The sequence below is a fragment of the Aquisalimonas lutea genome (assembly GCF_030409225.1).
Taxonomy (GTDB): domain Bacteria; phylum Pseudomonadota; class Gammaproteobacteria; order Nitrococcales; family Aquisalimonadaceae; genus Aquisalimonas; species Aquisalimonas lutea.
Genome location: NZ_JAUFPK010000005.1, coordinates 48,900 through 105,471, shown reverse-complemented (window position 1 = coordinate 105,471; position 56,572 = coordinate 48,900). Strand labels below are relative to the sequence as shown.

51 protein-coding genes and 1 tRNA gene (1 of these 52 running past the window's edge) are annotated in these 56,572 nt (G+C 69.4%); 19 read left to right on the top strand and 33 right to left on the bottom strand.

All coding sequences use genetic code 11. The features are described 5' to 3' along the window. The 15 genes from nuoG to QWY84_RS14540 all read right to left on the bottom strand — a co-directional run. A protein-coding gene (gene nuoG / locus QWY84_RS14610; RefSeq protein WP_290203544.1) for an NADH-quinone oxidoreductase subunit NuoG crosses the window boundary here: on the bottom strand, positions 1-1,535 show its 5' portion. It extends 874 nt beyond the left edge of the window; only the first 1,535 of its 2,409 coding nucleotides appear in the window; its start codon is at positions 1,533-1,535; its stop codon lies beyond the left edge, outside the window. Then, positions 1,532-2,824: an NADH-quinone oxidoreductase subunit NuoF gene (nuoF, locus tag QWY84_RS14605; protein ID WP_290203542.1), complete on the bottom strand. Its 1,293-nt coding sequence runs from the start codon at positions 2,822-2,824 to the stop codon at positions 1,532-1,534. Before nuoF ends, nuoG begins: the two co-directional genes overlap by 4 nt. Positions 2,825-2,827: 3 nt before the next feature. Continuing rightward, positions 2,828-3,331 carry an NADH-quinone oxidoreductase subunit NuoE family protein gene (locus QWY84_RS14600; protein WP_290203540.1) on the bottom strand — a complete coding sequence of 168 codons (504 nt, stop codon included), beginning with the start codon at positions 3,329-3,331 and terminating at the stop codon, positions 2,828-2,830. Then, on the bottom strand, positions 3,328-4,581 hold the full coding sequence (locus QWY84_RS14595) for an NADH-quinone oxidoreductase subunit D (RefSeq protein ID WP_290203538.1): 1,254 nt from the start codon (positions 4,579-4,581) through the stop codon (positions 3,328-3,330). The genes QWY84_RS14600 and QWY84_RS14595 overlap by 4 nt, the downstream gene beginning before the upstream one ends. Then, positions 4,574-5,296, bottom strand: a complete 723-nt coding sequence (locus QWY84_RS14590) for an NADH-quinone oxidoreductase subunit C (protein ID WP_290203537.1) — start codon at positions 5,294-5,296, stop codon at positions 4,574-4,576. Before QWY84_RS14590 ends, QWY84_RS14595 begins: the two co-directional genes overlap by 8 nt. A gap of 18 nt (positions 5,297-5,314) precedes the next feature. Further along, positions 5,315-5,791 (bottom strand): NuoB/complex I 20 kDa subunit family protein, encoded by a 477-nt coding sequence (locus QWY84_RS14585; protein WP_290203535.1) that lies wholly within the window; start codon positions 5,789-5,791, stop codon positions 5,315-5,317. Continuing rightward, entirely contained in the window at positions 5,782-6,138 is a 357-nt protein-coding gene (locus QWY84_RS14580; protein WP_290203533.1) for an NADH-quinone oxidoreductase subunit A, read from the bottom strand. The genes QWY84_RS14585 and QWY84_RS14580 overlap by 10 nt, the downstream gene beginning before the upstream one ends. Before the next feature lie 181 nt (positions 6,139-6,319). After that, positions 6,320-6,404: transfer RNA gene (locus tag QWY84_RS14575), tRNA-Leu, on the bottom strand. A gap of 59 nt (positions 6,405-6,463) precedes the next feature. Beyond that, entirely contained in the window at positions 6,464-6,847 is a 384-nt protein-coding gene (gene secG, locus QWY84_RS14570; RefSeq protein ID WP_290203532.1) for a preprotein translocase subunit SecG, read from the bottom strand. A gap of 12 nt (positions 6,848-6,859) precedes the next feature. Beyond that, the gene (gene tpiA, locus QWY84_RS14565) at positions 6,860-7,624 is read right to left on the bottom strand and encodes a triose-phosphate isomerase (RefSeq protein WP_290203531.1); all 765 of its coding nucleotides are present in this window, start codon (positions 7,622-7,624) and stop codon (positions 6,860-6,862) included. Positions 7,625-7,684: 60 nt separating this feature from the next. Beyond that, complete coding sequence (glmM, locus tag QWY84_RS14560) at positions 7,685-9,022, bottom strand: phosphoglucosamine mutase (RefSeq protein WP_290203530.1); 1,338 nt, start codon at positions 9,020-9,022, stop codon at positions 7,685-7,687. 57 nt (positions 9,023-9,079) lie between these two features. Continuing rightward, a complete protein-coding gene (gene folP, locus QWY84_RS14555) occupies positions 9,080-9,940 on the bottom strand; it encodes a dihydropteroate synthase (protein WP_290203529.1) in 861 nt (286 codons plus the stop codon). A 13-nt stretch (positions 9,941-9,953) separates the two neighbouring features. Then, positions 9,954-11,891: an ATP-dependent zinc metalloprotease FtsH gene (gene ftsH / locus QWY84_RS14550; RefSeq protein ID WP_290203528.1), complete on the bottom strand. Its 1,938-nt coding sequence runs from the start codon at positions 11,889-11,891 to the stop codon at positions 9,954-9,956. Between the two features lie 83 nt (positions 11,892-11,974). Continuing rightward, complete coding sequence (rlmE, locus tag QWY84_RS14545) at positions 11,975-12,595, bottom strand: 23S rRNA (uridine(2552)-2'-O)-methyltransferase RlmE (RefSeq protein ID WP_290203526.1); 621 nt, start codon at positions 12,593-12,595, stop codon at positions 11,975-11,977. Next, positions 12,582-12,872 carry a hypothetical protein gene (locus QWY84_RS14540; RefSeq protein WP_290203525.1) on the bottom strand — a complete coding sequence of 97 codons (291 nt, stop codon included), beginning with the start codon at positions 12,870-12,872 and terminating at the stop codon, positions 12,582-12,584. The genes rlmE and QWY84_RS14540 overlap by 14 nt, the downstream gene beginning before the upstream one ends. Between QWY84_RS14540 and yhbY the strand changes: the two genes are divergently transcribed. Beyond that, entirely contained in the window at positions 12,871-13,170 is a 300-nt protein-coding gene (gene yhbY / locus QWY84_RS14535) for a ribosome assembly RNA-binding protein YhbY (protein ID WP_290203524.1), read from the top strand. The genes QWY84_RS14540 and yhbY overlap by 2 nt on opposite strands. A gap of 169 nt (positions 13,171-13,339) precedes the next feature. On the opposite strand, the gene greA is transcribed toward yhbY, so the two are convergent. From greA to relA, 4 genes are all read right to left on the bottom strand, one after another. Then, positions 13,340-13,816, bottom strand: a complete 477-nt coding sequence (greA, locus tag QWY84_RS14530; RefSeq protein ID WP_290203523.1) for a transcription elongation factor GreA — start codon at positions 13,814-13,816, stop codon at positions 13,340-13,342. Further along, a complete protein-coding gene (gene carB, locus QWY84_RS14525) occupies positions 13,813-17,034 on the bottom strand; it encodes a carbamoyl-phosphate synthase large subunit (protein ID WP_290203522.1) in 3,222 nt (1,073 codons plus the stop codon). Before carB ends, greA begins: the two co-directional genes overlap by 4 nt. Positions 17,035-17,094: 60 nt before the next feature. Further along, positions 17,095-18,237 carry a glutamine-hydrolyzing carbamoyl-phosphate synthase small subunit gene (carA, locus tag QWY84_RS14520; protein ID WP_290203521.1) on the bottom strand — a complete coding sequence of 381 codons (1,143 nt, stop codon included), beginning with the start codon at positions 18,235-18,237 and terminating at the stop codon, positions 17,095-17,097. A 686-nt stretch (positions 18,238-18,923) separates the two neighbouring features. Beyond that, a complete protein-coding gene (gene relA / locus QWY84_RS14515) occupies positions 18,924-21,140 on the bottom strand; it encodes a GTP diphosphokinase (protein ID WP_290203520.1) in 2,217 nt (738 codons plus the stop codon). 174 nt (positions 21,141-21,314) lie between these two features. Here relA and lexA point away from each other — a divergent pair, with 174 nt between their 5' ends. From lexA to QWY84_RS14475, 8 genes are all read left to right on the top strand, one after another. Beyond that, positions 21,315-21,935 (top strand): transcriptional repressor LexA, encoded by a 621-nt coding sequence (gene lexA / locus QWY84_RS14510; RefSeq protein ID WP_290203519.1) that lies wholly within the window; start codon positions 21,315-21,317, stop codon positions 21,933-21,935. Between the two features lie 88 nt (positions 21,936-22,023). Next, a complete protein-coding gene (gene imuA / locus QWY84_RS14505; RefSeq protein ID WP_290203518.1) occupies positions 22,024-22,842 on the top strand; it encodes a translesion DNA synthesis-associated protein ImuA in 819 nt (272 codons plus the stop codon). A gap of 48 nt (positions 22,843-22,890) precedes the next feature. Beyond that, a complete protein-coding gene (locus tag QWY84_RS14500) occupies positions 22,891-24,318 on the top strand; it encodes a Y-family DNA polymerase (RefSeq protein ID WP_290203517.1) in 1,428 nt (475 codons plus the stop codon). A 71-nt stretch (positions 24,319-24,389) separates the two neighbouring features. Beyond that, complete coding sequence (locus QWY84_RS14495; protein WP_290203516.1) at positions 24,390-25,142, top strand: glutamine ABC transporter substrate-binding protein; 753 nt, start codon at positions 24,390-24,392, stop codon at positions 25,140-25,142. A 71-nt stretch (positions 25,143-25,213) separates the two neighbouring features. Next, positions 25,214-25,870 carry an ABC transporter permease subunit gene (locus QWY84_RS14490; protein ID WP_290203515.1) on the top strand — a complete coding sequence of 219 codons (657 nt, stop codon included), beginning with the start codon at positions 25,214-25,216 and terminating at the stop codon, positions 25,868-25,870. Beyond that, entirely contained in the window at positions 25,867-26,598 is a 732-nt protein-coding gene (locus QWY84_RS14485) for an amino acid ABC transporter ATP-binding protein (protein ID WP_290203514.1), read from the top strand. The genes QWY84_RS14490 and QWY84_RS14485 overlap by 4 nt, the downstream gene beginning before the upstream one ends. Before the next feature lie 496 nt (positions 26,599-27,094). Further along, on the top strand, positions 27,095-30,160 hold the full coding sequence (locus QWY84_RS14480; RefSeq protein WP_290203513.1) for an error-prone DNA polymerase: 3,066 nt from the start codon (positions 27,095-27,097) through the stop codon (positions 30,158-30,160). A gap of 88 nt (positions 30,161-30,248) precedes the next feature. Beyond that, on the top strand, positions 30,249-31,427 hold the full coding sequence (locus QWY84_RS14475) for a magnesium transporter (RefSeq protein WP_290203512.1): 1,179 nt from the start codon (positions 30,249-30,251) through the stop codon (positions 31,425-31,427). A gap of 74 nt (positions 31,428-31,501) precedes the next feature. On the opposite strand, the gene QWY84_RS14470 is transcribed toward QWY84_RS14475, so the two are convergent. Further along, positions 31,502-32,149 (bottom strand): LptA/OstA family protein, encoded by a 648-nt coding sequence (locus QWY84_RS14470; protein ID WP_290203511.1) that lies wholly within the window; start codon positions 32,147-32,149, stop codon positions 31,502-31,504. 342 nt (positions 32,150-32,491) lie between these two features. Here QWY84_RS14470 and QWY84_RS14465 point away from each other — a divergent pair, with 342 nt between their 5' ends. Beyond that, positions 32,492-33,553, top strand: a complete 1,062-nt coding sequence (locus tag QWY84_RS14465; RefSeq protein WP_290203510.1) for a GGDEF domain-containing protein — start codon at positions 32,492-32,494, stop codon at positions 33,551-33,553. Positions 33,554-33,561: 8 nt separating this feature from the next. Here QWY84_RS14465 and cysS read toward each other — a convergent pair whose 3' ends face one another. Next, positions 33,562-34,956, bottom strand: a complete 1,395-nt coding sequence (gene cysS / locus QWY84_RS14460) for a cysteine--tRNA ligase (RefSeq protein ID WP_290203509.1) — start codon at positions 34,954-34,956, stop codon at positions 33,562-33,564. Between the two features lie 22 nt (positions 34,957-34,978). Beyond that, positions 34,979-36,421, bottom strand: coding sequence for a glutamate--tRNA ligase (gltX, locus tag QWY84_RS14455; protein WP_290203508.1), 1,443 nt, complete (start codon positions 36,419-36,421; stop codon positions 34,979-34,981). A 182-nt stretch (positions 36,422-36,603) separates the two neighbouring features. Here gltX and QWY84_RS14450 point away from each other — a divergent pair, with 182 nt between their 5' ends. After that, positions 36,604-37,338 (top strand): UDP-2,3-diacylglucosamine diphosphatase, encoded by a 735-nt coding sequence (locus QWY84_RS14450; RefSeq protein WP_290203507.1) that lies wholly within the window; start codon positions 36,604-36,606, stop codon positions 37,336-37,338. Positions 37,339-37,354: 16 nt separating this feature from the next. On the opposite strand, the gene QWY84_RS14445 is transcribed toward QWY84_RS14450, so the two are convergent. The 6 genes from QWY84_RS14445 to QWY84_RS14420 form a co-directional block, all read right to left on the bottom strand. Further along, on the bottom strand, positions 37,355-38,101 hold the full coding sequence (locus tag QWY84_RS14445; protein ID WP_290203506.1) for an enoyl-CoA hydratase/isomerase family protein: 747 nt from the start codon (positions 38,099-38,101) through the stop codon (positions 37,355-37,357). Next, positions 38,098-39,642 (bottom strand): acetolactate synthase large subunit, encoded by a 1,545-nt coding sequence (locus QWY84_RS14440; protein WP_290203505.1) that lies wholly within the window; start codon positions 39,640-39,642, stop codon positions 38,098-38,100. Before QWY84_RS14440 ends, QWY84_RS14445 begins: the two co-directional genes overlap by 4 nt. 75 nt (positions 39,643-39,717) lie before the next feature. Continuing rightward, positions 39,718-40,938, bottom strand: a complete 1,221-nt coding sequence (locus QWY84_RS14435) for a CaiB/BaiF CoA transferase family protein (protein ID WP_290203504.1) — start codon at positions 40,936-40,938, stop codon at positions 39,718-39,720. Positions 40,939-41,588: 650 nt separating this feature from the next. Further along, positions 41,589-42,530, bottom strand: a complete 942-nt coding sequence (locus QWY84_RS14430) for an electron transfer flavoprotein subunit alpha/FixB family protein (protein WP_290203503.1) — start codon at positions 42,528-42,530, stop codon at positions 41,589-41,591. 1 nt (position 42,531) lies between these two features. Further along, positions 42,532-43,281 (bottom strand): electron transfer flavoprotein subunit beta/FixA family protein, encoded by a 750-nt coding sequence (locus tag QWY84_RS14425; protein WP_290203502.1) that lies wholly within the window; start codon positions 43,279-43,281, stop codon positions 42,532-42,534. Positions 43,282-43,602: 321 nt separating this feature from the next. Further along, positions 43,603-44,256, bottom strand: a complete 654-nt coding sequence (locus tag QWY84_RS14420; RefSeq protein WP_290203501.1) for a retropepsin-like aspartic protease family protein — start codon at positions 44,254-44,256, stop codon at positions 43,603-43,605. A gap of 96 nt (positions 44,257-44,352) precedes the next feature. Here QWY84_RS14420 and QWY84_RS14415 point away from each other — a divergent pair, with 96 nt between their 5' ends. The 4 genes from QWY84_RS14415 to QWY84_RS14400 all read left to right on the top strand — a co-directional run bounded on the left by QWY84_RS14415 (position 44,353) and on the right by QWY84_RS14400 (position 47,726). Then, the gene (locus tag QWY84_RS14415) at positions 44,353-44,874 is read left to right on the top strand and encodes a Fur family transcriptional regulator (protein ID WP_290203499.1); all 522 of its coding nucleotides are present in this window, start codon (positions 44,353-44,355) and stop codon (positions 44,872-44,874) included. A 95-nt stretch (positions 44,875-44,969) separates the two neighbouring features. Then, complete coding sequence (locus QWY84_RS14410; RefSeq protein ID WP_290203498.1) at positions 44,970-46,430, top strand: TolC family outer membrane protein; 1,461 nt, start codon at positions 44,970-44,972, stop codon at positions 46,428-46,430. Next, positions 46,430-47,422, top strand: a complete 993-nt coding sequence (locus tag QWY84_RS14405) for a PA2778 family cysteine peptidase (RefSeq protein ID WP_290203497.1) — start codon at positions 46,430-46,432, stop codon at positions 47,420-47,422. Before QWY84_RS14410 ends, QWY84_RS14405 begins: the two co-directional genes overlap by 1 nt. Before the next feature lie 58 nt (positions 47,423-47,480). Further along, positions 47,481-47,726 carry a DUF1244 domain-containing protein gene (locus QWY84_RS14400; protein ID WP_290203496.1) on the top strand — a complete coding sequence of 82 codons (246 nt, stop codon included), beginning with the start codon at positions 47,481-47,483 and terminating at the stop codon, positions 47,724-47,726. 61 nt (positions 47,727-47,787) lie between these two features. On the opposite strand, the gene QWY84_RS14395 is transcribed toward QWY84_RS14400, so the two are convergent. Further along, positions 47,788-48,768 carry a zinc ABC transporter substrate-binding protein gene (locus QWY84_RS14395; RefSeq protein WP_290203495.1) on the bottom strand — a complete coding sequence of 327 codons (981 nt, stop codon included), beginning with the start codon at positions 48,766-48,768 and terminating at the stop codon, positions 47,788-47,790. 135 nt (positions 48,769-48,903) lie between these two features. Between QWY84_RS14395 and QWY84_RS14390 the strand changes: the two genes are divergently transcribed. Beyond that, on the top strand, positions 48,904-49,632 hold the full coding sequence (locus QWY84_RS14390; RefSeq protein WP_290203493.1) for an ATP-binding cassette domain-containing protein: 729 nt from the start codon (positions 48,904-48,906) through the stop codon (positions 49,630-49,632). After that, positions 49,632-50,453: a metal ABC transporter permease gene (locus QWY84_RS14385; RefSeq protein ID WP_290203491.1), complete on the top strand. Its 822-nt coding sequence runs from the start codon at positions 49,632-49,634 to the stop codon at positions 50,451-50,453. Before QWY84_RS14390 ends, QWY84_RS14385 begins: the two co-directional genes overlap by 1 nt. 20 nt (positions 50,454-50,473) lie before the next feature. Here the strand turns inward: QWY84_RS14385 and folE2 are convergent, their stop codons facing one another. The 3 genes from folE2 to QWY84_RS14370 all read right to left on the bottom strand — a co-directional run bounded on the left by folE2 (position 50,474) and on the right by QWY84_RS14370 (position 53,577). Then, entirely contained in the window at positions 50,474-51,379 is a 906-nt protein-coding gene (gene folE2, locus QWY84_RS14380) for a GTP cyclohydrolase FolE2 (protein ID WP_290203490.1), read from the bottom strand. A 342-nt stretch (positions 51,380-51,721) separates the two neighbouring features. Continuing rightward, complete coding sequence (locus tag QWY84_RS14375; RefSeq protein WP_290203489.1) at positions 51,722-52,792, bottom strand: phosphotransferase family protein; 1,071 nt, start codon at positions 52,790-52,792, stop codon at positions 51,722-51,724. A 23-nt stretch (positions 52,793-52,815) separates the two neighbouring features. Beyond that, positions 52,816-53,577 (bottom strand): SDR family NAD(P)-dependent oxidoreductase, encoded by a 762-nt coding sequence (locus QWY84_RS14370; RefSeq protein ID WP_290203488.1) that lies wholly within the window; start codon positions 53,575-53,577, stop codon positions 52,816-52,818. Between the two features lie 62 nt (positions 53,578-53,639). On the opposite strand from QWY84_RS14370, the gene surE reads away from it, so the two are divergent. Beyond that, the gene (surE, locus tag QWY84_RS14365; RefSeq protein ID WP_290203487.1) at positions 53,640-54,428 is read left to right on the top strand and encodes a 5'/3'-nucleotidase SurE; all 789 of its coding nucleotides are present in this window, start codon (positions 53,640-53,642) and stop codon (positions 54,426-54,428) included. Between the two features lie 19 nt (positions 54,429-54,447). On the opposite strand, the gene QWY84_RS14360 is transcribed toward surE, so the two are convergent. Beyond that, entirely contained in the window at positions 54,448-54,906 is a 459-nt protein-coding gene (locus tag QWY84_RS14360; RefSeq protein WP_290203486.1) for a MaoC family dehydratase, read from the bottom strand. A gap of 461 nt (positions 54,907-55,367) precedes the next feature. Here QWY84_RS14360 and QWY84_RS14355 point away from each other — a divergent pair, with 461 nt between their 5' ends. Beyond that, complete coding sequence (locus QWY84_RS14355) at positions 55,368-56,549, top strand: acetyl-CoA C-acyltransferase (protein ID WP_290203485.1); 1,182 nt, start codon at positions 55,368-55,370, stop codon at positions 56,547-56,549. The last annotated feature ends 23 nt before the right edge of the window (positions 56,550-56,572 follow it).

Here is a 56,572-nt window from a genome sequence, read left to right as displayed (position 1 = left end):
AGGGTGCCGAGCATGCGCAGCACCGCCCCCCGGGGATGGGCCTGGACGCCCTGGCCCAGGAGCACCGCCGTGCGGGCGTTGTCCCGGAGTCGCGCGGCCATCGCCCGGTGCGCCTCGCCTACCTGCGCCCCGGCCAGCAGGTCGTCCAGGCCTTCCGGGGCCTGGCGGCCGGTGGCCGTCTCCAGCAGCGCCGCGGCCACGGCGGCGAACTCGGCGACCATGTCCGCCGGCGCGGCGACGCGCTCGGCGGCCAGGGGGTAGTTGAGATCCTGCGCGCGGTAGTTCAGCGACATGATCGCCCCACCCTGGAGGGCGGCCTTGCGCAGGCGGTGATTGACGATGGGCTGGTCCCAGCGCGGCTCGCTGCCCACCAGCAGCGCGGCTTCCACGCCGTCCAGGGCTTCCAGCTCGATGCCCAGCGCGGGGAATGTGCCGCTGCGGTCCTGGTCGCTGAAGTCCGCCTCGCGCAGCCGCGCATCGATGTTCGCCGACCCGAGCCCGCGGGTCAGCCGGCCGGCCAGGTACATCTCCTCGATGGTGGCGGTGGGGCCGACCAGGGTCCCCAGGGCATCGCCGCCCTCGCGGGTGACGACGCCCTTGAGGTGCTCGCCGGCCACCTCCAGGGCGGTCTCCCAGTCCGTCTCCTGCCAGGCGCCGCTGTCGTCGCGGACCATCGGCGCCTGCAGGCGTTCACCGCTGTACACGCCCTCGTAGGCGAAGCGGTCCCGGTCGGCGATCCAGCACTCGTTCACGGACTCGTTGTCCCGGGGCACGATGCGCTTGATGGCGCCGCGCACGTGATGGATCTGCAGGTTGGAGCCGACGCAGTCGTGGGCGGACACCGACGGGTGGCTCAGCATCTCCCAGGAGCGCGCGCTGAAGCGATACGGCTTGGAGGTGAGCGCGCCCACCGGGCAGAGGTCGATGATGTTGCCGGACATCTCCGAGTGCACGCCGGCACCCACGTAGGTGCCGATCTCCGTGTGCTCGCCGCGGTTCAGCGCCGCCAGCTCGCGGGTCCCGGCCACTTCTTCCAGGAACCGCACGCAGCGGGTGCAGTGGATGCAGCGCGTCATCTCCGTGGAGATCAGCGGGCCCAGGTCCTCGTCCTCCACCGCGCGCTTGCGCTCGGTGAACCGGGACACGCCCCGGCCGTAGCCCAGGGCCAGGTCCTGCAGCTCGCACTCGCCGCCCTGGTCGCAGATGGGGCAGTCCAGGGGATGGTTGATGAGCAGGAATTCCATCACGCCCTTCTGCGCCTTCAGGGCCCGCTCCGAGCGGGTGCGCACCTTCATGCCCTCGGCGACGGGCGTGGCGCAGGCCGGCAGGGGCTTGGGCGCCTTCTCGACGTCCACCAGGCACATCCGGCAGTTGGCCACCACCGACAGCTTGCGGTGATAGCAGAAACGCGGCACGTGGATGTCGGCGTTATCGGTAGCCTCGATGAGCATGGAGCCCTTGGGGACCTCCAGCTCGCGGCCGTCCACCTCGATGGTCACCGTCTCCGGGTTGGTTGCTTCGGCGTTGTCTGTCATGCGGCAGCCCCTGCGGAATCCTCGACCATGGAGCGCTTGTACTGGATGTAGTGCTCGAACTCGTGCCGGTAGTGCTTGAGGAAGCTCTGCACGGGCCAGGCCGCGGCCTCGCCGAAGGCGCAGATGGTGTGGCCGGCGATCTGCCCGGCCGCGCCCTCGAGCCGCTCCAGGTCGGCCCACTCGCCCTGGCCGTTGCGGATGCGGCGGATCACCCGGTACATCCAGCCCGTGCCTTCACGGCAGGGCGTGCACTGGCCGCAGGACTCGGCGTAGTAGAAGCGCGCTATGCGCTCGATGGCCCGGACCATGTCCGTGGTCTCGTCCATGACCATGACACCCCCGGAGCCCAGCGCCGAGCCGGCCTGGGCGAGGCTGTCATAGTCCATGTCCAGCTCCATCATGGTCTCGCCGGGAATCACCGGCATCGACGAGCCGCCGGGGATAACGCCCTTGAGCTTGCGTCCCTTGCGCACGCCCCCGGCCATCTCCAGCAGGTCCCGGAACGGCGTCCCCAGGGGGATCTCGAAGTTCCCCGGGTTCTCCACGTGGCCGGAGACGCAGAAGATCTTGGTGCCGCCGTTGTTGGGCTTGCCCAGGTTCAGGAACCACTCGGGGCCGTTGCGCATCACCACCGGCACGGAGGCCAGGGTCTCGGTGTTGTTGATGGTGGTGGGCCGGCCGTACAGGCCGACCTGGGCCGGGAACGGCGGCTTGTAGCGGGGCAGGCCGCGCTTGCCCTCCAGCGACTCCATCAGGGCGCTCTCCTCGCCGCAGATGTAGGCGCCGGCGCCGTAGTAGTTGTAGAGGTCGAAGTCGATGCCCGAGCCCTGGATGTCCCTGCCCAGGTAGCCGGCCTCGTAGGCCTCGCGCACGGCCTGCTCGACGCGCTCCCAGGGCTCGTGGTGGAACTCGCCGCGCAGGTAGTTGTAGCCCACGGTCGCGCCCATGGCGTAGGCGGCGATGGCCATGCCCTCCACCAGCGCGTGGGGGTTGTAGCGCAGGATGTCGCGGTCCTTGCAGGTCCCCGGCTCGGACTCGTCGGAGTTGCACAGCAGGTACTTCTGGCCCGGCGCGTTGCGCGGCATGAAGCCCCACTTGATGCCCGGCGGGAAGCCGGCGCCCCCGCGCCCGCGGAGTGACGACTGCTTCACCGTCTCGATGATGTCCTCGCGCGGCGTGTTCTCGCGCAGGATCTTCTCCCAGGCCTCGTAGCCGCCGATGCTGCGGTAGTTTTCGAGGGTCCAGGGCTCATCGAAGTGCAGCGTCTGATAACAGACCTCGTTGACCATGGGTCACTCCAGATTATCGAGGATTTCGTCGACCTTCTCCGGCGTGAGCTGCGTGTGATAGTGGCCGTCCACCACCATCATCGGCCCGAAGGCGCAGCCCGCCAGGCACTCCTCTTCGATCTTCAGCGTGATGCGGTTGTCCGCTGTCGTCTCGCCCAGCTTGATGCCCAGGCGCTTCTCGCAGTGGGCCACGATGTCGTCGGAGCCCATGAGCATGCAGGCGATGTTGGTGCAGATGTTGACCTTGTGGCGGCCCACCGGCTGGGTGTCGAACATGCTGTAGAAGGTCGCCGCCTCGTAGGCCCACGTGGGCTCGATGCCGATGTACTCGGCCACGGCGTCCATGAGCTCGTTGGTCAGGTAGCCGCCGTTGCCGTCCTGGGCGATATGCAGCGCCGGAATCAGCGCCGAGCGCTTGCCCTCTTGCGGAAACTTGCTCAGCCAGTGGTCGATCTGCTTGCGCTGCTCCTGGGTGAGAACGCGTTCGCTCAGGCGTTGCTCGTTCACCGGTCGATCTCCCCGAATACGATGTCCTGCGTGCCGATGAGGGTGACCACGTCCGCCAGCATGTGGCCCTTGGCCATCTCGTCCATGGCCGCCAGATGCGGGAAGCCGGGCGGACGCACCTTCACGCGGTACGGCTTGTTGGCGCCGTCCGAGATCATGTACACCCCGAACTCGCCCTTGGGCGCCTCCACCGCGGCATAGGCCTCGCCCTCGGGCACGCAGTAGCCCTCGGTGAAAAGCTTGAAGTGATGGATGAGGGACTCCATGTCGTCCTTCATCTCTTCCCGGGTGGGCGGCACGATCTTGTGGTCGTCGATCATCACCGGGCCCGGATTCTGCCGCAGCCAGTCCACGCACTGCTTGATGATCCGCACCGACTGGCGCATCTCCTCGATGCGTACCAGGTAGCGATCGTAGCAGTCACCGTTGGTGCCCACGGGCACGTCGAAGTCCATGCGGTCGTAGACCTCGTACGGCTGCGTCTTGCGCAGGTCCCACTCGACGCCGGAGCCCCGCAGCATGGGCCCGGTGAAGCCGAGCTCCATGGCCCGCTCCGGCGATACCACGCCGATGCCGACCAGGCGCTGCTTCCAGATGCGGTTGTCGGTGAGCAGGGTCTCGTACTCGTCCACCGCCGTGGGGAAGCGCTCGCAGAACTGCTCGATGTAGTCGAGCATGGTCCCCTGACGATCCTTGTTGAGCCACTCCAGGTCCTTCTTCGAGCGGAAGCGGGAGGCCTCGTACTGGGGCATGCGGTCCGGCAGGTCCCGGTAGACGCCGCCCGGGCGGTAGTACGTGGCGTGCATGCGCGTGCCGGAGACGGCCTCGTAGAGGTCCATGAGGAACTCGCGCTCGCGGAACGCGTACAGGAACACCGTCATCGCGCCCACGTCGAGCCCGTGCGCCCCCAGCCACATGAGGTGGTTGAGGATGCGCGTGATCTCGTCGAACATCACGCGGATGTACTGCGCCCGCGGCGGCGGCGTCACGCCCAGGAGCTTCTCGATGGCCAGCACGTAGCCGTGCTCGTTGCACATCATGGACACGTAATCGAGACGGTCCATGTAGCCGATGCTCTGGTTGTACGGCTTGCTCTCGGCGAGCTTCTCCGTGGCCCGGTGCAGCAACCCGATGTGCGGGTCGGCGCGCCGGATCACCTCGCCCTCCATTTCCAGCACCATGCGCAGCACGCCGTGGGCGGCCGGGTGCTGGGGGCCGAAGTTCATGGTGTACGAGCGGATATCAGCCATTGCTGGCGTCCTCCTCGGGCTCCGCGTACCGGTTATCCTGACGGATCACGCGCGGCACGAGCACGCGCGGCTCGATGGTCACCGGCTGGTAGACCACGCGACCCTTCTCCTCGTTGTAGCGGACCTCGACATTGCCGATGAGCGGGAAATCCTTGCGGAAGGGATGCCCGACGAAGCCGTAGTCCGTGAGAATGCGCCGCAGGTCCGGATGCCCGTCGAAAATGATGCCGTAGAGGTCGAACGCCTCGCGCTCGAACCAGTTGGCCCCGGCCCAGATGCTGACCACGGAATCCAGCACGGGGAAGTCGTCGTTGTCGCAGTAGGTGCGCACCCGCAGGCGCTCGTTGTTGCTCAGCGACAGCAGATGGTAGACGGCCGCGAAGCGCCGGCCGGTGTTGGTGGTCACCGGATCCAGGCCGTAGACGCCCGTCAGCCCCAGCCGCGCGAAGGTGTTGCCGCGCACGCCGCGGGAGAAACCGGTGCCGGACGCCTGGTCGGTAATCCACTCGTCCTGCTTCCAGGCCGCGTAGTCCACGCCGCAGACATCGGTGAGCTGCTCGAAACGGAGATCGTCGCGCAGGGACCGCATGACGCCGTACAGATCGGACGGCCCGATCTCGACGGTGACCTCGCCCAGCTGCTCGTCACAGCTGCGCAGCCTGTCTCCGAGCACCTCCTGCAGGCGCTCCGCCAGTGGTTTTCGCGCGTCGACCATGAGTTGGGCTCTCTAGTGTTAGCGAGCGATGGTGTTCGTGCGCCGGATCTTGTTCTGCAGCTGCACCACGCCGTAGAGCAGCGCCTCCGCCGTGGGCGGGCATCCGGGCACGTAGATATCCACCGGGACGATGCGGTCACAGCCCCGCACCACCGAGTACGAATAGTGGTAGTAGCCGCCGCCGTTGGCGCACGACCCCATGGAGATGACCCACTTGGGATCGGACATCTGGTCGTAGACCTTGCGCAGGGCAGGCGCCATCTTGTTGCACAGGGTTCCGGCGACGATCATGACGTCGGACTGCCGCGGGCTCGGCCGGAAGATAACGCCCAGGCGGTCCATGTCATACCGGGCCGCTCCGCAGTGCATCATCTCGATGGCGCAGCACGCGAGGCCGAACGTCATGGGCCACATGGAGCCGGTGCGGGCCCAGTTGATGAGCTTGTCCGCCGACGTGGTGACGAAGCCCTTTTCGAGAACGCCTTCTACTCCCATTCCAGCGCCCCCTTCTTCCACTCGTAGAGAAAGCCGATTAGCAGGATGACCAGGAACAGGCCCATGGCCGCTACGCCGAACAGGCCGACCTCGTCCAGAACGATGGCCCACGGGAAGAGGAAGGCGATTTCCAGGTCAAAGATGATGAACAGCAGCGCCACGAGGTAGTAGCGCACATCGAAGCGCATGCGCGAGTCCTCGAAGGCCTCGAAGCCGCACTCGTAGGGGGAGAGCTTCTCCTCATCCGGGCGCCGCGGGCCGAGGATAAAGCCGGCGACGATAAGGACCGCTCCCAGGCCAAGCCCTACGATGATGAACAGAAGGATCGGTACGTATTCTGCGAGCATGCGCCGGATTCCTCACGCGCCTGGGTGGCCCGATTGCTCGCGCAGGCGCGCTCACAAGCCACCGCGGTTGTGAATACCGCGCGCAGTGTAGAGCAGCGAGCACACGGTGTCAACTTATAACTAATTGAATAAAAAGGAAATATAAGGCCGGGCCCGGCTAGCGCCGGGCGCCGAGGGAATCTGGTGCGGATGGCCGGACTCGAACCGGCACGGCTTGCGCCACTGCCCCCTCAAGACAGCGTGTCTACCAGTTCCACCACATCCGCTGAAGGGAGAAAAAGAGTATCAGAAACCGGGCTGACGACCAAGAGAGGCCGGACCGCCGTCACTCCTCCGGCGGTGCCGCCGGAGCGCTTCCCGACGCGCCGTTGCCGTCCGTCTCGGCGGGCTCGTCCGGGGCGGGCGGGGTCTCGGATTCCTCCTCCGCCGCCGGTGCCGGCTCGTCGCCAGCACGATCGACCACGCTATCGGGCCCGGCATCCCGCGCGGCAAGCACGGCCAGGGTCAGGCTGGTCAGAAAGAAGCCGGCGGCCAGGATGCCGGTCATCCGCGACAGGAACGACGCCGCCCCGCGGGCGCCGAAGACCGTGCTCGAGGCACCGCTGCCGAACGCCGCCCCCGCGTCCGCGCCCTTGCCGTGCTGAAGCAGGACCAGCGCCACCAGCCCGACGGCGATCAGTACGTGGAAGATAAGGATAATCTGTGCCATGCAACCCTCTTGCTAGGCGCTGCGCGCCTCGTCGGCGCGCGCGATGATGCCGAGAAAATCGTCCGCCTTGAGTGAGGCCCCGCCCACCAGGGCGCCGTCGATGTCCGCCATGGCGAACAGCTCCCCCGCCGAGCGCGGCTTGACGCTGCCGCCGTAGAGCACCCGCACGTCGGTGGCATGCCCGCTGTGCTCGGCCAGCCGTGCCCGGATGAAGGCGTGGACGGCCTGCGCCTGCTCCGGCGTGGCGGTCACGCCGGTACCGATGGCCCAGACCGGCTCGTAGGCGACCACGCCGGCCGCCAGGGCCTCCTTCCCCGCCTGCTCCGCGACGGCATCGATCTGCGCGCCGACGACTGCTTCCGTCTCGCCCCGCTCACGCTGCTCCAGGGTCTCGCCGACACAGAGAACGGGCGTGATCCCGTGGCGGCGGGCCGCCGCGAAGCGGGCCGCGACCAGGGCGTCGGTCTCGTGGTACAGGGCGCGGCGCTCCGAGTGCCCGACCAGGGCATGGGTACAGCCGACATCGACCAGCATGTCGGCGGCGATCTCGCCGGTGCAGGCCCCCTGCTCCTGGTCGCCGACGTTCTGGGCGCCGGTGGCGATGCCGGTGCCGTCGGCAAGCCGAACGACATCGGGGATGTACACCGCCGGCGGCAGAACCAGCACATCCAGGGCGTCAAAGCCGCTCACGCCGTCGCGCAACGCGCTCATCAGGGCATGGACGGTCGCCCGTGAGCCGTGCATCTTCCAGTTTCCGGCAATCAGTGGCCGTCGCATCGCAACCTACCCCGCGGGCGAAAAGCAGCCGGGAATCATAGCCGACACAGACGGCCGTTGTCACGTCAGGGCGCGCTCCACCGCGGTAGCGAGCCTGCGGCTGTAGTGCTCGACCAGCTCCGGATCCTGCCCCTCCACCATCACGCGGATGACCGGCTCGGTCCCCGACGGCCGCAGGAGGACGCGGCCGCGGCCGTCGAGCTCCTCCTCCACGGCCGCGACGTCGCCGTCGAGCGCACGCAGGTCATCCGGGCCGGCCCGCCGCGCCACCGGCACATTGACCATGTGCTGGGGATACTTGGTCATGCCGCCGCGCAGCTCGTCCAGGGAATGGCCGGTGCGTACCATGCGCTCCAGCACCTGCAGGGCGGAGACAATGCCGTCGCCCGTGGTGGTGCGGTCGAGGCAGACCACGTGCCCGGACGACTCGCCGCCGATGAGGCCGTCGGCCTCGCGCAGCATCTCCAGCACGTAGCGGTCGCCGACCCGCGCCCGCCGGAAACCGATGCCGTCCCGCGCCAGGGCGTGCTCGAGCCCGAGATTGCTCATGAGCGTACCCACCACCGGGCCGCGCAGCCGTCCCGTGGCCTGCCGGGCGCTGGCGATGATGTACAGCACCTCGTCACCGTCCACCAGCTCGCCGCCGGCATCCACCATGATCACCCGGTCGCCGTCGCCGTCGAAGGCGATGCCGGCGTCGGCACCGACCCGCCGGACCATCTCCTGGACGGCTCCGGGCCGGGTCGACCCGCACTCCACGTTGATATTCAGCCCGTCCGGCTGATCCCCCAGCGTCACCACCTCCGCGCCCAGCTCGCGGAAGACCTCCGGCCCCACGTGATAGGTGGCGCCGTTGGCGCAATCCACCACCAGCTTGAGACCGTTGAGACGGATGTCGCGCCCGACCGTGCTCTTGCAGAACTCGATGTAGCGCCCCGGGGCGTCGGTGAGCCGCGTGACCTTGCCGAGCTCCGCCGAGGCCACCGTGAGCAGCGGCTTCTCCAGCTCCTCCTCGATGGCCGCCTCGGCCGCGTCGTCCAGCTTCTCGCCGCTGCGGGAGAAGAACTTGATGCCGTTGTCCTCGTGGGGATTGTGGGACGCGCTGATGACGATGCCGGCCCCGGCATGGAGGGTATTGGTCAGGTACGCGATCGCCGGGGTGGGCATCGGACCCAGCAGGCGGATGTCGGTGCCCGCCGCCGACAGCCCGGCCTCCAGCGCGGACTCGAACATGTAGCCGGAGATGCGCGTGTCCTTGCCGATGAGGACCAGGTTGCGGTCACGCTGGGCGAGAACGCGCCCCAGGGCCCATCCCAGCTTGAGCACGAAATCCGCGGTGATGGGCGCTTCCCCGACGCGCCCCCGGATGCCGTCGGTACCGAAGTACTTGCGTGTCATGGCCGGTCTCGTTGTTGTTGCAGGAAAGCCTCCGCGGACGGAACGACTCTGCAGTCATCAGGATAGCAGGGACTCCGGCGCCCGTGCGGCCGTGACCACGGCCATGGCATCGACGGTGGCGGCGACGTCGTGGACGCGGATGATCGCGGCCCCCTGCCAGGCCGCCAGGACCGCCGCGGCCACGCTCGCGGGCACGCGCTCGTGCGCGGGTCGGTCCACCAGCTTGCCCAGCATGGACTTGCGCGACATCCCCACCAGCAGCGGCAGCTCCAGATCACGCAATGCACCCAGCTCGCCGAGCAGCCGGTAGTTGTGGGACAGGTTCTTGCCGAAGCCGAAGCCCGGGTCGACGACCAGGCGCTCCCGGGGAATGCCGGCGCGCAGGCAGGCGTCCACGCGCGCCGCCAGGAACGACCGCACCTCGGCGACGACGTCGTCGTATGCCGGATTGCTCTGCATCGTCCGCGGCTCGCCCTGCATGTGCATCAGGCAGACGGGCAGGCCCGTGGCCGCGGCCGCCTCCAGGGCGCCGTCCTCACGCAGGGCGCGGACGTCGTTGATCATGCCGGCGCCGGCCTCCGCGGCCGCGGCCATGACCTCGGGCTTGGCCGTATCCACGGACACGGGCACGTCCAGCTCGGCATGCAGCCGCCGCAGCACGGGCAGCACCCGGCGCAGCTCCTCATCCAGGGGCACGGCCTCGGCGCCCGGTCGCGTGGATTCGCCGCCGAGGTCGACGATGTCGGCGCCCTCCGCCACCAGCCGCCGGGCCTGGGCCAGGGCGTCGTCGGCCGACAGAAAGGCACCCCCATCCGAGAAGGAGTCGGGGGTGATGTTCACGATGCCCATGATGCGGGGCCGGTCCAGCACGACCCGGCGGCCGCCGCAGTCCAGCACGGGCACACCGTCACCGGTCATGAGCCGCCTCCGGTCAGTGCTCGCCCGCCGGCGAGCCGATCCGTCCGCCCTCGGGGGCGTCCCGGTCGCGCTCGCCGGAGGCCTCGGCGCCGGCGTCCCCCGAGGGCCCGCCCCGCTCGTCGCTCCAGCCGCGCGGCGGCCCCACGGGGCGGCCATTCATGATGTCGTCGATCTGCCCCTTGTCGATGGTCTCGTACTTGATGAGGGCATCGGCCATGGTATGGAGCTTGTCCATGTTGGACTGCAGCAGCTCCTTGGCACGGCTGTAGTTGGAGTCGATGATCGAGCGGATCTCCTCGTCGATGGCATGCGCCGTCTCGTCGGAGACCTGCTTCTGCTTCTGCATGGCCTGGCCGATGAACACCTCGCCGTCGTCCTCGTTGTAGGCGAGCGGCCCCATGCGCTCGGACAGGCCCCACTTCGTGACCATGTTGCGGGCGATCTGCGTGGCCCGCTCGATGTCGTTGGAGGCCCCGGTGGTCACCCGCTCGTGGCCGAAGATCAGCTCCTCCGCCAGCCGGCCGCCGAAAAGCGAGGTGATCATGCTGTTCAGCCGCTGCTTGGAGTAGCTGGTGCGATCCTCCTCCGGCAGGAACATGGTCACGCCCAGCGCCCGCCCGCGCGGGATGATGGTGACCTTGTGCACCGGATCGTGCTCCGGCGACAGCAGGCCGACGATGGCGTGCCCCGCCTCGTGGTAGGCGGTGAGCTTCTTGTCGTCCTCGCTCATGACCATGGAGCGCCGCTCGGCGCCCATCATGATCTTGTCCTTGGCCTGCTCGAAATCCTGCATGTCCACCTCGCGCTTGTTGGCGCGGGCGGCGAACAGGGCGGCCTCGTTGGCCAGGTTGGCGAGGTCGGCGCCGGAGAAACCGGGGGTGCCGCGGGCGAGGATGAACGGGTCCACGTCCCGTGCCAGCGGCAGCTTGCTCATGTGCACCTTGAGGATCTGCTCGCGGCCGCGGACGTCCGGCAGCGGCACCGTCACCTGGCGGTCGAACCGACCCGGGCGCAGCAGGGCCGGGTCGAGCACGTCGGGACGGTTGGTGGCGGCGATGACGATGACGCCCTCGTTGCCCTCGAAGCCATCCATCTCCACCAGCAGCTGGTTGAGGGTCTGCTCGCGCTCGTCGTGGCCGCCGCCCATGCCGGCGCCGCGCTGCCGGCCCACGGCGTCGATCTCGTCGATGAAGATGATGCACGGCGCCTGCTTCTTGGCCTGGGCGAACATGTCGCGCACGCGGGAGGCGCCCACGCCGACGAACATCTCGACGAAGTCGGAGCCGGAGATGCTGAAGAACGGCACCTTGGCCTCGCCGGCGATGGCGCGCGCCAGGAGCGTCTTGCCGGTACCGGGCGAGCCCACCATCAGCACGCCGCGCGGAATCTGCCCGCCCAGGCGCTGGAACTTGGAGGGATCCCGGAGGAAATCCACCAGCTCGCCCACTTCCTCCTTGGCCTCTTCCACGCCGGCGACGTCGGAAAAGCCCACCTTGACCTGCTCCTCGGTCATGAGCTTGGCCTTGCTCTTGCCGAAGGACATGGCCCCCCGGCCACCGCCGCCGCCCTGCATCTGCCGCATGAAGTAGATCCACACGGCGATCAGCAGCAGGAACGGGGTCCAGGAGATGAGGATCTGCAGCAGCATGCTGCGGCCCTCGGCCTCCTCCGCGTCGATGTTGACGCCGTTGTCCAGCAGCGTGCCGATCAGGGCCTGGTTGTCGCTCTCGGGGCTGTAGGTGGTGAACTGGCTGCCGCTGTCCGTGGTCCCGCTGATCTGCTGACCCCGGATGGTGACATCGCGCACGCTGCCGTCCTCGACCTGCGACAGGAACTCGGAGTAGGTGATCTTGTTCGTGCTGGTGGTCTGTTCCTGGAAGTTGCTGAACACGGACATCAACACGACCGCGATGATGACCCAGAGAATCAGGTTCTTGGCCATGTCGTTCAAGGTGGTGCACCTCGGCTTCTGTGCTCCGTCGCCCGGGCAGGGCCGGCGAAGACGCTAATGAACAGGATGTGGACGGAACCCTACTACAGCCGCAATTGTCGGGCCAACAAATACACTTCGCGGCTGCGGTCCCGCGAGGCCTCCGGCTTGCGCGTGAGCACGCGGCCGAAATCCCGCCGCAGCTCGCGCAGGAAGGCATCGAAGCCCTCCCCCTGAAAGGTCTTGACCAGAAAATCGCCTCCCGGGTTCAACTGCTCCCGGGCGAACTCCAGGGCCAGCTCCGCCAGGTGCATCGCCCGCGGCTGATCCACCGCATTCATACCGCTGAGATTGGGGGCCATGTCCGACATCACAAGGTCCAGGGGCGCATCACCCACGGCATCGCGCATCGTCGCCAGGCCCTCGTCGGTGGTGAAATCCGCCTGCAGCACCGTCACGTCGGCGATGGCATCCACGGGCAGGATATCCAGGGCGACGATGTCGCCGTTGCCGCGCAGGACCTCGGCGGCGACCTGGGCCCAGCCGCCCGGCGCCGCGCCCAGATCCGCCACCCGCATGCCCGGGCGCAGGATGCGATCCTTGTCCTGGATCTCCAGCAGCTTGAACGCGGCCCGGGAACGGTAGCCCCGGCGCTGGGCGGCCTTCACCCAGTTGTCGCCGAAATGCTCCTGCAGCCAGCGGCGGCTGCTCTTACTCCGCGCCATGCTCCCTCCGCACATCAGCCCGCGCCCGCGCCAGGGCACGGCGCGTGCGCAGCACCAGCCAGCCGCAGGCGGCCGCGGAGCCGCCCAGCAATGCCGCCGCCTCGTAGGCCGCCGGCCATCCGGCCGCGGCGACCAGGAACCAGAGACACACCAGCAGCAGCACGACCACGGCCAGATCCATCTTCACGGCGGGCAGCAGCACGGTGTGAGCCGGGCTGGCACCCCGTGTTAGACTCCCGCTCCGCTCGCCATGCTCCCTGGATCGATCAGCCATCATGCACCTGAATCAGCAGCAGAAACGCCACCTCCGGAGACTCGGCCACTCGCTCAAGCCCGTGGTCCTCACCGGCGCCGCCGGGCTGACGCCGAACGTCATGCACGAGATCGACGAGGCCCTGGACGCGCACGAGCTCGTGAAGGTCAAGATCGTCGCCGACGACCGGGACGAGCGCAAGGAACGCATCGACACAATCTGCCGGGAAAGCGAGGCCGCGCTGGTGCAGTCCGTGGGCAACATCGCCCTGCTGTTCCGGCGCTCGCGCATCGAGAAGAAGCGGCGGATTGCGCTGCCCTGAGCTCCGCGCCACACCGTTGGAGCTTCGGAAACCCTCGTAGGGGCAGCCGTAGGAGCGACGTGAGTCGCGACCTTCCAGGGAACGACCCGCTCTGCAACGGTCGCGACTCACGTCGCTCCTACGGCCGCTCCCACAGACGGGCGGGCGCCGGTAGCCCGACGGGGCCGGCCTACTCGTAGCGTACCTTCGCGATCTCCAGCTCCCGCGTCCCGCCCGGGGCATCCACGGCCGCCACGTCGCCCTCGTCCTTGCCGATCAGGGCGCGGGCGAAGGGCGACTGCACCGAGATCAAGCCCTGCTTGATGTCCGCCTCATCCTCGCCCACGATCCGGTAGGTAAGCTCCTCGTCGGTCTCCAGGTCCACCAGGTCCACGGTGGCACCGAAGATCACGCGGCCGTTGTTGGGCATGGACGTCACGTCGATGATCTGGGCATTGGACAGCTTGCCCTCGATCTCCTTGATCCGCCCCTCGAGGAAGCTCTGCTGCTCCCGCGCGGCGTGGTACTCGGCGTTCTCCTTGAGGTCACCGTGCTCGCGCGCCTCGGCGATCGCCTCGATGATCCGGGGGCGTTCCTCGTACTTGAGGCGGTTGAGTTCCTCGCGAAGCTTCTCCGCCCCGCGCGCGGTCAGCGGTACCTTGCTCATACCGTGGCCTCCCTGTGCAGTGTCTGCAGCCGGTTGACGTCGTCGAGGTCCAGCTGCTCCATGGCCAGCGCCGTGGCCCGGGCGCCGGCGATGGTGGTGGTGTAGCTCACCTTGTGATGCAGCGCCTCGCGCCGGATCGAGTACGAATCCGCGATGGCCTGCCGCCCCTCGGTGGTGTTGATGATGAGGTTGATCTCGTCGTTCTTGATGGCATCCACGATATGGGGACGCCCCTCGCGCACCTTGTTGATCACCTCGCAGACCACGCCCGCCTCGGTGAGCGTCGCCGCGGTCCCGCTGGTGGCCACCAGGGTAAAGCCCCGCTCGCGCAGGGACCGGGCGACGTCCACGGCGGCCTGCTTGTCGGCATCGCGGACACTGATAAAGACCTTGCCCGCCCGGGGCAGGTTCACGCCGGCGGCCAGCTGCGACTTGGCGTAGGCGGCGCCGAAGCTGTGGCCGATGCCCATGACCTCGCCCGTGGACTTCATCTCCGGGCCGAGAATGGGATCGACCCCGGGGAACTTGATGAACGGGAACACCGACTCCTTCACCGAGTAGAACGTCGGCAGCACCTCGCGCGTGTACCCCTGCTGTTCCAGGCTGACCCCGACCATGCACCGGGCGGCGACCTTGGCCAGCGGCACGCCGGTGGCCTTGGACACGAAGGGAACGGTACGCGCAGCGCGGGGGTTGACTTCCAGGATGTAGATGGCGTCGCCCTTGATGGCGAACTGCACGTTCATCAGGCCCACCACGCCCAGGCCGCGGGCCAGCTGGCGCACCTGATCGCGCAGCCGGTCCTGGACGGCCTGGGAGAGCGTGTACGGCGGCAGCGAGCAGGCGGAGTCGCCGGAATGCACGCCGGCCTGCTCGATGTGCTCCATGATTCCGCCGATGAGCACGGCCTCGCCGTCGCAGATCGCGTCCACGTCCACCTCGACGGCGTCGTCCAGGAACCGGTCCAGCAGCACCGGCGAGTTGTGGGAGACCTTCACCGCCGCGTTCATGTACTGCTCCAGCTCCTCCGGGCCGTACACGATCTCCATGGCGCGCCCGCCGAGCACGTAGGAGGGACGCACCACCAGCGGGTAGCCGATCTCGGCGGCCAGATCGTAGGCCTCCCGGGCCGTACGGGCCAGCCGGTTGGGCGGCTGCTGGATGCCCAGGCGGTTGATGAGCTGCTGGAAGCGCTCGCGGTCCTCGGCCAGGTCGATGGAGTCCGGCACCGTGCCGATGATCGGCGCGCCGGCGGCCTCCAGGTCCCGGGCCAGCTTGAGCGGGGTCTGGCCGCCGTACTGGATGATCACGCCCTCGGGCTGCTCGGTATGGATGACCTCGAGCACGTCCTCCAGCGTCAGGGGCTCGAAGTACAGCCGGTCGGAGGTGTCGTAGTCCGTGGACACCGTCTCCGGGTTGCAGTTGACCATGATGGTCTCGAAGCCGTCGTCGCGCATGGCGAAGGCAGCGTGGACGCAGCAGTAGTCGAACTCGATGCCCTGGCCGATGCGGTTGGGCCCGCCGCCCAGGACCATGATCTTCCGGCGCTCCGACGGGTCCGACTCGCACTCCTCGTCGTAGCAGGAATACATGTACGCCGTGGCCGTGGCGAACTCGGCGGCACAGGAGTCCACGCGCTTGTAGACCGGGCGCACGCCCAGCTCGTGCCGGCGCTTGCGGATATCCGCCTCGCTGACCCCGAGCAGCTCTGCCAGGCGGCTGTCGGAGAAGCCGCGCCGCTTGAGCGCGAACAGGGTGTCGCGGTCCAGCGCCCGGAAGCCCGCTTCCACGGCGACCCGCTCGCCGTGGACGATGTCCTCCATCTGCGCCAGGAACCACGGGTCGATGGCCGTGAGCTCGTAGACGTCCTGCACGCTGAAGCCGGCGCGGAAGGCATCACCGACGCAGAAGATGCGCTCCGGCCGCGGCATCTTGAGCTCGTGCCGCAGGCGCGTGTTGATGTCCTCCTGGCCGAGGTCCAGGTAGCTGGTCAGGCCGTCCACGCCGGTCTCCAGGCTGCGCAGGGCCTTCTGGAAGGACTCCTGGAAGGTCCGGCCGATGGACATGGCCTCGCCCACGGACTTCATCTGCGTGGTCAGCGTGGGCTCGGCCTGGGCGAACTTCTCGAAGGTGAACCGCGGCGCCTTGGTGACCACGTAGTCGATGGTGGGCTCGAAGGACGCCGGGGTGGCGCCGCCGGTGATCTCGTTGCGCAGCTCGTCCAGGGTGTAGCCCACCGCCAGCTTGGCGGCCACCTTGGCGATGGGGAAGCCGGTGGCCTTGGACGCCAGCGCCGATGAGCGCGACACCCGGGGATTCATCTCGATGACCACCAGCCGGCCGTCGTCCGGGTTGATGGCGAACTGGACATTGGAGCCGCCGGTCTCGACGCCGATCTCGCGCAGCACCTCCAGGGAGGCGTTGCGCATGATCTGGTACTCCTTGTCCGTGAGCGTCTGCGCCGGCGCCACGGTAATGGAGTCGCCGGTGTGCACGCCCATGGGATCCAGGTTCTCGATGGAGCACACGATGATGCAGTTGTCCGCCTTGTCGCGGACGACCTCCATCTCGAACTCCTTCCAACCCAGGACGGATTCCTCGATGAGCAGCTCGTTGGTGGGCGACAGATCCAGCCCGCGCTCGCAGATGCCGACGAACTCCTCGCGGTTGTAGGCGATGCCGCCGCCGGAGCCGCCCAGGGTGAACGACGGGCGGATGATGGTGGGGAAGCCGATGCGCGCCTGGATCTCCAGGGCCTCCTCCATGGAGTGTGCCAGCTCGGCGCGCGGCGTCTCCAGGTTGATGCGCTCCATGGCCTCGCGGAACAGCTGCCGGTCCTCGGCCATGTCGATGGCTTCCTTGCTGGCGCCGATCATCTCCACGCCGAAGCGCTCCAGCACCCCGTAGCGGTCCAGGTCCAGCGCGCAGTTGAGCGCCGTCTGCCCGCCCATGGTGGGCAGCACCACGTCCGGCTTCTCGTCCTCGATGATGCGCGAGACGGTCTGCCACTGGATGGGCTCGATGTAGATGGCGTCGGCCGTCTCCGGATCCGTCATGATGGTGGCCGGGTTGGAGTTCACCAGGATGACCCGGAAGCCCTCCTCTTTCAGGGCCTTGCAGGCCTGCACCCCGGAGTAGTCGAACTCGCAGGCCTGGCCGATCACGATGGGACCGGCGCCGATGATCAGGATGCTTTGGATATCACTACGCTTGGGCATGGTTTCCTGCTCGTCTGTCGCCTTGCGCGCTCGCCGGCGGATTCGGGGGTGTGCACCGGCTCAGGCGCGGTATTCCCGGATCAGCTCGACGAAGTGCGCGAACAGCGGTCGCACATCGTGGGGGCCGGGGCTCGCCTCGGGATGCCCCTGGAAACTGAAGGCCGGTCGGTCCGTGCGGTGGATACCCTGCAGCGAGCCGTCGAACAGCGAGCGCTGGGTCGCCCGCAGGTTGCCCGGCAGGGTCGCCTCGTCCACCGCGAAGCCGTGGTTCTGGCTGGAGATCATCACGCGCCCGGTGTCCAGGTCCTGCACCGGGTGGTTGGCCCCGTGGTGGCCGAACTTCATCTTCACCGACGCCGCACCGCTGGCGAGCCCCAGCAGCTGGTGCCCCAGGCAGATGCCGAAGCTGGGCACCCCGGCATCCACCAGGGTACGGATCGCCTCGATGGCATAGTCGCAGGGCTCCGGGTCGCCGGGGCCGTTGGAGAAGAAGACGCCGTCGGGATCCATGGCCAGCACGTCCTGCGCCGGGGTGCGCGCCGGCACCACCGTCACCCGGCAGCCGTGGTCCACCAGCATGCGCAGGATATTGCGCTTGATGCCGTAGTCGTAGGCCACCACGTGCCAGCGCAGGTCGCCATCGGCGCGGTCGCCGGCATCGGTGCGGCCCAGCGGCAGGCTCCAGGAGCCCTGGCGCCATTCGTAGGGCACATCGGTGGAGGCGCTGGCCGCCAGGTCCATGCCCTTGAGCCCGGGGAAGTCCCGGGCCGCCTGCACGGCCTGGTCGTCGTCGACGTCACCGGCCATGATGCAGCCGTCCTGGGCGCCCTTCTCCCGCAGCAGGCGGGTGAGCCGGCGGGTGTCGATGCCGGCGATAGCAACCACGCCGCGGTTGCGCAGGTAGGCTCCCAGATCCTCGGCGTTGCGCCAGCTGCTGGAGCGCAGGGGCAGATCGCGGATGATCAGGCCGGCGAGCTTCGGCCCGTCGGACTCCTCGTCCACGGGGTTGGTGCCCACGTTGCCCACGTGGGGATAGGTCAGGGTGACCAGCTGCCGGCTGTAGGAGGGGTCGGTACAGATTTCCTGGTAGCCGGACATGGCGGTGTTGAATACCACCTCGCCGCTACTGAGCCCGTCGGCGCCGATGGCCTCGCCGCGAAACAGGGTGCCGTCTTCGAGCGCAAGAATCGCCGGCCTGCTCAACTGCCCCTCTCCTTACTGTTCCGGGTGACCGCCACGGGGGAGGCACATGCGCGCAAAAACGGGAGGAATCATCGTCGTGACTCCTCCCGCCTCGAGAAACGTGACCCACTCCCCGCGAAGTGCGCGGTATTTTACTGCACCGTTGTGGACGGTGTCTATGTGGGGAAGTTTGCAGTTGGCAGTGTTCAGTTGGCCGTCGGCCCGGTATCCGATGTGGGTTCGACGTCGGAGCGGCCCGTCGGTGGTTGGCGGGGGTACGTTGCGGTGGGCTCCGGAGCTCCGCTTACGGCCCCTGCTTTGGATGAAGCAGGGGCCTACCCTCCGCTCCGGCCTGGCCGGCTGACAGCACATCCCTGTGCTGACAGCCGGTGGCGGCATCCCTGCCGCCACCCCTTCGGGGCCGGACGGCCTGCGCTCCGGCGCTGCGCAAAGTCGCCCACCGCAACGTACCCCCGCCAACCACCGACGGGCACCGCCATGCGCAGACGCACCCACAAGTGCTGAACCATGGCACGCGCTGGTGCGGGGCCTCCGGTCACGGACCGTCTGCGGCCAGGACGGCCGCAGTCGAGCCTACATGGACGTATTCACGGCGTGTCCGTGACCGGAGGCCCCGCACCAGCGCCCGGACTCGGGCATAAGGCCAACGCAGGCCGCGAACAACTGCAGGTCGCACAAACGACCGCCTACGCCTTGCGCCGGACGTCGCGGACATTGCGGAGCGTGGCGATGCGGTCCAGCAGGCGGCTCATCTGGGTGACGTCGCCGATCTCCACGGTGAGCGTCATGCGGGCCTGGTGATCCTGGCGGCCGGTGCTGGTGTTGACGCCGGTGACGTTGATCTTCTCGTTGGTGAGAATCGCGGTGATATCCCGGAGCAGGCCCTGGCGGTCGTAGGCATCCACCTGGATATCCACCGGGTACTTCTGCTCCGAGTGCCGGCTCCAGCTCACCTCGATGAGCCGCTCCGGCGCCGTCTCCTGCAGACGGCGGATGTTGTTGCAGTCACGCCGGTGGATGGTGACGCCCTGCCCGCGGGTGATGAACCCCACCACCGGATCTCCGGGCGCCGGCTTGCAGCACCCGGCCTGGCGGGTGAGCAGATTGCCCACGCCGTAGATCGAGACCTCGTCGGTGTGCTCGCCGCCGGACGGCGCCTGGCCCTCCGGCAGCAGCTGAGAGGGCTCCCGGCGCGGCAGCACGTGCTCGCCGAGCAGCCCGGCGATGTAGCCGCTGCTCACGTCGCCCCGGCCGATGGCCGCCAGGAAGCTGTCCATGTCCGCGTAGCGGCTCTTCTCGGCCAGCCGCTCCAGGTTCACGTCCTGGACGCCGAGGCGGTGCAGCTCCCGGTCCAGCACCTGGCGCCCGGCGGCCACGTTCTTGTCGTGGTCCTGCTGCCGGAACCAGGATCGCACCTGGGCGCGGGCGCGGGACGTGCGCAGATAGCCCCGCGCCGGATTCAGCCAGTCGCGGCTGGGGGCGCCGCTGCGGGTGGTCAGGACCTCCACCTGGTCGCCGTTTTGCAGCTCGTAGGTCAGCGGCACCATGCGGCCGTTGACCTTGGCCCCGCGGCAGCGATGGCCCACATCGCTGTGGATGTAGTAGGCGAAATCCAGCGGGGTCGCGCCGCGCGGCAGATCCAGGACATCCCCCTTGGGGCTGATGACGTAGACGCGATCCTCGAAGACTTCCGACTTGAAGCGGTCGATGAAATCCTCCGAGGCCCCGTCCTCGCGTCCCCATTCCAGCAGCTGGCGCAGCCAGGCGAGCTTCTGCTCGAAGCGGGTATCGCGGTTGCTGACCTCTTCCTTGTAGCGCCAGTGGGCGGCCACGCCGAGCTCCGCCTGCTCGTGCATCTCCCAGGTACGGATCTGCACCTCCAGGGTCTTGCCCTCGGGCCCGACCACCGCCGTGTGCAGCGACTGGTAGTTGTTCTCCTTGGGCGCGGTGATGTAGTCGTCGAACTCCCGGGGGATGTGCCGCCACAGGCTGTGCACCACACCCAGGGTGGCGTAGCACGAGGAGACATCGTTGACCATCACCCGCAGCGCGCGGATGTCGAACAGCTCGTGGAAGCCCAGCCCCTTGCGCTGCATCTTCTTCCAGATGCTGTAGATGTGCTTGGGACGGCCGTAGACCTCGGCCTCGATGCCGGCGCGCTGCAGCGCATCGGTGAGCTGGCTGGTCACCTGGCGGATGTAGCGCTCGCGGTCCTGGCGCTTCTCGCGCAGCAGCCGGGCCACGCGCTTGTAGGTCTCCGGCTCCAGGTAACGGAAGCACAGGTCCTCCATCTCCCACTTCACCTGCCAGATCCCCAGACGGTGGGCCAGCGGCGCGTAGATGTCGGTGGTCTCCCGGGCGACCTGCCTCTGGACCTCCGGAGGATGGGTGCGCAGCGTGCGCAGATCGTGGAGGCGCTCGGCGAGCTTGATGAACACCACGCGGATATCCTGGGCCATGGCCAGGAGCATCTTGCGCAGGGCGTCGGTGCGGCGCGCGGTCTCCTCCCTGGATTCGCCGGCGTGGCCGTGCAGCTCGCTGATCACGTCCATGCGGCTGACGCCCTCCACCAGGGCGGCCACGTCCTCGCCGGCCTTGCGCTTGATCACCGACTCCCGCGAGCCGCTGACCGCCGGGGCGTCGTGCAGGATGCCGGCGGCGATGGCCTGGGCGTCGAGCTTCAGCCCGGCGAGAATGCTGGCCACCGCCAGGCCGTGCTCGAAGTAGCTCTCGCCGGAGGAGCGCATGCCGTCGCCGTAGACCTCGGCCGCCGCCTCCCAGGCCCCCAGCAGCAATCGCCGCTCGTCGTCACCGGCCCGGGGCTGGACCCGCTCGAGCCATGCCTCCGGCGTGGGGATACCGTCAGCGAAGAGATCACTGATGTCGTCGGTTACGCTGACCATGACTCCGTCACGTGAGGGCGCACCGGCCCTTTTTCCAGACTGGGCGCGCATTGTACGCCATTGGCTGCACGAATCCCTCCCGGGATGCGATGCGCTCCCGGACACCCCCCGCGTTCTTGCACCACCCGGAATGACTGTATATATTAACAGTACAGAAGACAGGAGCGCCGTCCCATGCATCAGCTCACCGCCCGCCAGGAAGAGATCCTCCGGTTCATCCGGCAGTTCATCGCGGAGTCCGGCTTTCCGCCCACCCGGGCGGATATCACCCGTGCCCTGGGCTATCGCTCGCCCAATGCGGCGGAAAGCCACCTGCGGGCCCTGGAGCGCAAGGGGGCCATCAGCCTGCGGGCCGGCTCCTCCCGCGGCATCCGCTTGCTGGACGACCACGGCGAGGAAGAGGAGCCCGGCCTGCCCGTCATCGGCCAGGTGGCCGCCGGCAGCCCCGTGCTGGCCCAGGAGCATGTCCGCGAGCGCTGCCGGGTCGACCCGGCCATGTTCCACCCCCGGGCGGACTACCTCCTGGCCGTCCAGGGCATGAGCATGCGCGACGCCGGCATCCTGGAAGACGACCTACTGGCGGTGCACCGCACCACCGAGGCCCGGAACGGGCAGATCGTGGTCGCCCGCCTCCACGACGAGGTCACCGTCAAGCGCTTCCAGCGCGACGGCCACTATGTCCGGCTGCTGCCGGAGAACCCGGAATATACGCCCATCGACGTCGATCTGCGCACGGAACCGCTCATTATCGAAGGACTCGGGGTCGGCCTGATTCGCAACGGCGAGGCGCTGTAGCGGGCTTCAGCGGGATGACAACGCGGTGTGCTGTCCGGCACACCCCGGAAGCCCATACAGCACCCGCCCAACGGCAATGAGGGTCACCATGGACAACGCTCTCGACAACCTGCTGCGCGAACCCCGCATCTGGCGCGCCGGCGAAACCCAGCCCCGGCAGGGCTGCCTGCCCAGCGGCTACGCCGAGCTGGATGCGGCGCTGCCCGGGGGCGGATGGCCCCAGGGCGCGCTCACGGAGCTCCTGCATGCCGATGCCGGCATCGGCGAGCTGCGCCTGGTGCTCCCGGCTCTGGCCCGCCTCAGCCGCGCCGGCCGCTGGATCGCCCTGGTGGCACCCCCGCACATCCCGTATGCACCGGCCCTGGCCGCCCAGGGCGTGGATCTCTCCCGGATTCTCCTGATCCACCCCCGCGCCGGCAGCGACACCCTCTGGGCCCTGGAGCAGGCCATGCGCTCGGGCAGCTGCGCCGCCGTGCTGGCCTGGCCGCGCAAGGCCGACGAGAAGCAGCTGCGGCGCCTGCAGCTGGCCGCCGAGGCCGGCGATTGCTGGGGGCTGCTGTTCCGCGACGAAAGCGCCCGGAACGAGCGCTCCCCGGCAGCCCTGCGCCTGGTGCTGCAGGCCGGGGAGAATGCCGACACCCGGGTGGACCTGCTCAAGGTCCGGGGCGGACAGCCGCGCCAGGGCCTGCAGCTGGACCTGAACAACCCGCGCACCCGGTCCCTGCCGGTTGCCACCCATTCCCCCGCGACCGCCACCGCCGGGACGGAATCGGCGCTGCCCGCCGGCAGGGTGGAGCCCCCCGCTTCCCGGGGAAGCCTGCAGCCGGAGTCCTCCCTGACCCAGATGCGCCTGCCGCTGGAGCCCTCCCCGCGCCGGCGGCCGCAGCCGGTCCAGCCGCTGCACTGACCCCCGGCGAAGCACGCCCCGCCCTGCCGGCGCCGGGAGGCAAGGTCCATGCTGTGGCTCGCCCTGTACCTGCCGGAACTGCCCCTGGAGGCCCCGGGCTGCAGCAGCCCGGGACAGGGCGCGCTCGCGGTGACCGAGCATCAACGGATCCTCCGGGGGAATGCCGCGGCCGCGGCCGGCGGCGTACACAGCGGCCAGACCCCGAGCGAGGCCCGGGCGCTGATGCCCGAGCTGCAGCTGCTCCCCCGGCAGCGGCAGGAGGAGGCCCGGTGCCTCCGGCACCTGGCGGACTGGGGGTATCAGTTCAGCAACCACGTCAGCCCGCGCACGCCGGACGGGCTGCTGCTGGAGATCGGTGCCAGCCTGCGCCTGTTCGGCGGGCTGCCCGCTCTCCTTGGGCATCTCGCAGAGGCATTCGATGGCTTCGGCCATAGCTACTGCCGGGGCATCGCGCCCACGCCCACGGCCGCCTGGCTGCTGGCCCGGGCCGGTGACAGCAGCCCCGTCGAGACTCCCCGGGCCCTGCGCGAGCGCCTGGCGCAACTGCCCTGCCATGTCCTGGAGCTTCTCCCCGGGCAGCTCCACGCTTTGCAGGGGCTGGGGTTGCATACGCTGGCAGACTGCCTGCAACTGCCGCGGCGCGACCTGGCCCGGCGCTTCGGGCGCCCGCTGCTGCTGCAGCTGGAACATGCCCTGGGGGAGCGCCCGGACCCCCGCCCGGCGCACCAGCCGGCGTCGCGCTTCGACCGCTACCTGGAGCTGCCCGCGGAGGCCGGCGACATCCAGTCGCTGGGGTTCGCGCTGCAACGCATCCTGCGGGAGCTGGCCGGTCTGCTGCGGGCCCGGGAAGGGGGTGTCCAGAAACTGGCGCTGGAGCTCCATCACCGGCGCCAGGCCCCCACCTGCCTGGAGATCGGCCTGCTGCGCCCGGGCCGCGACCCCGAGCACCTGCTCACGCTCTGCCAGCACCGGCTGGAGCGGGAACCGCTGGCGGCCCCGGTCACCGCGCTGCAGCTGCGCGCCGGTCACATCCTGCCGCTGCCCCCGGAGCCCGTGCCGCTACTGCCGCACGCGGAGCAGGCCCCGGCGGAGAAGCAGGCGCACCTGAGCGAGCGGCTGCAGGCCAGGCTGGGCGAGCACGCGGTCACGGGCCTGGACACCGTGGCCGACCACCGGCCGGAGCGGGCCTGGTGCCCGCAGACCGGCACCTCGTTCACCACCCAGGCCGCCCCCGGGGAGCGTCCCGCCTGGCTGCTCCCTCACCCCCAGCCGCTGGACTGGCACCAGGGACATCCCTTCTGGCACGGCCCGCTGCGACTGGAATGCGGCCCGGAACGCATCGAGACCGGCTGGTGGGACGGCGACGACATCAGCCGCGATTACTACCAGGCCCGGAATCCCCGCGGCAGCCGGGTCTGGGTCTTCCGGGAGCGGCGCGGCGCGCGGCGCTGGTTCCTGCACGGGTTCTTCGCCTGACCCGATTTGACACACCCGGCCCCCCACCCTACGTTCAAAGAAGGGACTCAGTGACCCGGAGGACTCCCGTCATGCGACATTCACTTCTGAACCTGTGCATCGGCCTCATCCTGTTCGCCCTGGCCGGCGCCGCCACCGCCCAGGACGAACCGCTCACCATCGCCATCCCCTCGGGGTTCGTCCCCTTCATGTTCGAGGAGGACGGCGAATGGACCGGCTTCGAGATCGAGCTCTGGGAAGCCATCGCCGAGGAGAACGGCTGGGAGTACGAATACAACACCATGAACTTCTCCGGCATCATCACCGCCCTGCAGACCGGCCGGGTCGACGGTGCGCTGGCCGCCATCACCATCACCTCCGAGCGGGAAGAGACCATGGACTTCTCGCACGCCTACTATGACAGCGGCCTCATGCTCATGGTGCGCGCCGACGAGGAGGAGATCCAGGGCATCGACGACCTGGACGGCAAGACCCTGGCCGTGACCACCGGCACCACCAGCGACGCGTACGCCCAGGAGAACCTGCCGGATACGGAGCTGACCCGGTTCCCCCGGGCCGAGCAGGCCTATCTGGAGGTCCGCGCCGGGCGCGTGGACGCCGCCCTGCACGACACGCCCAACGTGCTCTACTACATCGAGAATGCCGGTGACGGCGACGTCAAGGCGGTGGGCGAGAACCTGGAGGCCCAGTCCTACGCCATGGCCTTTCCCCAGGGCAGCGAGCTGCGCGATGCCGTCAACATCAGCCTGCTGGGCATGATGGAGGACGGCCGCTACGCCGAGCTCTACGAGCGCTGGTTCGGCAAGGAACCCAGTCCCCGCTGATCGCGCCCCGGGCCTCCCGCTCTCCTGCGGGAGGCCCCTCCTAGGAGCGTTCCCGCACCGAGGTACCGTCCATGGATTTCCGCTGGGATGTGGTCTGGACCGCCATGCCGCAGATGGTCGAGGGCGCGCAGCTCACGGCCCAGATCACCCTGCTGGGGATCGGCGGAGGCATGGTCATCGGCACCCTGTGCGGGCTGATCATGGCGTTCCGCCTGCCGGTGATCCACTGGCTGGTGTTCGCCTATATCTCGGTCATCCGGGGCACGCCCATCGTCGTCCAGGCGATGTTCATCTATTTCGCCCTGCCCATGGCCGCGGACATCGCCCTGAGCGGCTTCGTCGCCGCCTCCCTGACCCTGGCGCTGAACGCCGGCGCCTACATCACCGAGATCGTCCGCGGCGCGGTCCAGTCCATCGATCGGGGGCTGACCGACGCCGGACTGGCCCTGGGACTGTCCTACCCGCAGGTGCTGGTCTCCATCGTCGGGCCGCTGGCGTTCCGGCGCACCATTCCGCCCCTGGGCAACCAGTTCATCATCAGCCTGAAGGACTCGGCGCTGTTCCTGGTCATCGGCGTGGCCGAGCTCGCCCAGCAGGGGGAGCAGCTCACCGCCCAGACCGGCCGCGCCCTGGAGATCTGGACGGCGGTGGCGGTGTTCTATCTCGCCATGACCTTCAGCCTGGCCGTGATCATGCGGCTGATCGAGCGGAGGATGACGATCCTGTGAGCCTGATCGCCTGCAGCAAGCTGACCAAGCATTTCGGCGACACCCCGGTGCTCCGGGACATCGACCTGGTCGTGGAGGCCGGCGAGGTGGTGGTCATCGTCGGCGCCTCCGGCTCCGGGAAGTCGACCCTGCTGCGCTGTATCAACGTGCTCGAGCCCATCACCTCGGGCACCCTGGAGGTGGACGGCAAGCGCCTGGGCGAGCGGGGCACCAGCCCGCGGGCCATTCGCCGGGAGACCGGAATGGTCTTTCAGCAGTTCAACCTGTTCCCGCACATGACGGCCCGGGAGAACGTCATGCTCGGCCCGCGCAAGGTCCGCCGCCAGGGCCGCGCCGAGGCCCGGGCCACGGCGGACCGGCTGCTGCAGCGGGTCGGCCTGCTGGAATGGGCGGATCAGCGGCCCAGCCAGCTCTCCGGCGGCCAGCAGCAGCGGGTGGCCATCGCCCGGGCCCTGGCCGTCAACCCCAAGGTCATGCTCTTCGACGAGCCCACCTCGGCCCTGGACCCGGAGCTGCGCGGCGAGGTGCTGCAGGTCATGCAGGATCTCGCCGCCGAGGGCATGACCATGATCATCGTCACCCACGAGATGCGCTTCGCCGAGGCCGCCGCCCACCGCCTGATCTTCATGGACGACGGCCGCATCGTCCACGAGGGCCACCCCGGAACCCTGTTCGCCAACCCGCCCTCGGAACGCTTCAGCGACTTCCTCGGCCACGTGAAGACATAAACCGGCTTTCAACAGGACGGAGCTCCTGGTCTCACAAGTGGCTTGCGGCCGGGGTCGATGGTTGGCGGGGTGTATCCGGGTGGGCTCCGGAGCTCCGCTTACGGCCCCTGCTTCATGTGAAGCAGGGGCCTATCCTCCGCTCCGGCGCTGCGCAAAGTCGCCCACCCGGATACACCCCGCCAACCATCGACGGGCACCGCCAAGCGCCGATCCACCCCCCAAAGGCTGAACTCCGGCACGCGCTGGAGCGGGGCGTCCGGTCACGGACCGTCTGCGGCCAGGACGGCCGCAGTCGAGCCTACAGGGACGTATTCACGGCGTGTCCGTGACCGGACGCCCCGCTCCAGCGCCCTCGAATCAGGACCTCACTCACCCCGACGTACCCGCGCCAACCAACGACCCGACCGCAAGCCACAAACAGGCAATGACCCACTGTGAACTGAAAACTCAGAACCGAAAACTTCACTGTATAACTGTATTTTTATACAGTATTCACATGGCCTACGCTGAGCTTCACTGCCTGACCAACTTCACCTTCCTGCGCGGCGCCTCGCACCCCGAGGAGCTGGTGGAGCGCGCCGCCGCGCTGGGGTATCGCGCCCTGGCGGTCACCGACGAGTGCTCCGTGGCCGGTGCCGTGCGCGCGCACCAGGCCGCCCGGGAGCACGGGCTGCAGCTCGTCATCGGAACAGAGCTGCGGCTTGACGACGGCCCGGCCGTGGTGCTTCTGGCGCCGCACCGGCAGGCCTACGCCCAGCTGTCCGCGCTGATCAGCCTGGGCCGCACCCAGGCCGACAAGGGCAGCTACCGCCTCCGGCGCAGCGAGATCGAGGGCGCCGTGCCGGACTGCCTGGCATTGCTGCTGCCGGCCACCCCGGCCGGTGACGAGGAAACCGCCTGGTTCGGGGCACAGTTCCGCGGCCGCGGCTGGATCGCCGTGGAGCTGTTCCACGGCCCGGACGATGCCGCCCGGCTCGCCGAGCTGGAAGCCCTGGGGGCCGCCCACGGCCTGCCCCTGGTCGCCGCCGGCGACGTCCACATGCACCGCCGGGGCCGGCGCGCCCTGCAGGATACGCTCACCGCCATCCGGCACAACCGGCCCGTCCACGAGCTGGGCCACGCACTGCTGAGCAACGGCGAGCGCCACCTGCGCCCGCCGGAGCGCCTGCGGCGGATCTACCCGGAGCCCCTGCTCGCCGAGAGCGCGGACATCGCCGCCCGGTGCCATTTCTCCCTGGACGAGCTGCGCTACGAGTACCCGGAGGAGCTCGTGCCGGACGGAGCGACTCCTGCCTCCCACCTGCGCGGGCTGACCCGCGCCGGCGCCGCCCGCCGCTGGCCCGGGGGCACACCCGCCGCCGTGGAGCAGCAGATGGAACGGGAGCTGGCGCTGATCACCGAGCTGCGCTACGAGGCCTATTTCCTCACGGTGCACGACGTGGTGGCCTTCGCCCGCAACCGCGGCATCCTCTGCCAGGGCCGGGGCTCAGCGGCCAACTCCGTGGTCTGCTATGCCCTGGGCATCACCGAGGTGGAACCCGCCATCGGGCAACAGCTGTTCGAGCGCTTCATCTCCCGGGACCGGGGCGAGCCGCCGGATATCGACGTGGACTTCGAGCACGAGCGCCGGGAAGAGGTGATCCAGTACATCTACCGCAAGTACGGCCGCCACCGGGCTGCCCTGGCCGCCACGGTGATCAGCTATCGGCCGCGCAGCGCCCTGCGCGACGTGGGCCGGGCCCTGGGACTGGAGCCGCACCAGACGGATCAGCTGGCCCGGGCCATGCAGTGGTGGGACGGCAGCACCATAGCGCCCGAGCGCGTGCGCGAGGCGGGTTTCGACCCGGACAACCCCGTCATCCACCGGGTACTGACCCTGACCCGGGAGATCCTGGGCTTTCCCCGGCATCTCTCCCAGCACGTGGGCGGCTTCGTCATCTCCCGCGGGCCGCTGGCGGAGCTGGTACCCACGGAGAACGCCGCCATGGAGGGGCGCTCCATCATCCAGTGGGACAAGGACGATCTGGAGGCCCTGGGGCTGCTCAAGGTGGACGTGCTCTCCCTGGGCATGCTCACCGCGATCCGCAAGGCCCTGGCCCTGCTCCCGCGGCACTACGGCCAGACCTGGACCATGGCGGACATCCCCCGGGAGGATCCGGCCGTCTACGCCATGCTCCGGCGGGCGGATGCCGTCGGGGTCTTCCAGGTGGAATCCCGCGCCCAGCTGGCCATGCTGCCGCGCCTGAAGCCGAAGGCGTTCTACGACCTGGTCATCCAGGTGGCCATCGTGCGCCCGGGGCCCATCCAGGGGGACATGGTGCACCCCTATCTGCGCCGTCGCGAGGCGCCGGACTCCGTGGACTACCCGAGCCCGGAGGTCCGCGACGTCCTGGCCCGGACCCTGGGTGTGCCCATCTTCCAGGAGCAGGTCATGAAGCTCGCCGAGGTGGCCGCCGGCTTCAGCCCCGACGAGGCCGATCAGCTCCGCCGGTCCATGGCGGCCTGGCGCCGGCGCGGCGGGCTGGCCCACTTCGAGCAGCGCCTGCACGAGGGCATGCGCGCCCGGGGCTACAGCGACGCGTTCGCCGCGCGCATCTTCCGCCAGATCCAGGGGTTCGGCGAGTACGGGTTCCCGGAGTCCCACGCGGCGAGCTTCGCCCTGCTGGCCTGTATCTCTGCCTGGCTCAAGTGCCATTTCCCGGCGGCATTCACCTGCGCCCTGCTGAACAGCCAGCCCATGGGCTTTTATGCGCCGGCCCAGCTGGTGCGCGATGCCCGGGAGCACGGCGTCGAGGTCCGCACCGCGGACGTCACCGCCAGCACCTGGGACTGCACGCTGGAGGACACCGGCACGGCGCCCGCCCTGCGGCTGGGGCTGCGCATGATCAAGGGGCTCTCCCGGCAAGGGGCGGAGCGCCTGATTGCCGCCCGGGAGGAGGACGGCATCGGCAGCGTTGCGAACCTGGCCCGGCGCGCCCGGCTCGGGCGGCGCGACCTCGACGCCCTGGCCGACGGGGGCGCCCTGCAGCCGCTTGCCGGCCACCGGCGCAATGCCTGGTGGCAGGTCCTGGGCGTGGATACCGGGCGCCCGCTGCTGGCGCAGGCCGGCCACGGCGACGACACCCCGCCCCTGGAGCCGCCCACCACGGGCGAGGACCTGGTGGCCGACTACGGTCGCCTGGGCCTGAGCCTGGGGCCCCACCCCGTCGCCCTGCTCCGCGATCCGCTCCACCGCCGGCGCTTCCGCAGTGCCGCGGAGCTGCACCGGCTGGAGAACACCCCCGTCGCCCGCGCCGCCGGCATCGTCATCAACCGCCAGCGCCCCGGCTCCGCCGGCGGGGTGACCTTCATCACGCTGGAGGACGAGACCGGGGTCGTGAACGTGGTGGTCTGGCGCCGCCTGGGCGAGCGGCAGCGCCGCGCCCTGCTGGAGGCGCGGCTGCTGGGGGTCGTCGGCCGCTGGGAGCAGCGCGACGGCGTCTGCCACCTGATCGCCGGGCGGCTGGAAGACCACTCGGCGCTGCTGGGCCGGCTGCCCACCAGGTCACGGGATTTCCACTGAACCTCCCCGGGTCGCGCCCTTGCCACAAGGCCTGCCACACGGGCCTGTTAGACTGTGGCGAGACAATACTCCCACAAAGGTTGCCAACATGCCCCAGAGCCTGGGAATCACCGAGCTGGTCGAAACGGTCAGGAACGAGACTCCCCTGGATGCCGCGGAGATCCTGGTCAAGCTGCCTCCGGACGAGATCCAGTTCATCCTCTCGCGCCTGCCCGCCGAGCAGGCCGCCGCCGTCGCGTCTCATCTCGCCGAGAGCGCGGCCCCCGAGGATGCCGCCACCAAGGCCGTCCTCTCCGGTATCGAGGAAACCATCGGCGAGCTCATGACCCCCGCCCCGGCGATCCTGCCGGCCGCCAACACGGTCGCCGAGGCCCTGGCGTTCCTGGTCAAGAGCATGGACATCTCGGAGATCAGCTACATCTTCGCCACCGACGAGCAGCGGCTGGTGGGCATCGTCGGCATGCGCGACCTGCTCCTGGCCAAGCCCTCCGAGACCCTGGCCGGCATCATGCTCCGCAACCCCTTCTCCTTCCGCGCGGACACCCCCGTGAGCGAGGCGGTGGACGAAGTGCTGTACCGGCACTATCCCATGTACCCGGTGGTCGACGAGCAGCAGCACGTGGTTGGCGTCGTCCACGGCTGGAAGCTGTACGAGCGCATCGCCTCGGAGCTCAGCGGCCAGGCCGGCACCCAGTACGGTGTCGCCAAGGAGGAGCAGATCAACACCTCCGTGTTCGCCGCGTTCCGCATGCGCCACCCCTGGCTGCAGGTCAACCTGATCACCGCCTTCGCCGCCGCCTTCGTCGTGGGCATGTTCGAGGACACCATCACCCAGGTCGTGGCCCTGGCCGCGTTCCTGCCCGTACTCGCGGGCCAGAGCGGCAACACCGGCTGCCAGGCCCTCGCCATCACGCTGCGCGGTATCACGCTGGGCCAGATGCGCAACTACCCGGTCAGCAGACTGCTACGCAAGGAGATCCTGCTCGGCGCCCTGAACGGGGCCCTGGTCGGCGTCATCGCCGGCATCGCGATGTTCGGCTACGCCGTGGCCACCGGCTCCCTCCAGCCGGTCCTGCTGGGACTGGTCATCTTCATTGCCATGATCGGTGCCTGCGTGGGCAGCGGCATCTTCGGCGTCATGGTGCCGCTGGTCCTCAAGCGCTTCGGGGCCGATCCGGCGACCGCCAGCAGCATCTTCCTGACCACGTTCACCGATATCATCGGCATGGGCCTGATGCTGTTCCTGGCCACGCTGGTGATTCTCTGAGCGTCCCTGCTGTCCCCTGCCGGACAGCAGGGGACGGCCGCCCCGCACCACGCACCCGTGCCCGCCCCGGCGCCTCAGGTCCCGGCCGACTCCACGGCCCGGGCGGTCGCCCGCCGGTCCGCCGCGATCCGGCTGCCGAGCCACCGTCGGCGCAGCGCCAGCCGGGCCGCCTTGACCCGATCCATGACCGAAGTCGACGTATACGCCACGATGATCAGGGCGAACAGTTGCCACCAGCGGGCGCAGTAGACCTCCGCGCCGGCGGGGCTGCCCTCGAAGTCCCAGGGCCCGCGGTAGACGACGTTGGGCAGGACGCGCTTCTGCGTCCGCGCGAGCTTGGGATGCACCGAGCCGCCGAATATCCACTTCCTGCGCGCGCGGAGCGCATCGACGGCGGAAAGAAGATAGACATTGTTCCGTTCCTGGCTGGTCAGGTGCGCCCGGATCAGCCAGAAGCAGGTGATCTCGCAGGCATCATTGCCGTCGAAATAGCGCGCGATACCGGCCTCCGATCGCACGGGCTCGGGGATCATCTGCCGGTAGCGCAGAGGCCCCTGGCTGTTGATGGTGTAGCCGCCGATCATCCGCCCCTTCTTGTAGAATGCGCGAACCGTGTCGGCATTCAGGAAATAATCGGGATCGATGGGATTTCTGCAGAGCCTGGAGAAATTCTCCGAGAATTTCCGGATCTCGTTCGCCTCGCGAATAATCATGCTCTTCATTTTTCATTCCTCTGACGGTTTGTTGACCAGATGTGCGCTACGATTGGGCCAGTCTGTTCACCCCAGACGGGGTTTGATACCGTGAATCGACGGACGATCCGCCGCATGCAATTGCTAACCTTTCGGGAGACATTGCCAAGTCCCCCGAAAGGTTAGTAACAAAATAGGAAATCTCCCGCGTGTTTGAAGTTGCGGAAGCGGATATCGGGGTACGGGACTGCCGGACAGCGTCCCGGAGCAAGAGGAATGACGGCCCCGTGCCGACGGGGTCGGCGGCGGCTGTCAGTGAACGCCGGCCCGGCGGTGTCGGGGCCGGCCGCAACGGGAAAACGCCCGGAGCTCATGGCTGACAACCGCGCGACCATCGACCCACAACGCCTGCTGGTGCTGCAGACGCTGCTCGCGTTCACCGTCGGCGGTTGCCTGCTGTTCAGCGCACTGAACATCCAGCGCGGGGTCTACCCGCTGGCGGCGATCGAGCTGCTCATCGGCATGTTCTCGGCCTGGCTGCTGTACTGGATCGCCCGCAACCGCCTCACCCAGCGGTGGATCATGCTCTACCTGGTGCTGTTCTTCGGCACCATGATGATCGCCATCAGCACGCCGGACGGCACACCCACGATCTTCGTCTGGGTCTTCCTGATCCCGCTGATCTCCCACCTGCTGCTGGGGCGCCGGCACGGCCTGCTGATCTCGGTGCTGTTCCTGTCCCTCTCGGCGGCCATCTACTTCCAGCGGGCGGGGGACGACAGCGAGCTGATGAGCACCATCGCGATCGCCAACGTAGTCCTCTGCGCCCTGGTGATCATGGCCCTGTCGTACGCCTATGAATCGGCCCGGGAACAAACGGAGCAGCGGCTCCACAGGCTGGCGACGACGGATGCGCTGACCGGGCTGCCCAACCGGTCCGCACTGGAGCCGGCCCTGGAGCGCAAGCACGCGGAAGCACGACGGGAAGGGGCGTCATATGCGCTGCTGTCCATGGACCTGGATCACTTCAAGGCGATCAACGACCAGCAGGGCCACAATGCCGGGGACCGGGCCCTGCAGGTGTTTGCGGACCTGCTGCGGCAGCGCCTCCGGGCCAGCGATCTGCCGTGCCGCTGGGGCGGCGAGGAGTTCCAGGTGCTGCTCAGCGGCACCGGGCGGGAGGGCGCGCTCCACATTGCCGAGACCATCCGCGCCGCGGCGGCCGCGACGGACGTCACGACGGACGACGGCATCACGTTCCGGGTGACCGTCAGCATCGGTGTCGCCGTATACCCGGAGGATGCCGACGACCCGGCAACCCTGCTGGTCATGGCGGACCGGCGGCTCTATTACGCCAAGGAGACGGGCCGGAACCGGGTCATCGACCGCACGCCGGCTCTCCCCGAAGAGGAGACCCGGCGGGCCGATGGCTAGTTGGTGTCCTAAGCCCGCCGCCAGGTGCTGCCGGAGGGGCTGTCCTCGATGACGATGCCGCGGGACTGGAGATCATCCCGGATCCGGTCGGCGGCGACGAAGTCCTTTGCCCGGCGGGCGGCCTGGCGCTGCTCCAGCAGGGCGTCGATGTCGGCCGCCGTGAGCCCCGGGACCACCTCTTCCGTCTCCCCGCCCTTGAGGTAGTCCTCGGGATCCGTCTGCAGTAGCCCCAGGACGCCGCCGAGCTCCCGCAGCAGCCCGGCGAGCCGGGCCGCCCCGGCCGTATCCGACTCCCGGGTGCGATTGACTTCCCGGGCCAGATCGAAGAGCACGGCCAGTGCCTCCGGGGTATTGAAATCGTCGTCCATGGCCGCGCGGAAGCGCTCCCGGAACGTGCCGCCGGCCTCCCCCGGTGCCGCCGGCTCCAGCCCGCGCAGGGCCAGGTACAGCCGCTCCGCCGCGCCGCGGGCGTGCTCCAGGGCGTCGGCAGTGTAGTTCAGCGGGCTGCGGTAATGGCTGGACAGCAGGAAGTGGCGCACTTCCTCCGGGCGGTACTGCGCCAGGATGTCGCGCACGGTGAAGAAGTTCCCCAGGGACTTGGCCATCTTCTCGTCGTCGACGCGCACGTGACCGTTGTGCATCCAGTAGTTCACGAACGGGTGGCCGCTGGCCCCCTCGCTCTGGGCGATCTCGTTCTCGTGGTGGGGAAACTGGAGATCCAGGCCGCCGCCGTGGATATCGAAGTGCTCCCCCAGGTGCGAGGCCGACATGGCAGAGCACTCGATGTGCCAGCCCGGCCGGCCCTCGCCCCAGGGCGACGGCCAGCTGGGCTCGCCGGCCTTGGCCCGCTTCCACAGCACGAAGTCCCCCGGGTGGCGCTTGTCCTCCTCGACGTCCACCCGCGCCCCGGCACGCAGGTCCTCGGGCCGCTTGCCGGAGAGCTTGCCGTACGCGGGGAAGGCGGCCACGTGGTAGTAGACGTCGCCGCCGGTCCCCTGGTAGGCGAGGCCCTTGTCCATGAGCCGCTGGATGAGCGCCTGCATGGCCTCCACGGACTGCGTCGCCCGCGGCTCGTGGTCCGGCGGCAGCACCGCCAGCGCCCGCTCGTCCTCGTGCATGGCCTCGATGAACCGGTCCGTGAGCACATCCGGCGCGACGCCGGTCTCCCGCGCCCGGTTGATGATCTTGTCGTCGATGTCGGTGATGTTGCGCACGTAGGTGAGCCGGTAGCCCAGGTAGCGGAGATACCGCGCCACCGCATCGAAGACCACCAGCGCCCGGGCGTGGCCGAGATGGCAGTAGTCGTAGACGGTCATGCCGCAGACGTACATGCGGACCTCGCCTTCCCGGATGGGGCGGAAGACCTCCTTGGACCGCGTCAGGCTGTTGTAGATCTCGAGCATGCAACCGTCTCCGTATCGGGTTTTACTGGTCGTCGCCGGCGGCCAGCTCCGCCGCCCGCCGGAACCGCCGCCGCGCCTCTTCCTCGCCCAGCAGCGCGTGCACCGCCGGCAGCTCCGGCCCGTGAGCGAGCCCCGTGAGCGCCACGCGCAGGGGCATGAACAACGACTTGCCCTTGCGCCCGGTGGCCGCCTTCACGGCGGCGGTGACGGCCTGCCAGTCGCCGTGGGCCCGGGCCGCCGCCTGGAAGAACGCCGGCCCGGCGTCCCGCAACCAGGCGCGACCGGACGCGTCCGGCTCCCAGGCGTCACCGAGCAGGACGGCGCACCACCGGCGGACATCCTCCGGGAACCGCACATTATCCCGCACCGCGGCCGCGAACGCCGCCTCCCGGTCCGCCGGCAGGGCATCCCCCGCCGCCGCGCGCATCCAGGCGGCCATGCGCTCGGCGGACAGCGCCTGCACGGCCTCGCGCTGCCAGTGCTGCAGCTGCTCCGGATCGAACCGGGCCGGGGCCCGGCCCAGGCGCTCCAGCGCAAAGTCGTCCGCCAGGGCATCCAGATCCAGCAGGCGATGATCCTCGTACACATGACCCAGGCGCGCCAGGTGATTCACCACCGCCTCCGGCAGAAAGCCGGCATCGCGCAGCTCGCTCACCGCCCGGCTGCCGTTGCGCTTGGACAGCGGCGCGCCGTCCGCGCCGGTAATCATGCTGATATGGCCGTAGGCGGGCGCGGCCAGCCCCAGCGCCTCCAGCAGCAGCAACTGCCGGGGCGTGTTGGTGACATGATCCTCGCCGCGCAGCACGTGGGTGATGCCCATGAGGGCATCATCCACGGCATTGCTGAAGAAAAAGGCCGGCGTACCGTCCGCCCGGCGGATGATGAAATCCCCCAGGTCATCCGTGGCAAAGCGCTGCGTGCCGCGGACGCGGTCGTCGAACGCCACCGTGCGCCCGCCGGGGACGCGGAAGCGCAGGGTCGGCCGCAGGCCCCGCTCCAGCCGTGCCTGGCGTTCCGCGCGGGTGAGGTTCGCGCAGGTGCCGGGGTAGCGGGGGGCCTTGCCGGCGGCGCGCTGGGCCTGCCGGGCCCGCTCCAGCTCCTGCTGCGTGCAGAAGCACGGATACGCCTGGTCGGCGGCCTCCAGCTGCGCGAAGTATTCGTCGTACACCGCCTGGCGGGCCGACTGGGCGTAGGGCGCGCAGGGGCCCTCCACCCCGGGCCCTTCCTGCCAGTCGAGCCCGAGCCATTGCAGGTCCTCGCACAGCTGGTGCACGTGCTCGGCACGGGAGCGCTCGGCGTCGGTATCCTCGATGCGCAGCACGAAGTCGCCGCCGTCGCGGCGCGCGAGCAGGGCGTTGAACAGCGCCGTGCGCAGGTTGCCGATGTGCAGCAAGCCGGTGGGGCTGGGCGCGAAACGCGTGCGCGTGCGCCGATCGGGGTCCGGGTACGTGCCGTGCTCGCTCAAACCGCTGGCCTCCTCGTCGGGCGCGCCATCATAGCCGAGTCCCGCGGCCGGCCCAACCGCCCTGCGGATGCAACCCCGCCCGGGGCATACCATTGGCCCGGGCGGCCGTCCGCTTATCGGCGGGGCGCGACACTGGTACGATGCCGTCTCGTCCGAGCAATCCTGACGGCAAGGAACCCGCCATGCTGCCCACGGTCTTCATCGCCGACCTGCACCTGGATGAACGCCGGCCACGGATCGTCCAGCTGTTCCTGCAGTTTCTCCAGGAGACCGCCGGCCGCGCTGACGCCCTGTACATTCTCGGCGACCTGTTCGAGGCCTGGATCGGCGACGACGCCGTGCCCGCCGACCATCCCGTCCTGGCCGGGCTGCGGGCGTTCGCCGCCACCGGCACGCCGCTGTACGTCATGCGCGGCAATCGTGATTTCCTGCTGGGCGAGGGCTTCGCCGAGGCCACCGGCGCGCGCATGCTGGACGATCCCACCGTCATCCGCCTGGGCGACGAGCCCGTGCTGCTCATGCACGGGGATCTCCTCTGTACGGACGACCGCGATTACCAACAGTTCCGCGCCATGGTCCACGACCCGGCGTGGCAGCGGGAATTCCTGGCCCGCTCGGTGGAGGAGCGCCTGGCCCTGGCCCGGGAGGCCCGGGACGAGAGCACCTCCCACACCAGCGCCCTGGCGGGCGGCTCGGAGGCCATCATGGACGTGAACCCGGATGCCGTGCGCGAGACCATGCGGGAGCACGGGGTCCAGCGGCTCATCCACGGGCACACCCACCGGCCGGACACCCATACCTTCGAGCTGGACGGCCGCCCGGCCACCCGGATCGTTCTCGGTGACTGGTTCGAGCAGGGCAGCGTGCTGCGCTACCAGGACGGCGACTACCAGCTGCGTGAGATCCCGGTCGGATAACGCCCGCCGGCCCCGGCTATTCCCTGCCGGCGTAGCGGTTCAGCAGCGCCCGGGCCCCGGGCTCGCGGCAGTTCTCCACGAAGGCACGCAGGGCGGCGGCGTCGCGGCTCTCGGCCCCGGCGTCCATCATGGGCTGGTAGAAGCGCTTGGTCGCGGCGACGGCCGCCGGCGGCAACGCGGCCAGCTGCGCGGCCACGGCCAGCGCGCGCTCCAGCGCCCCGCCGCCGGGTACCACGTAGTCCGCCGCGCCGAGCGCCTGCACCGTCGTGCCGTCCAGCCGCTCGAACCCCCAGGTCAGCCGCCGGGCGGTCACCGGGCCCACCCGCGCGGCCAGGGCCGTCAGCCCCCAGGGCGGCAGGAAGCCGTTGGGCACCTCGGCCAGGTTCCAGACGGCATCGTCGGCCGTGACCACCAGGTCACAGGACACGGCGAGGATGAATCCGCCGCCGAAGGCGAACCCCTCCACCGCGGCGACCACCGGCTTGTCCAGCAGGCCCAGGCGCCGGGCCACGGCGCCGGGGTAGCGCTGATGCTCCGCCAGCGCCGCCTCGTCGCTGCAGCGGCCCATCTCGCCGAGATCGCTGCCGGCGCAGAAGCCCGGCGACGCCCCGGTGAGCACGATGGCGCCGACCTCCGGGTCCTGCGCCGCCCCGGTCAGGGCCTCGTCCAGCGCCTCCACCAGGGCCGTGGACAGGGCGTTGCGCCGCTGCGGGCGGTCCAGCGCGAGGACGGCGACGCCGTCGCGGGTCTCCCGGCCGATCACAGCACCACCTCCAGCAGCTGCGGCCCGCGGGTGCGCATGGCCTCGGCGAACCGCTGGTTGAACGCATCCAGAGACTCGATCCGGTGGGCCTCCACGCCCATGCCCCGGGCGAGCGCCGTCCAGTCGAGCTCGGGGCCGCTGATGTCCATGAGCGCCCGGGCGCCGGCGCCCGGCTCGCCGAGCCCCAGGCGGTCGAACTCGTTGTGCAGGATCCGGTAGCTGCGATTGGCGTAGACCACTACGGTGATATCCAGCCGCTCCCGGGCCATGGTCCACAGGGACTGGACGTTGTACATGCCGGCGCCGTCCGCCTGCAGGCACAGGACCTTGCGATCCGGGCAGGCCACCGACGCACCGATGCCCATGGGCAGGCCGCCGCCCAGAGCGCCGCCGGTGAGCGACAGCCAGTCGTGGGGCGGGCAGCCGGCCGTCGCCTCGGGCAGGCCGCCCCGCGAGGTCACCGCCTCGTCGGAGACGATGGCGCCCTCGGGGAGATACGCGGCAACGCTCTGGGCCACGGACTGCGGCGTCAGGGCGCCCCGGGCCGGCTCGGGAACCGCAGGCTCCTGGATGACGGCGTCGTCGGGACCGGCGCCCAGCCGCTCGCACAACGCCTCCAGCGCGGCCACCGAGTCCTCCCCCGGCGCCGCCAGGGTATGGATGCGGCAACCCTCCGGGGTGAGCCAGCTCGGCTGGTCCGGATAGGCGAAAAAGCCCACCGGCGGCACGGTCTCCACCAGGATCAGGTGCCGCGCCTCGGCCAGCAGCGCCGCCCCCTGGTCCGGGTAGCGGGGAAAGCGCTCCACGGGGCTTCGCCCCGCTCCCCGCTGCAGCCTGGGCGTGAACGTGTCCGCCAGCACGCGCGCGCCGCTGGCCCGGGCCAGCCGGCTGGCGGCGTGCAGGCCGTCGGCCCGCACCGCCGCGCCGTTCATGAGCACCACCGCCGGCTCGTCGGAGGCGAGCACCGCGGCCACCTCCTGGACAACGCTGTCATCCACCGTGCGCCGGGATGTGGGTTCCGTCGGCGGCTCCGGCTCCCCGGCCTCGCCCCAGCTGCAGTCCGCGGGCAGGATCAGGCTGGCGATCTGCCCGGGCGGCCCCCAGGCCGCCCGCACCGCCGCCCGGGCATCCGCCGGCAGGGTCCGGGCCCCGGCGCAGGTCCGCAGCCAGCCGGAGACGGGCCGGGCGTAGGCCGCGACATCGGAGGCCAGCGGTGTCTCGTACTGCCGGTGCCAGGTGGCGTGCTCGCCGACCACGTTGACCACGGGGGTGCGGGCGCGCATGGCGTTGTGGAACTGCGACAGGCCGTTGCCCAGCCCGGGCCCCAGGTGGAACAGCGTTGCCGCGGGCTTGTCCGCCATGCGCGCGTAGCCGTCCGCCGCCCCGGCGACCACGCCCTCGAACAGGCCCAGCACCGGCCGCATGCCCGGGACACGGTCCAGGGCGGCCACGAAGTGCATCTCGGATGTTCCGGGGTTGGCGAAACAGACGTCGACGCCGCCGTTCACCAGCGTCCGTAACAGTGTTTCTGCTCCGTTCATGCGTACAGCTCCCCTCACCGACCTTTCAGGACGTATTGCCGACCATCAGACCGCAGCCGCTCGTCGGCGTCAAAGTCAGTCGATCACACCCCGGCGGCGCAGGGCGGTGAGGGCTTCCCCGGAGTAGCCCAGGACCTGCTCCAGAACCGGATCCGTGTGCTCGCCCAGACCTGGCGCAGGCGACCCGGTTCCCAGCGGCGTGGCGGAATAGCGGATGGGATTGGCAACCCCGGGAACGGGGCCGAGCTGCGGATGCTCCGCGGTGGTCTGCATGCCCCGCGCCCGGACCTGCGGATCCGCGAACACGCGGTCGATGCTGTTCACGGGGCCGCAGGGCACGCCGGCCGCCTCCAGGTCCGCCAGCCAGGCGTCGGTGGTGCGCGTCCGGAACACGGCGGTGAGCTCGGGGACCAGCTCGGCGCGGCCCGCCACGCGCCCGGCATTGGTGGCGTAACGGGGGTCGGCGGGCAAATCGGGGCGCCCCATGGTCTCGCACAGGCGCCGGAACTGGTCATCATTGCCCACGGTAAGCACCAGGTGGCCGTCCCGGGTGGGGAAGGTCTGGTACGGCACGATGTTGGGATGGGCATTGCCCATGCGCCCGGGCGCCTCGCCGGTGACCAGGTAGTTCATGGCCTGGTTCGCCAGCGTGGCCACCTGGACGTCCAGCAGCGCCAGGTCGATATGCTGCCCCTCGCCGGTGCGCTCCCGGTGCGCCAGGGCACCGAGGCTGGCGACGGCGGCGTACATGCCGGTGAGGATGTCGGTCAGGGCGACGCCGGCCTTGGTGGGCTCGCCGCCCTCGGCGTCGGGCGCGCCGGTGATGCTCATGAGCCCGCCCATGGCCTGCAGGAGGAAGTCGTAGCCGGCGCGCTCGCGGTAGGGTCCGGTATGGCCGAAGCCGGTGATGGAGCAGTAGATCAGCCCGGGATTCACCGCCGCCAGGCTGGCGTAGTCCAGACCGTAGCGGGCCAGGCCGCCCACCTTGTAGTTCTCCAGCAGGATGTCGCTGCGCGCGGCCAGCTCCCGCACCAGGGCCTGGCCGTCGGCGGTGGTGATGTCGATGGCCACGGACTGCTTGCCGCGGTTGCAGGACAGGTAATAGGCGGAGGCAGCGGGATGGCCGTGCTCGTCCTCCAGGTAGGGCGGCCCCCACCCGCGGGTATCATCCCCGCGCCCGGGCCGCTCGACCTTGATCACCTCCGCGCCCAGGTCGGCGAACAACTGCCCGGCCCAGGGGCCGGCCAGGATCCGGCTGAGATCGAGAACCCGGATGTGTTCGAGAACCTTGGTCATGGCTTTCGTGCTCCTGCGCGGTCACGAATCGTGAGCTCGGCGATTGTCCGGTCCATCGGATATCGGCTTACGGACGGGTCGTCTTGTGGAGACGGGTGTTTGGCCTGGGCTCCGGAACTCCGCCTGATTCCTCCGCTCCGGCCTGGCCGGCTGACAGCACATCCCTGTGCTGACAGCCGGTGGCGGCATCCCTGCCGCCACCCCTTCGGGGCCGGACGGCCTGCGCTCCGGGGCTCCGTTAGTCGCCCAGGCCAAGCACCCGCCTCCGCAAGACGACGGGGAACAAACAAGCGCGCAGCTGCCCCATGCCCGTCGTTGCATGGAGGCAGGGGGATCGGCTGGGCGACTTGTGGAGCGCCGGAGCGCAGGGCGCCCGGCCCCGGAGGGGTCGCGCTTCAGGGATGAAGCGACCTGGCGTCAGCACAGGGATGTGCTGTCGCCAGGCCAGCCCGGAGCGGAGGGTAGGAAGCTTCGCTTCCGTAAGCGGAACTCCGGAGCCCAACCGATCCCCCTGCCTTCATGCAACGACCCAACCGCAAGCCGCCGGCAACCACATCGTCACGCCCGGCGTAGACATCACCTTACCGGAAACAAAAACGGGACACTCCGAAGAGCGTCCCGTCGTGTGCTGCCGGATGGTTCACGCCCCCTTACAGGACCTTGTCCAGCTCCTTGGAGAACTCCGGCACCGCCTGGAACAGGTCGGCCACCAGGCCGTAGTCGGCCACCTCGAAGATCGGCGCCTCCTCGTCCTTGTTGATGGCGACGATGACCTTGGAGCCCTCCATGCCGGCCAGGTGCTGGATGGCCCCGGAGATGCCCACGGCGATGTAGAGATCCGGGGCGACGATCTTGCCGGTCTGGCCCACCTGGTAGTCGTTGGGCACGAACCCGGCGTCCACCGCCGCACGGGAGGCCCCCAGGGCGGCGTTGAGCTTGTCGGCCACTTCCTCGAGGATCTTGAAGTTCTCGCCGCTGCCCATGCCGCGGCCGCCGGAGACCACGATCTTGGCCGAGGTCAGCTCCGGGCGGTCCGACTTGGTCAGCTCCTGGCTGACGAAGTCCGCGACGCCGCTGTGCTCGCTCGCCTCGACGGATTCCACCGCCGCCGAGCCGCCCTCGGCAGCCGCCGGCTCGAACGCCGTCGGCCGCACCGTGATCACCTTGATGCCGTCCGTGGACTGCACCGTCGCCATGGCGTTGCCGGCGTAGATCGGGCGCGTGAAGGTGTCCTCCGATTCCACCGACGTAATGTCGGAGACCTGGGCCACGTCCAGCAGGGCCGCAACCCGAGGCATGAAGTTCTTGCCGAAGGTGGTCGCCGGTGCCAGGAGATGGCCGTAGTCACCCGCCATGCCGGCCACCAGGCTGGCGAGATCCTCCGCCAGGCCGTGCTCGTAGTGAGGGGCATCGGCGACCAGCACCTTGGCCACGCCGTCGACCTTGGCCGCGGCCTCCGCGACGGGGCCGCAGTCCTTGCCCGCCACCAGCACGTGCACGTCACCGCCGATGGCCTTCGCGGCGGTCACCGTCCCCAGGGTCGCCGAGGCCAGGTGCGCGTTGTCATGTTCCGCTACCACGAGAATGGTCATGTCAGATCACCTTCGCTTCGTTCTTGAGCTTGTCCACGAGCTCGGCCACGTCCGCCACCTTGATGCCGCCCTGGCGCTTCGGCGGCTCGGCGACCTTGACGGTCTTCAGCCGCGGCGTGGTATCCACGCCCAGGTCGGCGGGCGAAAGGGTGTCCAGCTGCTTCTTCTTGGCCTTCATGATGTTGGGCAGCTTGGCATAGCGCGGCTCGTTGAGGCGCAGGTCCGTGGTCACCACCGCCGGCAGCTTCAGCTTGACGGTCTCGGCGCCGCCGTCGATCTCGCGGGTCACCTGGATGGAGCCGTCCTGGATGTCCACCTCCGAGGCGAAGGTGCCCTGGCCCCAGCCCATCAGGGCCGCGAACATCTGCCCCGTCTGGTTGGCGTCGTCATCGATGGCCTGCTTGCCCAGGATGACCATGTCCGGACTCTCCTTCTCCGCCAGGCCCTTGAGCATCTTGGCCACCGCCAGCGGCTCGAGCTCGTCGTCCGTCTCCACGAGGATGCCCCGGTCGCCGCCCATGGCCAGCGCCGTGCGGATGGTTTCCTGGCACTGGCTCACGCCCATGGAGACCACCACGACCTCCTCGGCGACACCCTTCTCCTTGAGCCGCACGGCCTCCTCGACGGCGATCTCGTCGAAGGGGTTCATGGACATCTTGACGTTGGCGGTCTCTACGCCGCTGCCGTCCGCCTTGACGCGGACTTTCACGTTGTAGTCCACCACGCGCTTCACAGGCACCAGAATCTTCATAGCATCTCCGTTCTGCGTTGTGCGCTTGGCGACAGTCAGTTGAGGCTCCGGCACCGGCCGGATATTCCGCAATGCGAAACTGCATTTCGCGAATGTGCGGTGAGAATAGATAAGCTTCTGAATCGTGTCAAATTGGCCGCCCCGCCACATACCGCGGCCGGCAGCGCCGGACAGCGAACGCAGGCCGGGCGAACGAACTCATTGTACAGAAGGCACCGCCGGTGTCGCCTTTCTCCAAACCGCCCCATACTTAAGGCCTGTTACCGCTTCCCGCGATCGCCGCGCCGGGCTGCGTTGCCCGCTGCTCATCGACGCCCTGGACTACTGCGACCCGCGCAGCAGCAGGACGCCACCCTCCTGGCGCATATTCACGCGGCCGAGAAAGGACATGCCCAGCAGGGGTACCGGCGGGCCCGCGCCTTCCAGGATCACGGCGGGGACGTTGCGCACCTCCACGCCTCCGACGGAGACCCGGTCCAGGCGCACCTCGTAGCCGGTGGTCACGCCGCCGGCGGTCTCCACGCGGCGCCGCAGCCCGCCGTCGACCTCCACGCCCAGCGCCTCCGCCTGGCCGCGGCCCATGGCCACGAGGTTGGCGCCGGTGTCCACGATGAGTTCCGAGGAACGGCCATTGATCCGCCCGCGGGTCCGGTACATGCCCCGCTCGTCCGGCCGGATGCGCACTTCCGGCGGCGCCGGATCGGCATAGCTGCCGCCCACCCTGTTGCTGAGCCCGCGCTGGAAGCGCTCCCCCCGGTACTCGAAGACAGCCCCGTCGCTGTCGGCGGCGAGCAGGGACAGACCGTTGACGCTGTCGCCGACGCCCAGCTGATGCGTCGCCCCCTGCCAGCGGATGACGACGCGGTCGCCCATCAGCGCCTGCACGGCCACGTCCGGCAGCGCCAGCGGCGCTGACCACGGTGCGGCCACGCCGAAGAGCAACAGCAACGCCGTCAGCATCGCGCGTCCATGCATAAGGAGACCTCCAGGCCGGGGCTCGGGGCATCCCGGGCGCACCACGCCCGGGCACTCGCATGTTATAGTGTTGCACAGGGAAGCGAGGAGCGCACCATGGCCACCAGCGTCGTTACCCCGTTCAAGCACGCGGATCATGACCACGGGCACTGTGTCGATGATGCACTCGCGCAGGCCGAACGCCAATGCCGGCAAAGGGGGGTTCGCCTGACGCCGATCCGGCGGCGGGTCCTGGAGCTCATCTGGAACGGGCATGCGCCGGTGAAGGCGTACGACCTGCTGGATCGACTGCGCGCGGAGCGCCGCAGCGCCGCGCCGCCGACGGTCTACCGGGCCCTTGATTTCCTGCTGGAGGAGGGGCTGATTCACCGGATCGAATCGCTGAACGCCTACATCGGCTGCGGCAGCCCGGCTCACCCGCACGTCGGCCAGTTCCTGATCTGCGAGCAGTGCCACGCCGTCGCCGAGCTGGACGACAACGATGTCCACCGGGTACTGAGCGCCAAGGCGGGCGAGCTGGGCTTCCTGGTCAGCTCCCAGACCATCGAGATCAACGGCCTGTGCCCGCTTTGCAGGGACCCGTCTCCGGGAACGGCCACCGGATCGGCAAGCGGCTGACCGCGCGGTCGGCTTGCCCTCGGCCGGGATCCGTCATAAGGTTACCGCGCCCGCTTTTCGAAACCGTACAGGATGTTCACGGAGACGTGCCGACCATGCGTGCACTCACAAGGAGTCTCGGCCTCGCCCTTTGCCTTGCCGGACCACTGCTGGCGGGCAGCCAGGGGGCGGCCGCCGACGACCGCCTGGACCTGAGCGAGGCCTACCGCCTCGCCATCGACAGGGATCCGCAACTGCGCGCCGCACGGGCGCGATTGCGTGCCAGCGAGGAGCTGGACGCCCAGTCGCGCGCCCTGTTTCTCCCCGACGTCAACCTGGAGGCCGGCGCCAACCGCAACTGGGAGAACTCCGAGGTCGGTAGCGCACCGCGCCAGAGTGTCGAGTACGACAGCTGGTCCGCCGGCGTGTCGGTGACCCAGCCGCTGTTCCGCAAGGAAAGCTTCGCCGTGGCGGACCAGAACGAGATCCTGCAGAACCAGGCAGGCCTCGAGTACGCCCGGAGCCAGCAGGACATCCTGCTGCGGGTCAGCCAGGCCTATTTCGACATGCTCCTGGCCCAGGACACCCTGGAGCTCACGGACGCGGAGCTGGAGGCCGTGGAGTCGGAGCTGGAGCGCGCCGAACGGGAGCTGGAAGTGGGCAGCGGCACGGTGACCGACCGCGACGCCGCGCAGGCCCGCTACGACCGCGTTCAGGCCGACCGCCTCCAGGCCCGCAATCAGCTGCAGATCGCCCGCGAGAACCTGCGCAGCCTCATCGGCCGCCGGCCCGGCGACATCGCCGGGCTGCGGGAAGACTTCGCCGCCCAGACCCCCTCCCCCGACTCGGCGGAGGCCTGGGCGGAGCGGGCGCGGCGCAACAACCTGAACGTGCGGCTGGCGGAGAGCGAGTTCCGGCGCTCCCGCACCGAGATCCGGCGCCTCCAGGGGGAGCGCTACCCGCAGGTGGATCTGGTGGCCAGCTACGGCCGCAACTACCAGGATGACAGGCTCGCGGGCAGTCAGCCGGGGCAGATCCCGGGCGAGGTCGACTCCGAGCAGGCCGCCGTCGGTCTCAGCGTCACCATGCCCCTGTACACGGGCGGCGCCGCGTCGTCGCGGGTCCGCCAGGCCCGGGCCGAGCGGGACGCATTCTTCGAGGAGTCCGTGGACGCGAAGCGCGAGGCCAGCCTCGACGCCGAGTCCGCCTACCTGAACCTGGTTTCCAGTCTCCGGCGCATCGGCGCGCTGGAGCAGGCGCTGGAGTCGGCACGCAGCACCGAGCGCTCCACCCGGCGGGGGCTGGAGGTAGGGCTGCGCACCACCCTGGATCTGCTCAACGTCCAGCGGGACCGCTTCGCCACGCAACGGGACCTGGCGGAAGCGCGCTACAACTACCTCCTCAACTATCTCGAGCTCCAGGTCGCCGTGGGATCCGGAATCGACGGCTCCACCGTGGATGACGTCAACTACTTCCTGGCCAACTCGGAACAGCAGGAACGCGAGATCGAGAGCCTTGTCGACCCCGCCGAAGCGGAGCCATCCAATGGACCGGAGAGCTCCGGCGACGACGGCTGATGTCCTGTAACCCACGGTTCCGGGCGGCGCGCGCTGCATCCCTGGTCGCCGCGGTCGCCGGCCTGCTCGGAGGCTGTGCCTCTCTCACGGCGATCGACGCCGAGGATGCCTTCAGCGAGGAGCCGCAGGCGCACCTGGAGCTGACCGACGTCCCGTACCATCCCCAGGAAGCGCTCCAGTGCGGACCCGCGGCGCTCGCCGAGGTGCTGGGCTGGAGCGGCCGCGAGGTGACACCGGAGGCCCTGGAATCCGACCTGTTCATCCCCGCCCGGGAGGGCACGCTGCAGGCGGAGATGCTCGCCCAGGCCCGGGCCCGCGGACGGGTGGCCTACCGGATTCCGGGGACCTTCGATGCCCTGGCGGAGGAGCTGCGCGCCGGCCATCCCGTGCTCGTGCTCCAGAACCTCGGCCTGGGCTGGGTGCCCGTGTGGCACTATGCGGTGGTGGTCGGCTACGACCCGCAGAAGGACGCCTTCATTCTGCGCTCCGGAGAACGCGAGCGGCACTACAGCCCGCTGGATCGCTTCCGTCGCACCTGGAGCCGCAGTGACCGGTGGGCCGTGGTGGTGGTGCCGCCGGACCGGCTCCCGGCCACCGCAGAGCCCGGCACCTGGCTGCAGGCAGCACTGGATCTGGAGGAAACCGGGCACACCGACGCGGCGCGGGCCGCCTACGAAACGGGACGCACGCGCTGGCCCGCTTCCGGCGGCCTGCACATCGCCCTGGTGAACCTCCACTACGATCAGGGCGATCTGGCCGCAGCGGAACACGCCGGCCGCCGCGGCCTGGAGCAGGCGGATAGCCGGCGCGGCGTGCTGCGGAACAACCTGGCGATGATCCTGCTGGAGCGCGGCGATTGCAGCGAGGCGGAGGCCGTGGCACCGGAGGCGACGGACGCCGAGGGACCGTTCGCGGAAGCGATCCGCAACACGCGGGAGACCATCCGCGAACGCTGCACCACCGGGGCGACAGGGCCGGCCCCGGGCCCGTAGCCCCGGCCCCTGTGGCAGCATGGGCACCATGTCGACACCGATGACAGGAGGCACCGCAATGGACGAACAGACCCGGATCGAGCTGGAGGCCGCGGCCTTCCGGCAGCTCGTCAGTCACCTGCGCGAGCGCACCGACGTCCAGAACCTGGACCTCATGAACCTGGCCGGCTTCTGCCGCAACTGCCTGTCCAAGTGGTACCGCGCCGCCGCCGAGGAGCGCGGCCTGGCGATGACCGACGAGGAGGCGAAGGAGATCGTCTACGGCATGCCCTACAGCGAGTGGAAGGCGAAGTACCAGAAATAGTGGCCCCCCGCGGCCTGCACGGAGGCCGCGCCCGGTCCCATTCGGCCCCGGGAAGGCCGGTTCAGCGGCCTTGCGCGCAACTGGTCACGCCCTCGGCCAGCCGCTGCAGCAGCGCGCCGTACAGGCGCCCGCCCAGCGGCAGGTCGACACCCAGCGGATCGACGACGATGGAGGTATCTACTCCGGTATCGCCGAACACGCTGTCAATCAGCGCCGGGTTGAACTGGGGCTCGCTGAACACGCAATCGACATCGAGCTGCTCCACCCGCTGGCGGAGCGCATCGATCCGCGCCGGGCTCGGGTCGGACGCGTCGCCCAGCGCAATGGCGCCAGCCGCCGACAGGCCGAAGCGGTTCTCGAAGTACTGGTAGGCGTCGTGAAAGACGACGAAACGAGCGCCACGGGCTTTCGCGAGGCGCTCGTCCAGCTCGTCGGTCAAGTCCTCGAGCTCTTCCCTGGCCAGGCGCGCGTTGTCCCGATAGGTCGCCGCGTTCCCGGGATCCGCATCGGCCAGCGACTCCGCAATCGCATCGAGCCATACCTGCGCATTGGCAGGATCCAGCCAGCCGTGCGGATCCTCGCCATGATGGGCGTGGCCGTGGTCGTGACCATGGCTGTGTTGGTGCCCCTGGTCATGCTCATGGCCGTGGTCATGGTCATCATGCGCGTCCTCACGGGAATCAAGCGTCGCCCCCTCGCGGTAGTCCAGCCGCAGCGTGCCGGGCACATCCATCAGCTGCACGCTGACGGCGTCGCCGGCCAGGGTGTCGATGGAACGCTTCAGCCAGGGCGTCAGGTCTTCGCTGACCCAGAAAACGATCCCGGCGCGATCGAGAGCAGCCGCTTCCGAGGGCCGCATGGAGTAGCCGTGCGGCGATGCTCCCGGCTGGATCACCAGGTCCGGGCTGCCGAGATCGCCCATCACCCGGTCGACCAGCGAGTGGACCGGCGGGATGTCCACCGCGACGGACGGCACTTCCCCGGCGACGACGGCCGGTGCCAGCAACAGGGCCATTGCGTAGTGGCGGATACGGAATGTCATGGGTTCCTCCAGGGTTGGATGTCGGGATCAGCTTGAGTGGATATATGAAACGTTATAACATTAAAAACAACAGCGGGAACAGTACCCGCACCCGGTATCAAGCCGGCTCAGCCACTCGTCGTCCGGGAGACGCCCATGACACTGCTGGCGATCAAGGATCTGGACATCGCCCTCGGCGGCCGCCTCGTCCTGGAGGACATCCACCTCCGGGTGGAGCCGGGCGAGATCGTTACCATCGTCGGCCCCAACGGCTCGGGCAAGACCACGCTGCTGCGGAGCATCATCGGTTCGCTGCGCCCCAGCCGCGGGCGTATCGACAAGGCCCCGGGGCTGACCATCGGCTATGTTCCGCAGCGCCTGCATCTCGACGCCACCCTGCCGATGACGGTGTCACGGTTCATGGGCCTGCCCCGCCGCCGTTCGGCCCGCCCGGTCGAACAGGTGCTCGAGCGGGCAGGTGCCGGCGGCCTCGGCGGGCGCCAGATGAGCGCCCTGTCGGGCGGCCAGTTCCAGCGCGTTCTGCTGGCGCGCGCCCTGCTGGAGTCACCCGACCTGTTGATTCTCGACGAGGCGACCCAGGGGCTCGACCACCGCGGCAGTGCCGATTTCTACCGCGAGCTCGAACCGCTGCGCCGCGAGCTCGGCTGCGGCGTACTGATGGTCAGTCACGAGCTGCACGTGGTGATGCGGTCATCCGATCGCGTCGTCTGCCTGAACCGCTCGATCTGCTGCGAGGGGACGCCGGAGCGGGTGACCGCCTCGCCGGCCTACCTGGCCATGTTCGGCATGGATGCCCGGGATGCCGTCGCCCTGTACCGCCATGAGCACGATTCCCGTCCGGTTCCGCTGGAGATGACGTCCTGATGCTCGACGACTTCCTGGTTCGCGCCGCCCTCGCCGGGATCGGCGTCGCCCTGGCCGCCGCACCGCTGGGCTGCTTCGTCGTGTGGCGGCGCATGGCCTACTTCGGCGATGCGACCGCCCACGCCGCCGTGCTCGGCGTCGCCGTCTCGCTTGTCCTGTCGACCTCGATTCTCGCCGGCGTGCTGGTCGTCTCGCTGGTCATGGCGGGAACAGTTTCGTCGCTGAGCGACAGGGGCCATGCCATGGATACCCTTCTGGGTGTCATGGCCCATTCCGCGCTCGCTCTCGGGCTGGTGGCCGTTTCCTTTGTGCACGGTGTGCGCATCGACCTGATGGCCTACCTCTTCGGCGACATCCTCGCCGTCGGCAAGGCCGACCTCGCCGTCATCTGGGCGGGCGCCGCACTGGTTCTGGGACTCATGGGCCGGCGCTGGTCGGGCCTGCTGACGGCCACGCTCAATACCGATCTCGCCCACGCCAGCGGCGTCGCCCCGGAACGCGAGCAGATGATCCTGGTCCTGTCGCTCGCCGTGGTTGTCGCCGTGGCGCTGAAGGTCGTCGGTGTACTGCTGATCACCGCCCTGCTGATCATTCCCGCCGCGGCGGCGCGCCCCTTCAGCCGCACGCCGGAGGCGATGGTGCTGATCGCCGCCGCCCTCGGGACAGCCGCCACCACCGGCGGGCTGCAGGCAGCCTACTGGCTCGACACCCCGACCGGCCCCACCATCGTCAGCGTGGCGGCCGGCCTGTTCGCCCTGTCCAGCCTCGCCGGGCGTATCAAGGCCAGCACCCGGTCCGCCGCCGCTGACGGCGATCGCTGAGCAGGCTGCGGACGCCTTCGCTAGCGGAGACCGCCGCCGGTCCAGTTCCACTCGCTGTGAGCGACGGCATCGTGGGCATGCAGGCTCTCGGCATGGACCACGCGCGAGCGGAAACCCTGCACGGCCTCGTGTTGGCGCAGGGCGTGGTGCAGGCGTCGGGCCGCGTCCTCGCAGAACATCAGGTTCTGGCCGTTGGCCCGGGCGAAGGCCTGCTCGTCGATGCGCTTGACGGCCGTCTGCAGCGCCGTGCCGAGTGCCTTCTCGATGGAGTCCACAAGCGCCACCAGCGGCAGGCCGTCGAGACCATCGGCCAGACGCACCGACACGTGGGCCTGACTGCGCTGGCTGTGCGGCGTGGCCGGGATGCCCTGCTCGCTTCCCAGCCACGCCCGCACCTGGTCGCGGGTCACCGGCGCGTGGGCGAATTCCTCGTCGAAGGCCCGCTGGATGAGCTGCCGGGCCAGTGCCGCCGAGCAGGGGCAGGTCGAGGAGTAGCCCACCGTCAGGTCGAGAACGGCCTGCACGCCGCCGGCGTCGCGCCGGCTGCGCAACGTGAAGGGATAGGCCTTCCACCCCGACAGGGGACTGACCAGGGCCGGACGCCGGAGCAGCGCGTCACCGCCCACATCCAGGAACGCCGCTTCCGAGAGACCCTCGTGGCTGGCCAGGAAGGCCTCCAGCACCGACGACACACCCGCCACGGAGACCTCGCGGTCTTCCAGCGCGGCCAGCGCCAGGTAGAGGCGCGACATGTGGATGCCCCGCGCCGACGGGTCATCCAGGCTCACCCCGGCCGAGATACGGCCATTGACGGGCCGGCCGGCGACCTGGAACGGCAGTGCAATGCTCTCCATGCCGACCCACGGCAGAGAGCCGCCGAGCGTCGCCGTATCATCGGCGACATCGGCCAGGGGATGCTGCGCCATCGGTCAACGATCCTCCGTTAAAAACGGAAACGCCGGAACGGCCAGGCAACGCGTGCGGCCGAGGGATATCCGCCGGCAGCGTGAGGGGGCATCGCCGCCGACGCCCCCATGATCCCTCTTGGTCCGGGAGCGTTCCGCCCTGGCCTCTTATATTACGTTATATCGTATCGTAAGCAGGTGTCCGGGCAAACCCCCGGGCGCCCGGGGATCCGGGACGAAGGTCCGACCACTGCCGGCCCCCACCGGCCGGCGGAGCGGAACGATCGATACCGGGCGGCGCGAGAAGGAGCAGGCCCGGCGCCATGCGGTGGCGACCGGGCCTTGACGGCACGGGTGCCGCATTCAGCGCTGCAGGCGCTGGGCCTCCTTCCAGCCGGCGTCGGCGAGAATGGTGGCACCCTCGCCCACTTGCAGGGCGTCGGCGTTGGCGGCATTGCCGTCCAGGGCGCGCTTGTAGACGCCCTGGAGGATGGCTGCGAGCCGGAACAGGGCGAACGCCGTGTAGAACGGCCAGTCCGGGATGCCGCCCTGACGGCCCGCCCGTTGGCAGTACATGTCCACGAACTCCTGCTCCGTGGGCAGGCCGCGCTCGGCGAGATCCAGGTCATTCAGCCCGCGGATGCCCGGCAGGCCCGACGGCAGGTGGTAGGGAATGCAGCAGTACGCCAGGTCCGACAGCGGGTGGCCCAGGGTGCACAGCTCCCAGTCCAGCACCGCCACCACCTCGGGCCGCTCCGGGTGGAGCATGAGATTGCCCAGGCGGAAGTCGCCGTGAGCGATGGTGGTCTCGTCGCTGTCCGCCGGGATGTTCTGCGGCAGCCATTCCATGAGCTTTTCCATGGACGGGTTCTCGCCGGTACGCGAGGCCTCGTACTGCTTGCTCCAGCGCCCGATCTGGCGTTCCAGGAAGTTGCCCGGCTTGCCGAAATCCCCGAGCCCCACGGCCTCGTAGTCCACCCTGTGCAGCCGCGCCATGGTGTCGGCCTTGGCCTCGAAGATCGGCCGCCGCTCGTCCCGCGGGACCTCCTCCAGCGCCGGATGGCTGTAGACACGGCCCTCGATGAAGCGCATGACGTAGAACGGCGTGCCGATGACGGCGTCGTCCTCGCACAGCAGCAGCATCTCCGGGACCGGCACGTCGGTATCCTGCAGCGCCGACATCACCCGGTACTCGCGCTCCACCTGATGGGCCGAGGGCAGCAGCTTGCCCGGGGGCTTCTTGCGCAGCACATAGCGCCGCCCGCCGGAACGCAGCAGGAACGTGGGGTTGCTCTGCCCGCCCTGGAACTGCTTGATGTCCAGGTCATCCCCGAGCTCGCCGGGGAGCTGCTGGTGCAGGTAGGCCGCCAGTGCGTTCTCGTCGAACCGGTGGGCCTCCAGGACCTCCACCAGCTGCTGGGTCTGTTCGCTCATGATCCGGCTTGTCCTCTGCAGTCTCAGCCGACGACCGTCTCGCCGCCGTCGGCAACAATGGTCTGCCCGGTCACGTAGGCGCCCATGCTCGATCCGAGGAACAGCGCCACGCCGGCGATGTCCTCGGGCTCGCCGATGCGGCGCAGCGGCGTCTGGTTCTCGATGCGCTGGCGCCGGTCCGGATCCTCCCAGAGTGCCCGGGCGAAGTCCGTCTTGACCAGCCCCGGCGCGATGGCGTTGACGCGCACGTTGGACGGCCCCCATTCCAGGGCCATGTTCCGCGCCAGCGCCGCCTCCGCGGCCTTGGACACGCCGTAGGCGCCGATCACGGTATTGCCGCGCAGCGCCGCGATGCTGGACAGCAGGATGACCGCGCCGTCGCCGCGCTCCGCCATCTGCGGCACGACCATGTTGCACAGCTGCCACGTGCTCTTCACGTTGGTGGCCATGATCTTGTCGAAGGCCTCGTCGGTGAGCTCGGTCATGGGGCCGTAGACCGGGTTGGTGGCAGCGTTGCACACGAGAATGTCGATGCGCCCCCACTGCGCCATGGTCGCGTCGACGAGCTTCTGCAGCTCGCCCTTGTCGCCGATGTGGCAGGGAACCGCGATGGCCTCGTAGCCCTTGTCCGTGAGCTCCTTCGCCACCTGCTCGCAGGCCTCGGCCTTGCGGCTGGAGATCACCACCCGGGCGCCGTGCTCGGCGTACGCCTCGGCAATCGCCTTGCCGATGCCCCGGCTGGAGCCGGTGATCAGCGCTACCTTGTCCTTGAGATCAATCATCATGTCTTCTCCCGTTCACGGATTTCGTTTCTAATGGCTCGCTTTGCACCATCCGAGGATGACCCATGCGCGAACGACTCTCCCGCGTCCTGCTGACCAACGACGACGGCGTCGACGCCGAAGGCCTGGACCACCTGGCGGCCATCGCCGCCGAGGTCGCCGACGAGGTCTGGATCGTGGCCCCGGAGCGGGACCAGAGCGGCAGCTCCCACAGCGTCACCCTGCACGAGCCCGTGCGTTGCCGGCAGCTGGCCCCCCGCCGCTACGCCGTCTCGGGCACGCCCAGCGACTGCGTTGTCATGGCGACCCAGCACCTGATGGCGAGTGCGCCGCCCGATGCGGTGCTCTCCGGGGTCAACCGCGGCGCCAACGTCAGCGACTCGGTGGCCTACTCGGGGACCCTCGGCGCCGCCATGACCGCCCTGGTCATGGGCGTGCCCGCCGTTGCCCTGAGCCAGGCCTTCCGCAGCCCGGCGCCGCCGCCCTGGGACACGGTTCGCACGCATGCACCGGCGCTGCTGCGCACGCTGCTGGCCGCCCACCGGCGCACGGACCTTTGCTTCAGCATCAATTTCCCGGCCGTGCCGCCGGGCTCGGTGGCCGGCCGGCGCGTCTGCCGCCAGGCGCGGGGGTCCATCAGCGGCGCCCGGGTCGAGGAGCGCATCGACACCCGGGACAAGCCCTACTACTGGTTCGCCTTCAGCCACGATTCCTCCGGTATCACGGCCGCCGACTCCGATGTGGTCGCCCTCCGCGACAACCGCATCGCCATCTCGGCGCTGCAGCTGGAGCGCGACGACCCGCGGGCGGAGGCCGACCTGGGCGTGCTGCTGGACGCCGAGATCCCGGCATGAGGCTCCCGCCTGCCCCGGCTCAGGGCAGGCACAGCGCCACGGACTCGGCGATGCAGGCCGGCTTGTCCGTGCCCTCGACCTCGATGACGACATCGGCGGTCACCTGCAGGCTACCGTCGTCGCGCTCGCTCACGTCCTTGATGGTCTGGCGCAGGCGCACGCGCGAGCCCGCGGGCACCGGCCCGGTGAAGCGCAGCTTGTTCAGCCCATAGTTGAGCCGTGCGCTGATGCCGCGGAACTCGATGAGCTGCTGGGCGAGCATGGGCAGCAGGGAGATGGTCAGGAAGCCGTGGGCGATGGTGGTGCCGTAGGGGGACTCCCGCCGGCAGCGCTCCTCGTCCACGTGGATCCACTGGTGATCGCCGGTGGCCTCGGCGAAGGCATTGATGCGCTCCTGGTCCACCGTCACCCAGTCGGTCACGCCCAGGTCGCGCCCGCCCAGCGCCTTGATTTCCTCGATTCCGTCAACGACCAGCACACTGTTCTCCTCGTGATCCGTTCCGTCCGGGCGCGGGGCGGGGCTTGTTGTTCGGGCGACTTGCGCAGCGCCGGAGCGCAGGCCGTCCGGCCCGAAGGGTGGCGGCAGGGACGCCGCCACCGGCTGTCAGCACAAGGATGTGCTGTCAGCCGGCCAGGCCGGAGCGGAGGATAGGCCCCTGCTTCACATGAAGCAGGGGCCGTAAGCGGAGCTCCGGAGCCCGAACAACAAGCCCCGCCCCGCGCCCGGACGGAACCCTTTCATGGTAATTCCGCCTAGCGGAACGTTGTTTTAAAATTTTGCATCCAATGCGGAACACCCTATACTGAATCACACTCGATGGAAAGCGGCCAGCCAGCGCTTGCTGCCATGCACGACATCCGGTTGACCGCGCAACACCCGAACGACCACTCCGGGTCCTCAGCACGGCCACGCATTCGGAATTCGACGAGGAGAGCACCATGTCCGACGCTGTGATTGTCTCCACCGCCCGCACGCCTCTGGGCAAATCCTTCCGCGGCGCCTTCAACATGACCCATGGGGCCGACATGGGCGGCCACGCGCTCAGGCACGCCGTGGAGCGCGCCGGCGTCGACCCCGCCGAGATCGAGGACGTGCTCATGGGCTGCGGCCTGCCCGAGGGCGCCACCGGCCACAACATCGCCCGGCAGATCGCCCTGCGCGCGGGCCTGCCCGTGACCTCCGCCGGCACCACGGTGAACCGCTTCTGCAGCTCCGGGCTGCAGACCATCGCCATGGCCGCCCAGCGCGTGCTCGTCGACCGCGTCCCCGTTGCGGCGGCCGGCGGGGTCGAGTCCATCAGCCTGACCCAGGCGAACCTCAACAAGAACCACCTGCACAACGAGTGGCTCAAGGAGCACAAGCCCGAGATCTACCTCTCCATGATCGAGACGGCGGATATCGTCGCCCAGCGCTACGGCGTCTCCCGGGAGTACCAGGACGAGTACGCCCTGCGCAGCCAGCAGCGCACCGCCGCCGCCCAGGAGAAGGGCTACTTCGACGACGAGATCGTGCCCATGACGGTGACCCAGGCCTTCAAGGACAAGGAGTCCGGCGAGACCTGGACCGAGGAGCGCACCGTCGCCATGGACGAGTGCAACCGCCCCAACACCACCCTGGAAGGGCTGGCGTCGCTGGAGCCGGTCATGGGGCCGGACAAGCACGTCACCGCCGGCAACGCCAGCCAGCTCTCGGACGGCGCCTCGGCCTGCGTGGTCATGGACGGCAAGCTCGCCGAGCAGCGCAACATCGAGCCCCTGGGCATCTTCCGCGGCTTCGCCGTCGCCGGCCTGGAGCCCGACGAGATGGGCATCGGCCCCATCTACGCCGTGCCGCGGCTGCTGGAGCGCACCGGCCTGAAGATGGACGACATCGACCTCTGGGAACTCAACGAGGCCTTCGCCGTGCAGGTGCTGTACTCCAAGGATCAGCTGGGCATCCCCGACGATAAGCTCAATGTCAACGGCGGCTCCATCTCCATCGGCCACCCGTTCGGCATGAGCGGCGCCCGCATGGTCGGCCACGCGCTCATCGAGGGCAAGCGCCGCGGCGCCAAGTACGTGGTCACCACCATGTGCGTCGGCGGCGGCATGGGTGCGGCGGGCCTGTTCGAGGTCTGCTAGGGCGACAACGCGATCCCGGCCCC

Coding starts and splice junctions, on each gene's coding strand:
- QWY84_RS14385 (WP_290203491.1), top strand. CDS start 49,632: ATGCTCGACGACTTCCTGGTTCGCGCCGCCCTCGCCGGGATCGGCGTC.
- QWY84_RS14475 (WP_290203512.1), top strand. CDS start 30,249: ATGCCCCAGAGCCTGGGAATCACCGAGCTGGTCGAAACGGTCAGGAAC.
- relA (WP_290203520.1), bottom strand. CDS start 21,140: ATGGTCAGCGTAACCGACGACATCAGTGATCTCTTCGCTGACGGTATC.
- QWY84_RS14405 (WP_290203497.1), top strand. CDS start 46,430: ATGTCCTGTAACCCACGGTTCCGGGCGGCGCGCGCTGCATCCCTGGTC.
- folP (WP_290203529.1), bottom strand. CDS start 9,940: ATGACCGGTGACGGTGTGCCCGTGCTGGACTGCGGCGGCCGCCGGGTC.
- QWY84_RS14495 (WP_290203516.1), top strand. CDS start 24,390: ATGCGACATTCACTTCTGAACCTGTGCATCGGCCTCATCCTGTTCGCC.
- QWY84_RS14410 (WP_290203498.1), top strand. CDS start 44,970: ATGCGTGCACTCACAAGGAGTCTCGGCCTCGCCCTTTGCCTTGCCGGA.
- tpiA (WP_290203531.1), bottom strand. CDS start 7,624: ATGCGACGGCCACTGATTGCCGGAAACTGGAAGATGCACGGCTCACGG.
- rlmE (WP_290203526.1), bottom strand. CDS start 12,595: ATGGCGCGGAGTAAGAGCAGCCGCCGCTGGCTGCAGGAGCATTTCGGC.
- QWY84_RS14480 (WP_290203513.1), top strand. CDS start 27,095: ATGGCCTACGCTGAGCTTCACTGCCTGACCAACTTCACCTTCCTGCGC.
- QWY84_RS14450 (WP_290203507.1), top strand. CDS start 36,604: ATGCTGCCCACGGTCTTCATCGCCGACCTGCACCTGGATGAACGCCGG.
- QWY84_RS14470 (WP_290203511.1), bottom strand. CDS start 32,149: ATGAAGAGCATGATTATTCGCGAGGCGAACGAGATCCGGAAATTCTCG.
- QWY84_RS14430 (WP_290203503.1), bottom strand. CDS start 42,530: ATGACCATTCTCGTGGTAGCGGAACATGACAACGCGCACCTGGCCTCG.
- QWY84_RS14540 (WP_290203525.1), bottom strand. CDS start 12,872: ATGATGGCTGATCGATCCAGGGAGCATGGCGAGCGGAGCGGGAGTCTA.
- lexA (WP_290203519.1), top strand. CDS start 21,315: ATGCATCAGCTCACCGCCCGCCAGGAAGAGATCCTCCGGTTCATCCGG.
- QWY84_RS14370 (WP_290203488.1), bottom strand. CDS start 53,577: ATGATGATTGATCTCAAGGACAAGGTAGCGCTGATCACCGGCTCCAGC.
- nuoF (WP_290203542.1), bottom strand. CDS start 2,824: ATGGTCAACGAGGTCTGTTATCAGACGCTGCACTTCGATGAGCCCTGG.
- QWY84_RS14490 (WP_290203515.1), top strand. CDS start 25,214: ATGGATTTCCGCTGGGATGTGGTCTGGACCGCCATGCCGCAGATGGTC.
- folE2 (WP_290203490.1), bottom strand. CDS start 51,379: ATGGCGCAGCATCCCCTGGCCGATGTCGCCGATGATACGGCGACGCTC.
- QWY84_RS14580 (WP_290203533.1), bottom strand. CDS start 6,138: ATGCTCGCAGAATACGTACCGATCCTTCTGTTCATCATCGTAGGGCTT.
- QWY84_RS14400 (WP_290203496.1), top strand. CDS start 47,481: ATGGACGAACAGACCCGGATCGAGCTGGAGGCCGCGGCCTTCCGGCAG.
- yhbY (WP_290203524.1), top strand. CDS start 12,871: ATGCACCTGAATCAGCAGCAGAAACGCCACCTCCGGAGACTCGGCCAC.
- QWY84_RS14390 (WP_290203493.1), top strand. CDS start 48,904: ATGACACTGCTGGCGATCAAGGATCTGGACATCGCCCTCGGCGGCCGC.
- QWY84_RS14500 (WP_290203517.1), top strand. CDS start 22,891: ATGCTGTGGCTCGCCCTGTACCTGCCGGAACTGCCCCTGGAGGCCCCG.
- QWY84_RS14590 (WP_290203537.1), bottom strand. CDS start 5,296: ATGGTCGACGCGCGAAAACCACTGGCGGAGCGCCTGCAGGAGGTGCTC.
- QWY84_RS14595 (WP_290203538.1), bottom strand. CDS start 4,581: ATGGCTGATATCCGCTCGTACACCATGAACTTCGGCCCCCAGCACCCG.
- QWY84_RS14585 (WP_290203535.1), bottom strand. CDS start 5,791: ATGGGAGTAGAAGGCGTTCTCGAAAAGGGCTTCGTCACCACGTCGGCG.
- carB (WP_290203522.1), bottom strand. CDS start 17,034: ATGCCCAAGCGTAGTGATATCCAAAGCATCCTGATCATCGGCGCCGGT.
- QWY84_RS14375 (WP_290203489.1), bottom strand. CDS start 52,792: ATGAGCGAACAGACCCAGCAGCTGGTGGAGGTCCTGGAGGCCCACCGG.
- QWY84_RS14440 (WP_290203505.1), bottom strand. CDS start 39,642: ATGAACGGAGCAGAAACACTGTTACGGACGCTGGTGAACGGCGGCGTC.
- QWY84_RS14395 (WP_290203495.1), bottom strand. CDS start 48,768: ATGACATTCCGTATCCGCCACTACGCAATGGCCCTGTTGCTGGCACCG.
- secG (WP_290203532.1), bottom strand. CDS start 6,847: ATGGCACAGATTATCCTTATCTTCCACGTACTGATCGCCGTCGGGCTG.
- glmM (WP_290203530.1), bottom strand. CDS start 9,022: ATGACACGCAAGTACTTCGGTACCGACGGCATCCGGGGGCGCGTCGGG.
- QWY84_RS14435 (WP_290203504.1), bottom strand. CDS start 40,938: ATGACCAAGGTTCTCGAACACATCCGGGTTCTCGATCTCAGCCGGATC.
- QWY84_RS14425 (WP_290203502.1), bottom strand. CDS start 43,281: ATGAAGATTCTGGTGCCTGTGAAGCGCGTGGTGGACTACAACGTGAAA.
- cysS (WP_290203509.1), bottom strand. CDS start 34,956: ATGCTCGAGATCTACAACAGCCTGACGCGGTCCAAGGAGGTCTTCCGC.
- QWY84_RS14420 (WP_290203501.1), bottom strand. CDS start 44,256: ATGCATGGACGCGCGATGCTGACGGCGTTGCTGTTGCTCTTCGGCGTG.
- imuA (WP_290203518.1), top strand. CDS start 22,024: ATGGACAACGCTCTCGACAACCTGCTGCGCGAACCCCGCATCTGGCGC.
- QWY84_RS14465 (WP_290203510.1), top strand. CDS start 32,492: ATGGCTGACAACCGCGCGACCATCGACCCACAACGCCTGCTGGTGCTG.
- greA (WP_290203523.1), bottom strand. CDS start 13,816: ATGAGCAAGGTACCGCTGACCGCGCGCGGGGCGGAGAAGCTTCGCGAG.
- QWY84_RS14415 (WP_290203499.1), top strand. CDS start 44,353: ATGGCCACCAGCGTCGTTACCCCGTTCAAGCACGCGGATCATGACCAC.
- surE (WP_290203487.1), top strand. CDS start 53,640: ATGCGCGAACGACTCTCCCGCGTCCTGCTGACCAACGACGACGGCGTC.
- QWY84_RS14355 (WP_290203485.1), top strand. CDS start 55,368: ATGTCCGACGCTGTGATTGTCTCCACCGCCCGCACGCCTCTGGGCAAA.